The 51,766-nt window shown below is 72.5% G+C and carries 46 protein-coding genes, 1 tRNA gene and 1 pseudogene; 18 read left to right on the top strand and 30 right to left on the bottom strand.

Annotated features, from left to right (window positions below):
- Both ACWGH0_RS06220 and ACWGH0_RS06225 read right to left on the bottom strand, forming a co-directional pair.
- A pseudogene (locus ACWGH0_RS06220) lies at nt 1-1,671 on the bottom strand (SUKH-4 family immunity protein); the annotation flags it as partial.
- Nucleotides 1,672-1,678: 7 nt separating this feature from the next.
- The gene (locus ACWGH0_RS06225) at nt 1,679-2,662 is read right to left on the bottom strand and encodes an HNH endonuclease (protein WP_453402961.1); all 984 of its coding nucleotides are present in this window, start codon (nt 2,660-2,662) and stop codon (nt 1,679-1,681) included.
- 240 nt (nt 2,663-2,902) lie between these two features.
- Between ACWGH0_RS06225 and ACWGH0_RS06230 the strand changes: the two genes are divergently transcribed.
- The gene (locus ACWGH0_RS06230; protein ID WP_453402962.1) at nt 2,903-3,502 is read left to right on the top strand and encodes a YwqJ-related putative deaminase; all 600 of its coding nucleotides are present in this window, start codon (nt 2,903-2,905) and stop codon (nt 3,500-3,502) included.
- A 10-nt stretch (nt 3,503-3,512) separates the two neighbouring features.
- A complete protein-coding gene (locus tag ACWGH0_RS06235; protein WP_453402963.1) occupies nt 3,513-4,040 on the top strand; it encodes an SUKH-3 domain-containing protein in 528 nt (175 codons plus the stop codon).
- A 244-nt stretch (nt 4,041-4,284) separates the two neighbouring features.
- Here the strand turns inward: ACWGH0_RS06235 and ACWGH0_RS06240 are convergent, their stop codons facing one another.
- Nucleotides 4,285-5,616 carry a sensor histidine kinase gene (locus ACWGH0_RS06240; RefSeq protein WP_453402964.1) on the bottom strand — a complete coding sequence of 444 codons (1,332 nt, stop codon included), beginning with the start codon at nt 5,614-5,616 and terminating at the stop codon, nt 4,285-4,287.
- A 156-nt stretch (nt 5,617-5,772) separates the two neighbouring features.
- On the opposite strand from ACWGH0_RS06240, the gene ACWGH0_RS06245 reads away from it, so the two are divergent.
- The 7 genes from ACWGH0_RS06245 to ACWGH0_RS06275 all read left to right on the top strand — a co-directional run bounded on the left by ACWGH0_RS06245 (nt 5,773) and on the right by ACWGH0_RS06275 (nt 11,419).
- The gene (locus tag ACWGH0_RS06245) at nt 5,773-6,642 is read left to right on the top strand and encodes a hypothetical protein (RefSeq protein WP_453402965.1); all 870 of its coding nucleotides are present in this window, start codon (nt 5,773-5,775) and stop codon (nt 6,640-6,642) included.
- Between the two features lie 11 nt (nt 6,643-6,653).
- Nucleotides 6,654-6,724, top strand: a tRNA-Gln gene (locus tag ACWGH0_RS06250).
- Between the two features lie 108 nt (nt 6,725-6,832).
- Nucleotides 6,833-8,287: a bifunctional UDP-N-acetylglucosamine diphosphorylase/glucosamine-1-phosphate N-acetyltransferase GlmU gene (gene glmU / locus ACWGH0_RS06255; RefSeq protein ID WP_453402966.1), complete on the top strand. Its 1,455-nt coding sequence runs from the start codon at nt 6,833-6,835 to the stop codon at nt 8,285-8,287.
- Between the two features lie 121 nt (nt 8,288-8,408).
- Nucleotides 8,409-9,386 (top strand): ribose-phosphate diphosphokinase, encoded by a 978-nt coding sequence (locus ACWGH0_RS06260; RefSeq protein ID WP_453402967.1) that lies wholly within the window; start codon nt 8,409-8,411, stop codon nt 9,384-9,386.
- A 186-nt stretch (nt 9,387-9,572) separates the two neighbouring features.
- Nucleotides 9,573-10,157: a 50S ribosomal protein L25/general stress protein Ctc gene (locus tag ACWGH0_RS06265; protein ID WP_453402968.1), complete on the top strand. Its 585-nt coding sequence runs from the start codon at nt 9,573-9,575 to the stop codon at nt 10,155-10,157.
- Between the two features lie 137 nt (nt 10,158-10,294).
- Nucleotides 10,295-10,885 (top strand): aminoacyl-tRNA hydrolase, encoded by a 591-nt coding sequence (pth, locus tag ACWGH0_RS06270; protein WP_453402969.1) that lies wholly within the window; start codon nt 10,295-10,297, stop codon nt 10,883-10,885.
- A 66-nt stretch (nt 10,886-10,951) separates the two neighbouring features.
- Nucleotides 10,952-11,419: a hypothetical protein gene (locus ACWGH0_RS06275; protein WP_453402970.1), complete on the top strand. Its 468-nt coding sequence runs from the start codon at nt 10,952-10,954 to the stop codon at nt 11,417-11,419.
- Between the two features lie 175 nt (nt 11,420-11,594).
- Here the strand turns inward: ACWGH0_RS06275 and ppc are convergent, their stop codons facing one another.
- On the bottom strand, nt 11,595-14,321 hold the full coding sequence (gene ppc / locus ACWGH0_RS06280) for a phosphoenolpyruvate carboxylase (protein WP_453402971.1): 2,727 nt from the start codon (nt 14,319-14,321) through the stop codon (nt 11,595-11,597).
- A gap of 218 nt (nt 14,322-14,539) precedes the next feature.
- Between ppc and ACWGH0_RS06285 the strand changes: the two genes are divergently transcribed.
- Together ACWGH0_RS06285 and ACWGH0_RS06290 are read left to right on the top strand one after the other, a co-directional pair.
- Entirely contained in the window at nt 14,540-15,523 is a 984-nt protein-coding gene (locus ACWGH0_RS06285) for an acyl-CoA desaturase (protein WP_453402972.1), read from the top strand.
- Nucleotides 15,520-16,209, top strand: a complete 690-nt coding sequence (locus tag ACWGH0_RS06290; RefSeq protein WP_453402973.1) for a TetR family transcriptional regulator — start codon at nt 15,520-15,522, stop codon at nt 16,207-16,209. Before ACWGH0_RS06285 ends, ACWGH0_RS06290 begins: the two co-directional genes overlap by 4 nt.
- Nucleotides 16,210-16,227: 18 nt before the next feature.
- On the opposite strand, the gene ACWGH0_RS06295 is transcribed toward ACWGH0_RS06290, so the two are convergent.
- From ACWGH0_RS06295 to ACWGH0_RS06320, 6 genes are all read right to left on the bottom strand, one after another.
- A complete protein-coding gene (locus ACWGH0_RS06295) occupies nt 16,228-17,313 on the bottom strand; it encodes a serine hydrolase domain-containing protein (protein WP_453402974.1) in 1,086 nt (361 codons plus the stop codon).
- A complete protein-coding gene (locus ACWGH0_RS06300) occupies nt 17,310-18,236 on the bottom strand; it encodes a DUF6895 family protein (protein WP_453402975.1) in 927 nt (308 codons plus the stop codon). Before ACWGH0_RS06300 ends, ACWGH0_RS06295 begins: the two co-directional genes overlap by 4 nt.
- Entirely contained in the window at nt 18,233-19,192 is a 960-nt protein-coding gene (locus ACWGH0_RS06305; RefSeq protein WP_453402976.1) for a DUF6895 family protein, read from the bottom strand. The genes ACWGH0_RS06300 and ACWGH0_RS06305 overlap by 4 nt, the downstream gene beginning before the upstream one ends.
- Complete coding sequence (locus ACWGH0_RS06310) at nt 19,189-19,896, bottom strand: hypothetical protein (protein ID WP_453402977.1); 708 nt, start codon at nt 19,894-19,896, stop codon at nt 19,189-19,191. Before ACWGH0_RS06310 ends, ACWGH0_RS06305 begins: the two co-directional genes overlap by 4 nt.
- A gap of 13 nt (nt 19,897-19,909) precedes the next feature.
- Entirely contained in the window at nt 19,910-20,101 is a 192-nt protein-coding gene (locus ACWGH0_RS06315; protein WP_453402978.1) for a hypothetical protein, read from the bottom strand.
- A 142-nt stretch (nt 20,102-20,243) separates the two neighbouring features.
- Nucleotides 20,244-21,038, bottom strand: coding sequence for a trans-aconitate 2-methyltransferase (locus tag ACWGH0_RS06320; RefSeq protein WP_453402979.1), 795 nt, complete (start codon nt 21,036-21,038; stop codon nt 20,244-20,246).
- 89 nt (nt 21,039-21,127) lie between these two features.
- On the opposite strand from ACWGH0_RS06320, the gene tamR reads away from it, so the two are divergent.
- Complete coding sequence (gene tamR, locus ACWGH0_RS06325) at nt 21,128-21,625, top strand: MarR family transcriptional regulator TamR (RefSeq protein WP_453402980.1); 498 nt, start codon at nt 21,128-21,130, stop codon at nt 21,623-21,625.
- Here the strand turns inward: tamR and ACWGH0_RS06330 are convergent.
- Nucleotides 21,584-22,351: a helix-turn-helix transcriptional regulator gene (locus ACWGH0_RS06330; protein ID WP_453403012.1), complete on the bottom strand. Its 768-nt coding sequence runs from the start codon at nt 22,349-22,351 to the stop codon at nt 21,584-21,586. The genes tamR and ACWGH0_RS06330 overlap by 42 nt on opposite strands.
- Nucleotides 22,352-22,629: 278 nt before the next feature.
- On the opposite strand from ACWGH0_RS06330, the gene ACWGH0_RS06335 reads away from it, so the two are divergent.
- Complete coding sequence (locus ACWGH0_RS06335; RefSeq protein ID WP_453402981.1) at nt 22,630-23,076, top strand: GNAT family N-acetyltransferase; 447 nt, start codon at nt 22,630-22,632, stop codon at nt 23,074-23,076.
- A gap of 61 nt (nt 23,077-23,137) precedes the next feature.
- Here ACWGH0_RS06335 and galK read toward each other — a convergent pair whose 3' ends face one another.
- Genes galK through galT form a run of 3 tightly spaced genes read right to left on the bottom strand, consistent with a single transcriptional unit; the run spans nt 23,138 to nt 26,306 of the window.
- Complete coding sequence (gene galK, locus ACWGH0_RS06340) at nt 23,138-24,295, bottom strand: galactokinase (RefSeq protein ID WP_453402982.1); 1,158 nt, start codon at nt 24,293-24,295, stop codon at nt 23,138-23,140.
- A complete protein-coding gene (gene galE / locus ACWGH0_RS06345) occupies nt 24,292-25,263 on the bottom strand; it encodes a UDP-glucose 4-epimerase GalE (RefSeq protein WP_453402983.1) in 972 nt (323 codons plus the stop codon). Before galE ends, galK begins: the two co-directional genes overlap by 4 nt.
- Nucleotides 25,260-26,306 (bottom strand): galactose-1-phosphate uridylyltransferase, encoded by a 1,047-nt coding sequence (gene galT / locus ACWGH0_RS06350; RefSeq protein ID WP_453402984.1) that lies wholly within the window; start codon nt 26,304-26,306, stop codon nt 25,260-25,262. Before galT ends, galE begins: the two co-directional genes overlap by 4 nt.
- Nucleotides 26,307-26,496: 190 nt before the next feature.
- On the opposite strand from galT, the gene ACWGH0_RS06355 reads away from it, so the two are divergent.
- Nucleotides 26,497-28,167 (top strand): sodium:solute symporter family protein, encoded by a 1,671-nt coding sequence (locus ACWGH0_RS06355; protein ID WP_453403013.1) that lies wholly within the window; start codon nt 26,497-26,499, stop codon nt 28,165-28,167.
- Nucleotides 28,168-28,181: 14 nt separating this feature from the next.
- The gene (locus ACWGH0_RS06360) at nt 28,182-28,460 is read left to right on the top strand and encodes a hypothetical protein (RefSeq protein ID WP_453402985.1); all 279 of its coding nucleotides are present in this window, start codon (nt 28,182-28,184) and stop codon (nt 28,458-28,460) included.
- A gap of 41 nt (nt 28,461-28,501) precedes the next feature.
- Here ACWGH0_RS06360 and ACWGH0_RS06365 read toward each other — a convergent pair whose 3' ends face one another.
- From ACWGH0_RS06365 to rsmI, 11 genes are all read right to left on the bottom strand, one after another.
- Nucleotides 28,502-29,173, bottom strand: a complete 672-nt coding sequence (locus tag ACWGH0_RS06365; protein WP_453402986.1) for a response regulator transcription factor — start codon at nt 29,171-29,173, stop codon at nt 28,502-28,504.
- Between the two features lie 221 nt (nt 29,174-29,394).
- A complete protein-coding gene (locus tag ACWGH0_RS06370; protein ID WP_453402987.1) occupies nt 29,395-31,173 on the bottom strand; it encodes an outer membrane protein assembly factor BamB family protein in 1,779 nt (592 codons plus the stop codon).
- Nucleotides 31,174-31,241: 68 nt separating this feature from the next.
- Complete coding sequence (locus tag ACWGH0_RS06375) at nt 31,242-33,062, bottom strand: outer membrane protein assembly factor BamB family protein (RefSeq protein ID WP_453402988.1); 1,821 nt, start codon at nt 33,060-33,062, stop codon at nt 31,242-31,244.
- A gap of 230 nt (nt 33,063-33,292) precedes the next feature.
- Nucleotides 33,293-35,092, bottom strand: coding sequence for an ABC-F family ATP-binding cassette domain-containing protein (locus ACWGH0_RS06380; RefSeq protein ID WP_453402989.1), 1,800 nt, complete (start codon nt 35,090-35,092; stop codon nt 33,293-33,295).
- A gap of 36 nt (nt 35,093-35,128) precedes the next feature.
- On the bottom strand, nt 35,129-36,514 hold the full coding sequence (locus tag ACWGH0_RS06385; RefSeq protein ID WP_453402990.1) for an acyltransferase family protein: 1,386 nt from the start codon (nt 36,512-36,514) through the stop codon (nt 35,129-35,131).
- Between the two features lie 58 nt (nt 36,515-36,572).
- Nucleotides 36,573-37,472: a 4-(cytidine 5'-diphospho)-2-C-methyl-D-erythritol kinase gene (locus ACWGH0_RS06390; protein ID WP_453402991.1), complete on the bottom strand. Its 900-nt coding sequence runs from the start codon at nt 37,470-37,472 to the stop codon at nt 36,573-36,575.
- Nucleotides 37,469-38,356 carry a 16S rRNA (adenine(1518)-N(6)/adenine(1519)-N(6))-dimethyltransferase RsmA gene (gene rsmA / locus ACWGH0_RS06395; RefSeq protein WP_453402992.1) on the bottom strand — a complete coding sequence of 296 codons (888 nt, stop codon included), beginning with the start codon at nt 38,354-38,356 and terminating at the stop codon, nt 37,469-37,471. Before rsmA ends, ACWGH0_RS06390 begins: the two co-directional genes overlap by 4 nt.
- Nucleotides 38,357-38,838: 482 nt before the next feature.
- Entirely contained in the window at nt 38,839-40,041 is a 1,203-nt protein-coding gene (locus ACWGH0_RS06400; protein ID WP_453403014.1) for a ubiquitin-like domain-containing protein, read from the bottom strand.
- Between the two features lie 317 nt (nt 40,042-40,358).
- The gene (locus ACWGH0_RS06405; RefSeq protein WP_453402993.1) at nt 40,359-41,228 is read right to left on the bottom strand and encodes a TatD family hydrolase; all 870 of its coding nucleotides are present in this window, start codon (nt 41,226-41,228) and stop codon (nt 40,359-40,361) included.
- 73 nt (nt 41,229-41,301) lie between these two features.
- Nucleotides 41,302-41,709: a hypothetical protein gene (locus ACWGH0_RS06410; protein ID WP_453402994.1), complete on the bottom strand. Its 408-nt coding sequence runs from the start codon at nt 41,707-41,709 to the stop codon at nt 41,302-41,304.
- 150 nt (nt 41,710-41,859) lie between these two features.
- A complete protein-coding gene (gene rsmI / locus ACWGH0_RS06415) occupies nt 41,860-42,789 on the bottom strand; it encodes a 16S rRNA (cytidine(1402)-2'-O)-methyltransferase (protein WP_453402995.1) in 930 nt (309 codons plus the stop codon).
- Between the two features lie 61 nt (nt 42,790-42,850).
- Here rsmI and ACWGH0_RS06420 point away from each other — a divergent pair, with 61 nt between their 5' ends.
- Complete coding sequence (locus ACWGH0_RS06420; RefSeq protein ID WP_453402996.1) at nt 42,851-44,572, top strand: dolichyl-phosphate-mannose--protein mannosyltransferase; 1,722 nt, start codon at nt 42,851-42,853, stop codon at nt 44,570-44,572.
- Nucleotides 44,573-44,641: 69 nt separating this feature from the next.
- Here ACWGH0_RS06420 and ACWGH0_RS06425 read toward each other — a convergent pair whose 3' ends face one another.
- Nucleotides 44,642-45,421 (bottom strand): DUF2382 domain-containing protein, encoded by a 780-nt coding sequence (locus tag ACWGH0_RS06425; RefSeq protein ID WP_453402997.1) that lies wholly within the window; start codon nt 45,419-45,421, stop codon nt 44,642-44,644.
- A 220-nt stretch (nt 45,422-45,641) separates the two neighbouring features.
- On the opposite strand from ACWGH0_RS06425, the gene ACWGH0_RS06430 reads away from it, so the two are divergent.
- Nucleotides 45,642-47,279 (top strand): penicillin-binding transpeptidase domain-containing protein, encoded by a 1,638-nt coding sequence (locus ACWGH0_RS06430; protein ID WP_453402998.1) that lies wholly within the window; start codon nt 45,642-45,644, stop codon nt 47,277-47,279.
- Nucleotides 47,280-47,304: 25 nt separating this feature from the next.
- Here ACWGH0_RS06430 and ACWGH0_RS06435 read toward each other — a convergent pair whose 3' ends face one another.
- The 4 genes from ACWGH0_RS06435 to ACWGH0_RS06450 all read right to left on the bottom strand — a co-directional run bounded on the left by ACWGH0_RS06435 (nt 47,305) and on the right by ACWGH0_RS06450 (nt 51,194).
- Complete coding sequence (locus tag ACWGH0_RS06435; RefSeq protein WP_453403015.1) at nt 47,305-48,462, bottom strand: serine hydrolase domain-containing protein; 1,158 nt, start codon at nt 48,460-48,462, stop codon at nt 47,305-47,307.
- A gap of 149 nt (nt 48,463-48,611) precedes the next feature.
- Complete coding sequence (locus tag ACWGH0_RS06440) at nt 48,612-49,382, bottom strand: energy-coupling factor ABC transporter ATP-binding protein (RefSeq protein WP_453402999.1); 771 nt, start codon at nt 49,380-49,382, stop codon at nt 48,612-48,614.
- A complete protein-coding gene (gene cbiQ / locus ACWGH0_RS06445) occupies nt 49,358-50,119 on the bottom strand; it encodes a cobalt ECF transporter T component CbiQ (RefSeq protein WP_453403000.1) in 762 nt (253 codons plus the stop codon). The genes ACWGH0_RS06440 and cbiQ overlap by 25 nt, the downstream gene beginning before the upstream one ends.
- A gap of 1 nt (nt 50,120) precedes the next feature.
- Nucleotides 50,121-51,194 (bottom strand): energy-coupling factor ABC transporter permease, encoded by a 1,074-nt coding sequence (locus tag ACWGH0_RS06450; protein WP_453403001.1) that lies wholly within the window; start codon nt 51,192-51,194, stop codon nt 50,121-50,123.
- Nucleotides 51,195-51,351: 157 nt separating this feature from the next.
- Between ACWGH0_RS06450 and ACWGH0_RS06455 the strand changes: the two genes are divergently transcribed.
- The gene (locus tag ACWGH0_RS06455; protein ID WP_453403002.1) at nt 51,352-51,735 is read left to right on the top strand and encodes an SsgA family sporulation/cell division regulator; all 384 of its coding nucleotides are present in this window, start codon (nt 51,352-51,354) and stop codon (nt 51,733-51,735) included.
- The last annotated feature ends 31 nt before the right edge of the window (nt 51,736-51,766 follow it).

Raw genomic sequence — 51,766 nt, forward strand, 5'->3', positions numbered from 1 at the left:
CGGCGTCGGCTGACCGGGAGCACCCGGCGGCCCAGGAGGCTGCGGAACCCCCGGCATCCCCCCACCCTGACTCGGATCGGCGAACATCGTCGCCGCGTGATGAACACCACCACCGGGCGCACCAGGAGGACCGGGAGGACCGGGCGGCGTCGGCTGACCGGGAGCACCCGGCGGCCCAGGAGGCTGCGGAACCCCCGGCATCCCCCCACCCTGACTCGGATCAGCGAACATCGTCGCCGCATGGTGCACACCACCACCAGGAGCACCAGGCGGCGTCGGCGGGCCGGGCGGCTGGGGCCCGTCGGGTCCCAGCGCGGAGACGAGCTGCGTCGGCACGTAACCGCCAGCCGGCGCACCGGGCGCACCCGGACCCGACGGCGGAACGGCACCGGGCGCACCGGGCGGCGGCGGAGGCGTCGCACCGCTGCCAGGCACACCACTCACGGGCGCACCGCTGCCAGGCGCACCGCCCGGCGCGGCGTCGGTGAACTCCTCGGCTCCGGGCGGCGGGACGGTGGGCCGCCCGGGTGCCACCGGAGGCTGCGGAGTCTCACCCGGGAGCAGAGGGGCCACCGTGGTCCGGGGCAGCTTGCTGCCGCCGGACATCAGGGCCGTCTTCGCCTCCGGCGGCACACCGGGCGGCGGCGTGTCGTCGTCGTCCGACCCGGAGAGCGGCGGCGCGAAGACCGTCGCGGGCAGCGGGACGGAGGCGTCGTCGGGGCCGGTGGCCGAGTTGGTGTCCGTACCGGCCCAGGGCGTCGCCCCGGCGGGCGTCGCGGGCACGCCACCGGACGGCGTGGCCTCGCGGTCACCGCCGCCCGCGCCGGGCCAGGACGCGCTGCCCGAGCCGTGTTCGGCCTGCGAGGCGTTCTCGCTCCGGACTCCGCCCCAACTGGCGTCCTCCGACAGGCCGCTGGCGCCCGGGCCGCCCCAACTCGCGCCCCCGGAAACCGAACCGGCGTCACCTGACGCCGGGCCGCCCCCCGCACCGCTCCAGCCGCCCCCGGCACCGGAACCGGAACCGGCCAAGTCACCAACCGCCGCAGCGGATCCGGCCGCGTCCTCCGACGCCCGCACCCCGCGCGCGCCGCCCGCAGTGGCGGAAGCCGCGCCCGCGCTCACGGCGGCGGCCCAGTCGCCGCTCGCAGCCGGCGTATCGGCCCCGCCGCGCGACCCGCCGTCATCCGCACCGGCGGCGCCCGCGAGAGGCCAGTCCCCACTCTCGTCGGACGAACCCGCCCCGGAGACCGGACCGGACGGCGCACCGGCGCCCGCACCCCGGCCGTCCGGAATGCCCGCCCGGTCCGCCGCGTCCTGGAGCCACTCCGGCGGCGTCAACAGGAACGACGTCTGCTCCAGGTCGACCCGCTGCGCCGGGGCCGGCCCCGCGTCCGCCGCCGGCGACGGTTCCGGCGTCCCGTACTCCTCCTCGTACCGGCGGATCACCTCACCCACCGGCAGCCCCGGCCACAACGTGGCCTCCCCGCTGTCGCGGGCGATCACCAGGCGCTGCCGGCCGCCGTCCGACACCGGCCCGCCCGCCCGGTCCTCCGCCCACACCACGAAACCGAGTTCGAACTCGCGCACCCGCACCTCACGGTGCGACGGCACGGGCACATCCCCGTTGACCCACTCTTCCGCGCGCTCCTGCGCCTGCGCGAAGGTCACCACCGGACCGTCACCCCTCGTCCGAAACAGGGACGGCGCGCGCGAAGCCGCCGTCGACCATCAGGTTCGCCACCGTCTCCAGCTCCGGCGGACTGCCCGCCAGCCGCTGGAGGAAGGCGTCGAAGTCCTCACCGCAGGGCATCAGCAACCGCTCCACCCGCTCGTGCACCGTCCACCCGTCGCGGTCCCGCGCGTCGTCGTACGCCACGAACCACACCGACCCCACGGCCGCGCCCCGCACCTTCACGGCCAGCAGACCGCCCTGCACGAACGCGACACCCAGGTAGTCCTTGGTCATGTGGTCGCGCAGGCACTTGTTGACGTACACCAGGTCGTTCACCGCGGCCTCGTCCCGCACCGTGAAGAACGGCTGGTCCACCAGCAGCCCGAGCTCCGCGTCGAGCGCCGTGCCCACCGGCGCGCAGCCGCCCGCCGCCTTCAGGAACGACCGGTACGCCCCCGGAAGCCGGTAACCGAGATCCTCCTCGACACCGAGGATCTGCTGCTCGGTCACCGACACGGCACCCTTCGGCAGCCCGAAATGGGCCGGCCGCGTCTCCTGCAACGGCCGCGTGCCCCGCTTCTCCTGGTCGACCGCGGCCGTCGTCAGCCCCCCGTGGTGGCGCAGCAGCGCCTTCACCTCCACGGGCACGAGCTCCATCCGCCGGGTGTTCGGCACGTGGTGCCAGGTCCAGCCGTGCGGGGTGGCGACCGCCGGGATGGTGTCCCACAACTCGTGCCCACCGGCGGCCAGCGCCGCGTTGGCCGACACATAGTCCGTGAGCCGCAGTTCGTCGACGCCGAAACCCTCCGGAGGCTCCGCGATCTCCGCGGCGGCCCGCGCGTACGGCGTGAAGACCGGGAAGCCGGCTTCGTCCACACGCACACCCTGGGGGTGGCGGGAGGCCCGGACCGGGTCCGGGAAATGCACGAGCTGCCCGGCGTAGGCCGCGTTCGGTGGCGCGGCTTGCTGCCCGAGCCGACCTGTCGTCATGGCGGATGCCCCCTGCTGCGTCTGGCTGGTTCGCACAGCCTATGCGGTGGGGCAACAGGCGGCCCCGCCCCTCGCCTTGCGTAACGAACCGTCACGCCCGGGTCACCACCGTGCGACACACGTACACGATTCACCGACCCAGCTTCCGTACCGGTGGACACATTTGGCAGGCTGTCTCAGCAACGCGGGGGCGTGCACGTCAGCGGCTGCCCGCCGCGGGCACGGGAGGGGAGCACCACCATGCACACTGCTCAGACAGCCGCTACGACACCGACGGGCCCGGCCACGACCACGACAGCGACACCCACGGCGGCGACGCCCGGCGCGACGGCCACGGCCACCGCGGCGGCCGGAGACCCACGCCTCAGCTGGAGCAGCAGCGAACCCGCCCGCGTGCCCGCGCTCACTCACCGTCGCGACGGCATCCTTCCCACGGTCGCCGCCGCCCTGTCCGTACGCGGCGCCGGCACCCTCACGTGCACAGCCGGCCGGGGCGACCGGCCGCCCCCGCTCCACCCGCTCGTCCAGGACTTCCTCGACACCCTCCCCAGCGGCCAGCGCGAACGCTTCACAGGCCGCTGCCCCGAAGCGATCCTCCTCTCCCGGCACATCGCCGCCACCGAGGGATCACGCTCCAAGCGCGCCTCCCGAAAGCCCCTGACCACGGGCGAGGCCCGCCGCTCCCTCAAGCACTCCAAACTCACGGCCCGCCGCATCCGCGAGGACGGCGACCCGCTGCACGGCAGCTACGCACCGCCGTGCCGCTCCTGCACACCGATGCTCGCCCACTTCGGCGTACGCGCCGTAGACCTGACCGCGACCCCTACCGAGAAGGGCTGACCCGCCGCCGATGCCGGGCCCCATCCCCACCCCGAGCCACCACACCAGCACCACCCGCTTCCCGGTGGCGGTGGACGCCGCCCTGCGCACGGCCGGCTGGCAGCCGGGACGCTGGGACATACGGCAGGCCGAGCACTGGGCCGACACCCTGCGCGCCCACACCTCGCCCGCCGGCCACCGGCACAGCGTCTTCCCGGCCGCGGTCGAGGCGTGGGCCGAGTTCGGCGGCCTGCTCGTCGCACCGCCCGGCCCCGGCCGGCAGATCGCGCCGACACCGGTACGTTTCGACCCCCTCGGCGGACTGCACCACGCACGGACACTCGCCGACCTCGGCCGCGCACTCGGCACCGAGGTGTGCCCCCTCGGCACCGAACTCGGCGGCGAGGGAGACGACGGCCAGGCGGTACTCGCGATCGACACGGAGGGCCGCGTCTACAGCCTCGACCACACCGGCGACTGGTACCTGGGCCCCGACATCGACCACGCCCTGTCCACCCTGGTCACCGGCACCCAGCCCAACCGCCTGACACCGACGTAACAGCGCGCCGGGGGGACTGGGCGGGGGCGCGGCGGCACACCCGGGGCGGCGCTCCCGGGTTAGCGGGGCGGGCGCCCCGCGACGCGACGGGCTTCACGGCGGCCGTGCGTACCCCCGCCGCGCCTCGCCGGGCGGGCGTACATAACGCCACCGCGCCTCACCGGGCGCGCCCGTCGCGCCCACCCCCGGTCACGCACCCCTCACGCGTACAACAAGGCCCCGTACGCGTCCCCCGGCGCGCCCCCTACCCCTTCCTCGGGCGGGCCGGCAGCACCGCCGAGACGCGGAAGCCGCCCGCGTCCGTCGGGCCCGACACGAAGACGCCCCCCAGCGCCGTCACCCGCTCCCGCATCCCCACCAGCCCATTGCCCCCGCTCGGCAGCCCGGCGTCCGCCGTACCGCCGTCCGACGGCCCGTTCTCCACCTGCATCGCCACCTCCGAAACGCGATGCGCCAGCCGCACCCACGTCTTGGCGCCCGCCGCGTGCTTGTGCACATTCGTCAAGGCCTCCTGCACCACCCGGTACGCCGTCTGCTCGACCAGCGCCCCGCAGTCCACCGGATCCCCCTCCACCGAGAACTCCACCACCATCCCCGCCTGCCGCGACTGCCCAACCAGCGCCTCCAGATCCGCCAGGCACGGCCCGTCCTCCGCCTCGGCCGCCGCGACAGCCGCAGCCGCCGCACCCACCGCAGCCAACGGCACATCCGCCGCACCCGCGCCACGCCGCTCCCCCGCGTCCCCCGAACGCAGCACCCCCAGCATCTGCCGCAACTCCGTCAACGCCTGCCGCCCCATGTCCCCGACCAGCGCCGCGTTCTTCACCGCCTTGGCGGGATCCTTCAACGCCACCGCCTGAAGCGCCGCCGCGTGCACCACCATCAGACTCACCCGGTGCGCCACCACGTCGTGCATCTCACGCGCGATCCGCGTCCGCTCCTCGGTACGCGCCCACTCCGCCCGCTCCTCCGCCCGGTCCGCCAGCAGCGACAGCTCCCGCTCCAGCGAATCCGCACGCTCCCGCAAGCTCTCCATCAACCTGCGCCGCGCCCCTATGTAGAGCCCGTACAGCACCGGCGGCCCGGTCAGACCGAGCGACATGAACAGCGAGACCAGCGGCACGTACCAGGGACCCGGCCGGTAGTCGCCGTCCGTCGCGCTCGCCACGTCCTGCTGCGTCCGTACATACGTCACGATCAGCGTCCCGGTCAGCGACATCCCCGCCAGCACGACGGTGATCCGGCGCGGCACCTCCGAAGCGGCCAGCGTGTACAGCGACACGATGCCCATCAGGTACGCCATCTCGGCCGGCGTCACGGCGATCGACACCAGCACCACCGCGATCGGCCACCGCCGCCGCACCACCAGGACCGACCCCGCGACCAGCCCGAACACCACCCCCAGCGGAACCGGCAGCCCCGCGTCCCCCGCGAACCTCACACCCTCCACAGCGCACTCGAGCGCCGAAACCAACGCCAGCCCCACGTCCAGAACGACACTGCGCCGCCTGTCCCACCACCAGTAGCGCCGGGCGGTCATGCCCGTGGCGTCCTGATCTGCCCCCGTTACGGTCATGCCTTCCACCCTACGGGCGGCCGCCACCCGATATCCGGGAGACCGGACGAGCACGGAAGGCGGCCACCGTCACGCGAAACGGGTGTTGTCCGCACGAAGGACTGAATCGACCAGGCTTTCGAGCCGGACGTCCGCATTCCGGACAACGCTGTCCGTATGACCGCACCCCACGACAAGTACGCCGACTTCGAAAGCCTCCGCGAACAGGCCGTCGCCCTGCGACGCCAGGGCCTCAGCAGGCGCCAGATCCGCGACCGCATCCAGGTCGACAACAACGACATCCTCAACCGGCTCCTCGACGGCGAGCCCGCCCCCGACTGGACCAAGCGCCCGAACGCGAAGGACGATCTGCGGGCGAGGGCACGCGAGCTGCGCCTCCAGGGCTTCACGTACGACCGGATCCAGCTGGAACTGGGCTGCTCGAAGAGCTCGATCTCCCTGTGGGTGCGCGACCTCCCCAAACCGCCGAAGCGGACCCCGGAGGAGGCGTCGGCGATAGCCCGGCGCGGCTGGGACGCGACACTCCGGCGGCGCGCGACGGAGCGGGAGGCGACGAAGCGGGCCGCCGCCGAAGCGGTCGGCGAGCTGAGCGACCGCGAGCTGTTCCTGCTGGGCGTCACGCTCTACTGGGCCGAGGGCGCCAAGGACAAGACGTACGACCGGCGGGAGTCACTCAGATTCATCAACAGCGACCCCGACGTGATCACCGTCTACCTGCGCTGGCTGGACCTGCTCGGCGTTCCCCGCGCGCGCCTGCGCCTCTACGTCAGCATTCACGAATCGGCCGACGTGCCGGCGGCGGAGGAGTTCTGGGCACAGCTGACAGGCGTCCCGCGCTCCGGCTTCAACAAGGCGTCGCTCAAGCGGCACAACCCCAAAACGGTGCGCAAGAACACCGGGGAGGCGTACCGGGGTTGCCTGGCCGTCTACGTAACCCGCAGCGCGGATCTGTACCGTCGCGTAGAGGGCGCCTGGTACGGCATAGTAGGGGCGTCACTCACGTCCGATCTTAAGAATCGGACATAAGCGGCGAACCATCCCGGGTCGTCTAATGGCAGGACAAATGGTTTTGGTCCATTGAATGAGGGTTCGATTCCTTCCCCGGGAGCAGTGACAGCGGGTCCTGACCACACAGGTCAGGACCCGCGCGCGTTTCGGCCATGACACCCCCCGGTATCCTGCGGGTGTCCACCACCCGAAGCCGAAGGGCATCCCCGTGAGCGCCAACCGCCCGGCCGCCGCCGCCGTCGTCGTCCTCGCAGCGGGTGAGGGCACCCGCATGAAGTCGGCCACCCCGAAGGTTCTGCACCAGATCAGCGGGCGCTCGCTCGTCGGGCACGTCGTCGCCGCCTCCCGCGAGCTGGACCCCGAGCACCTCGTCGTGGTCGTCGGCCATGCCCGCGAGCAGGTCGCCGCGCATCTCTCCGACATCGACGCCGGTGTGCGCACCGCCGTGCAGGAGCAGCAGAAGGGCACCGGGCACGCCGTGCGCATGGGCCTGGAGCAGCTCGGGGGCGCGGTCGACGGCACTGTGGTCGTCGTGTGCGGCGACACGCCGTTGCTGACGGGTGACACGCTGGCCCGGCTGGCGGGGACGCACGCCGCCGACGGCAACGCGTGCACGGTGCTGACCGCCGAGGTCCCGGATGCGACGGGGTACGGGCGGATCGTGCGGGACCGGGACAGCGGTGCGGTCACGGCGATCGTCGAGCACAAGGACGCGACCGACGCGCAGCGTGCGATCAACGAGATCAATTCGGGTGTGTTCGCGTTCGACGGGCGGCTGCTCGCCGAGGCGCTGGGCAAGGTGCGTACGGACAACAGTCAGGGTGAGGAGTACCTCACGGACGTGCTCGGGATCCTGCGTGAGGCGGGTCACCGGGTGGGGGCCGCGGTGGCGGCCGATCACCGGGAGATCCTGGGGATCAACAACCGTGTGCAGTTGGCGGAGGCGCGTGGGCTGCTCAATGCCCGTCTGCTGGAGCGGGCGATGCTGGGTGGTGTGACGGTCGTCGATCCGGCTTCGACGTTCATCGACGTGATGGTGACGTTCGATCAGGACGCGGTGGTGCATCCGGGTACGCAGTTGCTGGGGGCGACGCATCTGGGTGAGGGGTGCGAGGTGGGTCCCAACTCGCGGCTCACGGACACGGTCGTTCATGCGGGTGCCCGGGTGGACAACACGGTCGCGGAGGGCGCGGAGGTGGGCGCCGGGGCGAGTGTGGGCCCGTTCGCGTATCTGCGGCCCGGTACGCGGCTGGGTGCGAAGTCGAAGGCCGGTGCGTATGTCGAGATGAAGAACGCCGTGGTGGGCGAGGGTACGAAGGTGCCGCATCTGTCGTACGTCGGTGACGCGACGATCGGGGAGTACACGAATATCGGTGCTGCGAGTGTGTTCGTGAACTACGACGGTGAGGCCAAGCACCACACGACGATCGGTTCTCACTGCCGGACGGGCTCGGACAACATGTTTGTGGCGCCTGTCACGGTCGGGGACGGTGCGTACACCGCTGCCGGCTCCGTCATCACCAAGGATGTGCCGCCCGGTTCCCTCGCCGTTGCCCGTGGGCAGCAAAGGAATATCGAGGGTTGGGTGGCCCGGAAGCGTCCGGGAAGCGCTGCCGCGCAGGCGGCTCAGTCGGCGGCCGATGGGGTCCGCGGCGAAAGCTGACCGGAAACAGGTGCGTCGTTCTCGGCGTACCGTGATAGGTGCACACAATTCGGCTGGCTCGTATGCGTTTCTAAGGCGTGCGGGCGCAGCAGCAATGATTCACGTCCGAGGAGACAGTGCTGTGACCGGGATCAAGACGACCGGCGAGAAGAAGCTGATGCTCTTCTCCGGCCGCGCCCACCCCGAGCTGGCCGAGGAGGTCGCGCACCAGTTGGGTGTCGGCCTCGTGCCGACGAAGGCTTTCGACTTCGCCAACGGTGAGATCTACGTCCGCTTCCAGGAGTCGGCGCGCGGCGCGGACTGCTTCCTGATTCAGAGCCACACGGCTCCGATCAATAAGTGGATCATGGAACAGCTGATCATGATCGATGCTCTGAAGCGGGCCTCGGCCCGGAGCATCACGGTGGCTATCCCGTCGTACGGTTACGCCCGGCAGGACAAGAAGCACCGTGGGCGTGAGCCGATTTCGGCCCGTCTGATCGCGGATCTGCTGAAGACGGCGGGCGCGGACCGCATTCTCACGGTGGATCTGCACACGGACCAGATCCAGGGCTTCTTCGACGGCCCGGTGGACCACCTGTCGGCGCTGCCGGTGCTGGCCGACTACGTGGGCGCGAAGGTGGACCGTTCGAAGCTGACGATCGTTTCGCCGGACGCGGGCCGGGTGCGTGTCGCGGACCGCTGGTGCGACCGTCTGGACGCGCCGCTGGCGATCGTGCACAAGCGGCGTGACAAGGACGTGGCGAACCAGGTGACCGTCCACGAGGTCGTGGGTGAGGTCAAGGGCCGGGTGTGTGTGCTGGTCGACGACATGATCGACACGGGTGGCACGATCTGCGCCGCCGCGGAGGCGCTGTTCGCGAACGGCGCGGAGGATGTCATCGTCACGGCGACGCACGGCATCCTGTCGGGTCCGGCCGCGGACCGGTTGAAGAACTCGAAGGTCAGTGAGTTCGTTCTGACGAACACGCTGCCGACCCCGGGCGAACTGGAGCTCGACAAGATCACGGTGCTGTCGATGGCGCCGACGATCGCGCGTGCGGTGCGTGAGGTCTTCGAGGACGGTTCGGTCACGAGCCTCTTCGAGGAGCAGTCGTAGCGGTCCGGTTCGTTCCGTAGATCGATTTCTGGTACGGCCTTCCCGCCGGGTAGACTCCCTGAGTTGCTCGGCGAGGGAGGCCGTACTCATGCAGTACGGCGTATCCGTTATCGACGCGCTCTTCGTAGCAGGCCGTTTCGTGGCCGGGTGACCCATCCGTTTTTCGTCACCCGCGAGGAGTGCACCATGGCTGAGATCAAGATCGCCGCTGAAGTCCGCAACGAGTTCGGCAAGGGCGCTGCCCGTCAGACCCGTCGTGCCAACAAGGTGCCCGGTGTCATCTACGGCCACGGCGCCGAGCCCGTTCACGTCACGCTGCCGGGCCACGAGCTGATGATGGCGCTCAAGACCAGCAACGCGCTGCTCAGCCTGGACGTCGACGGCCGTTCGGAGCTCGTCATCCCCAAGGCGATCCAGCGTCACCCCATCAAGCGCAACATCACCCACGTCGACCTGCTCGCGGTCAAGCGCGGCGAGAAGGTCACGGTCGAGGTCGCGGTCCACACCGAGGGCGAGCTGGCCCCGGGCGGCAACCTGCTGGAGAACGTGCTGAACACGCTGTCGGTCGAGACCGAGGCGACGCACATCCCCGAGTCCGTCACGGTGTCCATCGCGGGCCTGGAGGCCGGTGCCTCGATCCACGCGAAGGACGTTCCGCTGCCCGAGGGCACCACGCTGGCCACCGACCCGGAGGCCATCGTGATCCAGGTTCTGGCCCCGCAGGCCGAGGAGTCCGCGGCCGAGGGCGAGTCCGAGGGCGCCGAGGCCTGAGCCTCGCCGTTCGGCTCGTAGTCACTGTCCAGCCGCCGTTCCGTGCCTTCGGGCGCGGGGCGGCGGCTGGCGTGTGAACCGGTCCTGGACCGGTACAGGAACCGCCGCGGGAACCGGCGTACGAAGGAGACATGCAGATGACGGACGCAGCCGCCCCCTGGCTGATCGTGGGTCTGGGCAATCCGGGTCCCGACTACGCGGCCAACCGGCACAATGTCGGCTTCATGGTCGCCGACCTGCTCGCGGAGCGCATGCGGGCGAAGTTCAAGGCGCACAAGGCCCGTGCCCAGGTGGTGGAGGGGCGTGTGGGTCCGCCGGGTCCTGCGGGCCGGCGGGTGGTGCTGGCGAAGCCGCAGTCGTACATGAATCTGTCGGGGGGGCCGGTGACGGCGCTGCGCGACTTCTACAAGGTGCCGACGGAGCGGATCGTGGCGGTCCACGACGAGCTGGACATCGATTACGGCACGCTGCGGGTGAAGCTGGGCGGCGGCGACAACGGCCACAACGGTCTCAAGTCGATGACCAAGTCGATGGGGCCGGACTACCACCGGGTGCGTTTCGGGATCGGGCGGCCGCCGGGGCGTATGCAGGTGGCCGACTTCGTGCTGAAGGACTTCTCCTCGGCGGAGCGCAAGGAGCTGGACTACTTCGTGGACCGGGCCGCCGACGCGGTGGAGTGCCTGGTCACCGAGGGGCTGGAGCGCGCGCAGAGCGCGTACAACTCCTGACATTCCGACCGCTGGTCATGGCCTGAGGTTGACCGAGCGCGGTCACATGGCCAAGGATCGCGGTCCATGGCCTCGAAGCGGACCCAAGCCCTCCTGTACGCCCGACGGGCGGCGATGGCCGGCATCGCCCTGTTGCTGCTCGTCGCCGGCGTCCGTTCGTCCTGGGGCACTGCCCAGCACGTGATGCTCTCCAAGGGCCGTGAGCACGGGACGATGACGGTCGCGGTGTGCGGCGTCGAGACGTGCGCGGGGCCGTACACACCGGACGGCCCGACGACGGACCACGCGCGCGTGACGATCGAGAAGTCGATCGCGGTGCGCAGGGGCGCGGAGCTCCCGGTCGTCCTGAAGCCGGGCACCGCCGAGGCGGTACGGGCCGGCGCCCCCGGCGTCCTGCACGCCTGGGTCCCGCTGGGCGGCGCCCTGCTGCTCGCGGCGCTGGTCGTCGCCGGGGGGCTGCGGCTGACCCGTCTGGCGTGGGGCGCGGCGCTGGCGGGCGGCGTCCTGCTGGGCGCGACGTTCCTGGCGCTGTAGCCGCCGCGCGGGCCCGTACGGCGCCCCCCGCGGTAGTCACCGCCGCGCGCCCGCGCGGCTCCGGCGCGGCGAAGGGTTCGGACGCGGCCCCGCGCGCATCCCCCTCCGGCACGGCGAAGGCCCGCCGCCCCGCACCGTCGCGGTGCGGAGCGGCGGGCCTTCGGCCGGTGGGAGGTCAGCCCGTGTTGCGCAGGCCGGCCGCGACGCCGTTGACGGTGAGCAGCAGCGCCCTCGCCAGCAGCGGGTCCGCCTCCTCGCCGCGCTCGGCCGCCGCGCGCTGGCGCGCGAGCAGCGAGACCTGGAGGTAGGAGATCGGGTCCAGGTAGGCGTCACGGATGGCGAACGTCTGCTGGAGCACCGGGCTGGAGCCGAGGAGCTGCTCGTTGCCCGTGATCCGCAGGACCTCCGCCACCGTGAGCTCGTGCTCGGCGCGGATGGTGTCGAAGACGTGCTTCAGCTCGTCCGGGACGAGTGTGTCGACGTAGTGCTGCGCGATGCGCAGGTCGGTCTTGGCGAGCGTCATCTCGACGTTGGACAGGAAGTTGCGGAAGAAGTGCCAGTTCTCCTGCATTTCCTCCAGGACGCTCTCCAGTCCCGCCTCGCGCAGGGCCTTGAGGCCGGATCCGACGCCGTACCAGCCGGGCACGATCTGCCGGGACTGGGTCCAGCCGAACACCCACGGGATGGCGCGCAGGCCGTCGAGGGAGACGCCGGAGCCGGGGCGGCGGGAGGGCCGCGAGCCCAGGTGGAGGTCGGCGAGCTGGTCGACGGGGGTCGAGGCGAGGAAGTACGTCGGCAGGTCCGGGTCCTCGACGAGCTTGCGGTACGCGGTGTGGGCGGCCTCGGAGACGGTGTCCATGGCCGCGTCCCAGCGCGCCAGCGCCTCGTCGGACTGGCGCGGGGAGGTGTGCAGCGCGGACGCCTGGAGCGTGGCGGCGACCGTCAGCTCCAGGTTCTCCCTGGCCAGGGACGGTACGAGGTACTTGTCGGAGATGACCTCGCCCTGCTCGGTGACCTTGATCTCGCCCTCCAGGGTGCCCCAGGGCTGCGCGAGGATCGCGTCGTGGGAGGGGCCGCCGCCGCGGCCGACGGTGCCGCCGCGGCCGTGGAAGAGCCGCAGGCGCACGCCGTACCGGTGGGCGACGTCGCGCAGCCGGCGCTGGGCGCGGTGGATCTCCCACTGGCTGGTGGTGATGCCGCCGAACTTGGAGGAGTCGGAGTAGCCGAGCATGACCTCCTGCACGTCGCCGCGCAGGGAGACGAGACGCCGGTACGAGGGGTCGGCCAGCATCTCGTCCAGGATGACGTCGGCGGCGCGCAGCTCGTCGGTGGTCTCCAGGAGCGGCACGATGCCGATCTTGGCCCAGCCGGCGTGCAGGTCGACGAGGCCGGCCTCGCGGGCGAGGACGGCGGCGGCGAAGACGTCGTCGGCGCCCTGGCACATGGAGATGATGTACGACTCGACGACCTCGGGCCCGAAGCGCTCCAGCGCCTCCTTGATCGTGGTGAACACGCCGAGGGTCTTGTGGCCCGCGGCGTCCAGCGGCGGGGGCGTGGGGGCCAGCGGCCGCCGGGAGCGCAGCTCCTTCGCGAGGAGCTTCTGGCGGTAGTCGCGCGGCATGTCGGCGTACCGCCAGGACTCCTCGCCGAGCCGGTCGAAGAGCTGCCCGAGGGCGTGGTGGTGCGCGTCGGCGTGCTCGCGCACGTCCATCGTGGCGAGCTGGAGGCCGAACGCCGCGAGGGTGCGGATCGTACGGTCCATGCGTCCGTCGGCGAACAGGCCGCCGCGGTGCTCGCGCAGCGAGGTCTGGATGAGCGTGAGGTCGGCGAGGAGTTCGCCGGTGCCGAGGTAGTCGACGCCGGGCTGGTGCGCGGTGCCGTTGGCGAGGCGCTCGCGGGTGTTGACCAGCTTCTGGCGGATGCAGGTGGCCTTGAGCCGGTAGGGCTCCTCGGCGTTCAGGCGCTTGTAGCGGGGGCTGATGGGCAGCCGTTCCAGGTCGGCCTGGAGGGAGGTCAGCAGTTCCTCGGTGGCGCCGGTGTAGCGGATGGAGTTCGACAGCTGCCCGCGGAGCTGGTCGACGAGCTCCAGGGCGTCGGAGATGCCGTGCTCGTGCTGGAGGATCAGTACGTCCCAGGTCACGGCGGGTGTGACGTTCGGGTTGCCGTCGCGGTCGCCGCCGATCCAGGTGCCGAAGGTGAGCGGCCGGGTGCCGGGGGGCAGCTCCACGCCGACGCGCTCCAGCTCGGCGGCCAGGTCCTCCAGGACGTCGCCGACCGCGCCGGCGTGCAGCTCGTCGAGGTAGTAGATGGCGTTGCGGGCCTCGTCGGCCGGTTCGGGGCGTACGACGCGCAGCTCGTCCGTCTGCCAGATGAGGTCGATCGATTCGGCCAGACGGAGGTCGTGCCTGCGCCGGTCGGAGGAGATCACGGGCGTTTCGAGGAGCTCGGCGATGCGCCGGAGCTTGTTCAGTACGGACCGGCGCGCGGCCTCCGTCGGGTGGGCCGTGAAGACGGGCCTGACGTTGAGGTTCTTGACGGTGTGGCGCAGGTGCTCGGGGTCGGCGTCCTTGAGCTTGTCCGCCGTACGGGCGAGAAGTCCGCCCTCTTCGGCCCGCTTCGCGCGCATCTCGCGGCCGCGGTGCACCTGCTCGGTGACGTTGGCAAGATGGAAATACGTCGAGAAGGCGCGCACCAGCCGGGCTGCGGTCTCCAAGTCGGTGTCTCCGAGCAGTTCGGCGGCGGCTTCGCCGTCGGTGCGCGTCAGGGCGCGCACCCGCTCGACCAGCTCGAGGAGTTCTGGGCCTTCCTGCCGGACGAGGGTTTCGCCCAGCAGGTCGCCGAGACGGCGGATGTCGGCGCGCAGCTCCGCGCTGGTGTTGGAGTTCTGGTCGGCACTGCTCACAGGTGCGGCTCCTTGCAGTGTTTCAGCACGTCTGGAGGTTTTGTGGACCACGCTGTCCGACGGCACCCAGGATATGCGGCACGGCCGAAGGCTTTCCCCTCGGCCTCTTGCCGCCGGGCGAAGCGCTGCCATACTTACGTCGCCGTAGGTTACGCATCCGTAGCCAGAGCTTTTACGGCCTGTGCTTCCGACACATCCCTCACCCCCCAGGGGACCCCATGACCACTCGTTCCGACGTGCTCGACGACGCCCGCGAGGCGGGCGGCGACACATCGGCCCCCTCCGCGACCCGCGGCGGGGAGTCCAAGCGCTCCATCGAGCAGATCGCGCTCCTGCTGTTCATCACCGTGCCCTTCCTGGCCCTGCTGGCGGCCGTGCCGCTGGCCTGGGGCTGGGGTGTGAGCTGGCTCGATCTGGGCCTGATGGTCTTCATGTACTACCTCGGGTGCCACGGCATCACGATCGGCTTCCACCGCTACTTCACCCATGGTTCCTTCAAGGCCAGGCGTCCGCTGCGCATCGCGCTCGCGGTGATGGGCTCGATGGCCGTCGAGGGGCCGCTGGTCCGCTGGGTCGCGGACCACCGCAAGCACCACAAGTTCTCGGACGCCGAAGGGGACCCCCACTCCCCCTGGCGGTTCGGCGAGACCCTCCCGGCGCTGATGAAGGGCCTGTGGTGGGCACACATCGCATGGATGTTCGACGAGGAGCAGACCTCGCAGGAGAAGTACGCCCCGGACCTGATCAAGGACCCGGCCCTGCGCCGCATCTCGCGTGACTTCGCCTACTGGACGATCCTGTCCCTGGCCATCCCGCCGCTGGTCGGCGGTCTGGTCACGATGTCGTGGTGGGGCGCCTTCACGGCGTTCTTCTGGGGCTCCCTGGTGCGCGTGGCCCTGCTGCACCACGTGACGTGGTCGATCAACTCCATCTGCCACGCCGTGGGCAAGCGCCCGTTCAAGTCGCGCGACAAGTCGGGCAACGTCTGGTGGCTGGCCGTGCTGTCCTGCGGCGAGTCCTGGCACAACCTGCACCACGCCGACCCCACGTCGGCCCGCCACGGCGTGATGCGGGGGCAGATCGACTCCAGCGCCCGCCTGATCCGCTGGTTCGAGAAGGCCGGCTGGGCGTACGACGTCCGGTGGCCGAGCGCCGAACGTATCGACTCCCGGCGCAAAAGTGAGCCCGCCGAAGCGGCATGATGGGTGATGTGGCGATCGACGGCAGCAGTACGAACAGCGAGAAGAGCAGGCCCACACCGAGCCGGCGGGCCCGTCGCGTCCGCATGACCGGCAAGGAGCGCCGCGAACAGCTGCTGGACATCGGCCGCACCCTCTTCGCCGAGAAGGGCTTCGAGGGCACGTCGGTGGAGGAGATCGCGGCGAAGGCCGGAGTCTCCAAGCCGGTGGTGTACGAGCACTTCGGCGGCAAGGAGGGCCTGTACGCCGTCGTGGTCGACCGGGAGATGGGCCGCCTGCTCGACATGGTCACGGGCGCGCTGACGGCCGGGCATCCGCGTGAGCTGCTCGAACAGGCCGCGTTCGTCCTGCTGGACTACATCGAGACGTACACGGACGGCTTCCGCATCCTGGTCCGCGACTCCCCCGTGGCGCAGTCCACGGGTTCCTTCGCCTCGCTGATCAGCGACATCGCCACCCAGGTCGAGGACATCCTGGGCCTGGAGTTCAAGGCCCGCGGTTTCGACCCCAAGCTGGCCCCGCTGTACGCCCAGGCCCTGGTCGGCATGGTGGCGCTCACGGGCCAGTGGTGGCTCGACGTGCGCAAGCCGAAGAAGGCGGAGGTCGCGGCGCACCTGGTGAACCTGTGCTGGCACGGCCTGGAGAACCTGGAGGCCAAGCCCCGCCTCATAGGCCACAGGAAGAGCTGACGGCGGCGCCCCGCCGCCTCAGCCTCGGTCCGCGGGGCCGGCGGCGAGGCCGTACAGCAGCCCGTACGCCGTCTCCACCAGGCGGCACCTGTCGCCCCGGCGGGTCGCCAGCGCGGCGACGCCGGTCCCCGTGGCGGGGTGGAAGCCGAGGAACGCCTGCTGGCCGAAGGTGGCCCCGGCGTGGAACAGCAGCGGGCCGCCGGGCCCCGGGTGGTGGAACCACGTCAGGGTGTGCGTGTCGCGGTGGCGCGGCCCCCGGCGCAGCTGCGGCACCTGGACGTCCCGCAGCGCCCCGCGCAGCGGGACGTCGCCGGTTCCCGGGAGCCGGGGGCCGGACGCCGCCAGGTGTGCTTCCAGGTAGGTGAGCAGGTCGCCGGGGGTGGAGCGTACGGCGCCCGCGGCCACGAACGGGCCCATGCCGATCCCGGGCACGGGCGTGCTCCCGTTCCTGCGGTGTCCGACGGCGGTCGTCGCGGGGTCGCCGGGTCCCAGCGTGGTCCGCGTCATCCCCAGCGGGCGCAGCACGTGGCGGGCGAGCAGCGCGGGGCAGTCGACGCCCGTGGCCCGGGCCATGACGGGGCCCAGCAGCGCGACGCCGAAGTTCGAGTAGCGCCAGCGGGTGCCGGGGTCGTGGTGGGGCCGGGTGCGGGCGAAGGTGCGCAGGAGGCGCTCGGTGTCGTACGTGGCGTAGGCGTCGGTGTACGGGTGGAGCAGGGCGCTGGGGATCAGGTCGCCGGGGATGCGCGGCAGGCCCGCCGTGTGGGTGGCCAGGTGGCGCAGGGTGATGCGGCGTGCGGCGGGGTGGCGCAGGGGCAGTCCCGGCAGGTGGGCGGCGAGCGGGTCGTCGAGGCCGAGTGCGCCGGAGCGCGCGAGGGCGGCGAGGAGCAGGACGGTGAACGTCTTGCTGACCGAGCCGAGTTCGTAGCGCAGTGCGTGGCGCGGCACGGCGGGGGCGGCGGCGTTGCCGCCGCTGATGGTGGTGCGCCGGCCGTGGCGGGTGACCGCGAGCACCACGTCGGGGGCGTCGATCGCGGTGACCGCGTCCGCGAGGCGCAGTGCGAGGGCGGCGTCGGGCGTGGGGGCCGCCGCGAGGCGGCTGGTCACGTGGCGGACATCGCACGGGAGGTGGCCATCGCGGAGGCGAACGCGGCGACCAGGGTGGGGTGGTGGACGACGTCGAAGACGTCGTCGGCGTCTCCGTCGGGCATCCCGTGCTGGAGGGGCATCGCGCCGTCGTCGCTCTGCGCGGCGGCGTACCGCTCCCACACCCGCGCGTCGAGGGCGGGCCGGGGCAGGCAGGTGTCGACGACGAGGAGTTCGCCGAGCAGGTCCCAGTGTTCGAGGTCGGCCCAATCCTCGGTCCAGGCGGGCAGGTAGAGCGTGAGGTACTCGGCCGTGCGCGGGGGGATGCGGCCGGGCTCGGCCCCCCAGTCGGTGAGGTGGAAGACGGTGTGCGTGATGTCGTACGCGATGTGGTACTGCACCGTCCACGGTTCGGGGAGCCGGCTCAGCCAGGTCCGGCTCACGGCGTCGTCGAAGTCGCCGCTCGGCGTCAGGCCGATCCTGCGTTCGGCGTTCAGCACGCTGAGCCGCCGGTTGGGCACCATGTCGAGAGCCGGCCAGGTGAGGGTGCGGCGGCAGACCTCGACGGCCGCTTCGAGCCCCGGGTGGCGGAAGCCCAGTTCGTGGAAGGTCGAGTAGATCTCCAGGGGCACCGGGGAGAAGGGTTCGTCGTGCTGGAGTGCGGCCAGTACGTTGCCGCCGTCCAGGAGCTCGCGCCAGGTGAAGTCGAGGAGCTGCCCGGCGCGGGCGTGCTGGCGCGAGCCGGCCACGCCCTCGCGGAACAGGACCCGCATGTTGACGGCCAACTCGCCGATCGGTTTGAGCCGTTCGACGACGCCCCGGCCGGTGGCGCGGTCCTCGTCGGTCAGCCGGAACTGTTCGCGGTGCGCGTCGAGCCACATCAGGGCGCGGTCTCCGACGCCGTGCAGCAGCGCGGGAGGGGCGGTCGCGGTCGCGGCTGTCATGGGGCCACCTCGCTTTCGTGGACCGGCGCCGGCGCCCCGTCCCCGGTCGCATCCAGCGCGATGCGGGTGAGGGTGCCGGCGAAGGCGGTCGCCAGGGTGGAGTGGTAGCAGGACGAGAAGGTCGCGGCGCGGTCCCCGGGGGCCGGGCCCGCCCCAAGGTCGGGTACGCGGCCGTCGGCCTCCTGCGCGGCGGCCAGCCGCTGCCAGGCCACCGCGTCGTACGGGGCGGCGGGCACGCAGGCGCTCACGGCGAGCAACTCGGCCGCCAGGTCCCACAGTTGCTCGTCCAGCCAGTTCTCCAGCCAGGACGGGAGCCACAACCGCAGGTAGTCGGCGTGCGCCGGGGACAGCCTGCCAGGGGCCCGGCCCCAGTCGGTGAGGTGGAAGACGTCGTGGGTGAGGCCGTACGCCCCCTTGCGGTCCAGCGCCCACGGCTCGGGCATCAGGCCGAGGTGGGTGAGGCCGAGCGCCGTCGTGAAGTCGGCGTGGGGCGGCAGGCCGATCCGGCGCTCCGCGTTGAGCACGCCGAGCGTACGGGTGTGGTCCTCGCGCGCCACGCGCCAGCCGCGCAGCGCGGTCGTCGCCGCGAGGAGCCGGTCGACGGCCGGGTCGCGGAGCCCGGCCTGGGCGAAGACGCCGTAGATCTCCACCGGGTAGGTGGCGTGCGGCTCGCCGCGGACGAGTTCGGCGAACAGCCGCCCGTCGCGCGTCTCGGCCCAGGCGAAGCCGAACAGCCCGGCGGCGACCCGGCGCAGGTCGTCGCGGGGGTGCGACGTGCTGATGAGGTACGACAGTTCGGCCAGTTCACCGAGGGGTTTGAGGGTGAGGTTGGGGTCGGCGTCGGTGGTGACGTTCGGGGGGAGGCGGAAGTCTCCGCGCGCCGCGTCCAGCCACCCCAGGGCGTCTGCGACCACACGGTCGAGCAGCGGCGCCGGGGCGGCCCGGTCGCCGCTCACCCACCCCGTCCGTAGAACTGGCGTGCGGCCACGACGTGGAGCGCCACCCGCGGATCGCCGTCGCTCATCTGCCGGACGAACGCGAGTCCGGTGTCGAGCCCCAGGGTCGGCGGTACGCCGGGCAGCCGGGCCAGCCACCGCCCGAGGCCGGCGGACTGGAGCCAGTCCCTGCGGCGTACGGCGCGGACGAACCCGCGCGCGAGGTCGTCGGTGCGCGGCGCCAGCGCGTCGGCCAGGTCCTGCGCGAGGCCGGGCAGGGCGAGGGCGGCGAGTTGCGAGACCCGGTGGGAGAGCTTCGGCCACGGGTCGTCGCCCACCCAGGCCGCGGTGGCCCGCGGCGCCGGGGGAAAGCGGCCGGCGCCCCCGGGCAGGAAGGCGTGCGACGCCTCGACCAGGCCCCGGTAGCTCCAGACCGACACGGCCGAGGCGCCGGGGCCCGGCGGGTAGGCGGCCAGGGCCTCCCGGACGACCGCTTCGTCGTTCTCACCACCGGGTGCTGCCCGGTGGTCCAGCGCGTACGGTGCGAGCGCGTCCGCGCCCAGCACCCGGATCGCCGCTGACGCCAGCGCGTCGCCCTGCCGCAGCAGGGCGGACAGCGCGTAGGGGTCGCCCCCGCCCCGGAGGGCGAGGACGACTCCGTTCGCGGCATCGGCGACCACGGCGCTCAGCGGAACGGTGTCCGCTCCCTGCGCTCGTTCAGCCAACGCTTCCTCCTCCTCAACGGGCCTTGGGGTCCGTCTTCGGACGGGGGGTGGGCGGTGAGCCGAGAAGCAGGAGTGCGAGCAGGAACGCGCCCTTGCACTCACGGGTGTCGCGGAAGACGCCCTCTGGCTCCGCGGAGTCCAGCAGCCCCTCGACTTCGGCGCTCAGCGCTGCGGTCTCGACGTGGGAAGTGCGGTCCATGATCATGGGACCATCTCCTCTTGTTGCGGCTGAATAACCAGCGTTGCATGGGCCCCATTTGCTTGCAAATGGTAGAAAACGGCGAGGTGAGGGCGGGAAAACACCGTTGGTTGACGACACAACAGCTGCCGTCTGACCGCCGGCCAGCTCAGCCGGACGCCCTCTTCCGGGCGACGGCGAAGACGCGCCGGAAGGGGAACACCGTGCCGTGCGGGCCCGCCGGATACGCGGCGCGCAGCGCCTCGGCGTACTGCGCGACGAACGCCGCGCCCGCCTCCGGATCGTCCGCGAGGGCGGTGAGCACCGGCCGCAGGGCCGTGCCCTTCATCCAGTCCAGTACGGGGTCCTCGCCCCGCAGGACATGGAGGTACGTCGTCTCCCACACGTCGGCCTCGCAGCCCGGCGCGGCGAGGCGGGCGAGATACTCCTCCGGCTCCAGCACGGCCGCTGCGCCCACCCCGCCCAGACGGCCGCGCCAGCGCGGGGAGTCGCGCAGGGCGGCCAGGAGGGTGTGGCTGGGGGCGGAGAAGTTGCCCGGCACCTGGAAGGCGAGGGTTCCGCCGGGAGTGAGGGCGTCCAGCCAGGCCGGGAGCCGGTCGGCGTGGCCCGGGACCCACTGGAGCAGGGCGTTGGAGACGATCACGTCGTACGTCGAGGGGCCCGGCGCCCAGGCCGCGGCGTCGGCGAGGGCGAAGTCGAGGCCGGGGCGGGCGTGCGCCCGGGCCCGCGCCAGCATCTCGGGCGCGTTGTCGTAGCCGGTGACGCGGGCGGCGGGCCAGCGGTCCGCGAGCAGCGCGGTGCCGTCGCCGGCGCCGCAGCCGAGGTCGGCGACGCGGGCGGGGGCGGGGGCGTCGACGCGGGCCAGGAGGTCGACGAAGGGCCGGGTGCGGTGGCCGGCGTGGCGGAGGTACTGAGCGGGGTCCCAGATCGGTCGTAGGGTCATGTGCCGCAGCCTCGCCCCGTAAGTATCTTGATGTCAAGAGACTCGACGCCAAGAGACTTCATGTCGACAGACCAACTACACTGACCGGCATGGAGGACGAGGTCGACCGACTGGTCGCTGCATGGCGCCGCGAGCGCCCCGACCTCGACGTGGAACCACTCGAGGTGCTCAGCCGCGTCTCCAGACTCGCCCGCCACCTCGACCGCGCCCGCCGCATCGCCTTCTCGGAGCATCAGCTGGAGCCGTGGGAGTTCGACGTGCTGACGTCGCTGCGGCGCGCCGGCGACCCGTACCAGCTCTCGCCGGGCCAGCTCCTGACGCAGACCCTGGTCACCTCGGGCACCATGACCAACCGCATCGACCGGCTCGCCAAGAAGGGGCTCGTCGAGCGGCTGCCCGACCCCAGCGACCGGCGCGGCGTGCTCGTACGGCTCACGGCCGAGGGCCGCGACCGCGCGGACCAGGCGCTCGCCGGGCTGCTGGCGCAGGAGCGGGCGATCCTCAGTGAGCTCTCGCGGGCGCAGCGCGGCGAACTGGCCGGTCTGCTACGCCAGTTGACCGCCCCGTTCGACAACATCCCGGGCTAGGTCCGCCGGGCCGACGCCCGCCCGGCGCGCGAGGGCGACGGCGGCGAGCGTCGAGTGGACGCCGAGCTTGCCCAGCACGTTCTGCATGTGCGTGCGGACGGTGTGCGGGGAGAGGAAGAGCCGTTCGGCCACGGCCTTGCGGCCGAGTCCGGCCACCATGCAGCGCAGCACCTCGCGCTCGCGCGGAGTCAGCGACTCCACCAGCCGCTCGCTCTCCGTGCGGTGCTTGCGGGCCGCCGTCAACTCCCGCAGCACGCCGGTGAGAAGGGCGGGCGGCAGGTGCGTCTCGTCGCGCAGCACGCCGCGGATCACGGCCAGCAGGCGTTGCAGCGAGCAGTCCTTGGCCACCCAGCCGGCGGCCCCGGCCTGGAGGGCGAGGGCGGCGCGACGCGGGTCGTCCTTCTCCGCCAGTACGACGGAGCGGACGGCGAGCTGCCCGGTCCGTACGCCCGCCACCAGGGATATGCCGTCCACCGGGCCGTCCCCGCCCTGCTCGGGCACCTCGACGGCGCGGGCGGGCGGCGCGGCGGCGGCGCCGAGGTCGGCGTCGACGAGCATCACGTCGAACCCGCGCGCTTCCGCCGCCGCCCGCTCCAGCGCGCGCAGGGCGGCCGGGCCGCTGCCCGCCGCGGCCACGTCGACGTCCGGCTCGGCCGCGAGGGCCGCGGCGAGCGACTCGGCGAAGATGCGGTGATCGTCCACCACCAGTACCCGGATACGAGCCACAGACACCCCCATGCCGCGTAGGTCCCGAGCGGTCCCCCCTGGACCCCCGGGGAGGCGGACCGTGTGCGGGTACGGCGCCCGGGGCGGGGTGTGTCAGCCGTACGGCCGCCGCCGTGACGCACTGACCACTGCCCCCGCACCCGGACGACGTACCCGACCGTCTCGCCCCCTGATCGAGCACCGGCCCCCACCGGCGCTCTGCTTCAGCGTACGGGCGGGGGCGGGGAGCGGAAGGTTATTCACAGAACTGATGGGCTGCGGTGTTTAAGGTGAGGCTCATGTTTCGTATTGAGACAGAAGTCGACAAAGAACGACGCGCTGTGCTGGGTGAACGGCTGGACGACAGCAACGCCGGACGCTCGGCGGCGATGGCCGCCCTGCGGGGAACCCCGGCGGAGGACGAAGTCCCGCTCCAGGTGTGGGCGTTGGACGCCGCGAGCGGCGAACTGGCGGCCGGGCTCGACGGTTTCACCTGGGGCCACTGGCTGCACGTGCAACTGCTGTGGGTGGCCGACGCGCACCGGGGGGCGGGGCTGGGGTCCCGACTGCTGGCGCGGGCGGAGTCGGCGGCCCGCGAGGAACGGGGCTGCCGCTACGCCCGGCTGGAGACGTGGGACTTCCAGGCGCCGGAGTTCTACCGGAAGCTGGGCTACGAGGTCGCCGGCCGCGTCGAGGACTACCCGCCGGGGGTGACGGAGTACATCCTCACGAAGCGGCTGGGCTGAGCGGGCGCCGCGGCCCCCGCTCGGCCCCGGTCGCACCGGGCGGCGGCCGTGCGGGGCCGCCTCACGCCGAGCGGTGCGCGCCCCGGGACGGTACGGCGGGGAAGACGCGGGGCGCGGTGAGACCGGCCGCCTCGAACGCCGCCCGGACCGACTTGGCGACGGTGTCCGACGCCGGCGACTCCACCAGGACGATCGCCGAGCCGCCGAAGCCGCCCCCGGTCATCCGCGCCCCCAGCGCCCCCGCCGCGTTCGCCGTCTCCACCACGAGGTCCAGCTCCGCGCACGAGACCCGCAGGTCGTCGCGGAGGGACGCGTGGCCCTCGGTGAGCAGCGGGCCCACCGCGCGCGGCGCGCCGTCGTCCAGGTGGGCGATCACCCGCTCCACGCGGTGGTTCTCGGTCACGACGTGGCGCACGTAGCGGCGTATCCGCTCGTCGTCCAGCGACGCAAGCACCTGTGCCAGCCCGTCGTGGGGCACGTCGCGCAGCGCCGCCACCCCCAGGGCCCGGGCTCCCGCCTCGCATCCCTCACGCCGTTCGGCGTACGCGCCGTCGCCCAGCGCGTGCTGGACGCGCGTGTCGACGACCAGGAGTTCCAGGCCGTGCGCGGCCAGGTCGAAGGGGACCTGGCGGCGCGCGAGGTCGCGGGTGTCCAGGTGCAGGGCGTGGCCCTGGGTGCAGCAGGCCGACGCCGTCTGGTCCATGATCCCGCAGGGCACGCCGACGAACGCGTTCTCGGCGCGTTGCGCGATCACCGCCAGCTCGGCCCCGGAGAGCCCCAGCGCGTACAGGTCGTTCAGGGCCAGCGCCGTGACCACTTCCAGGGCGGCGGACGACGAGAGTCCGGCGCCCGTCGGGACCGTCGACGCGAGGTGCAGGTCCGCGCCCCCGACGGCGTGTCCCGCCTCGCGCAGGGCCCACACCACACCGGCCGGGTACGCCGCCCACCCGCCGTCGGCGAGCGGCGGCGCGAGCGCGTCGACGCGGAGCCGGACGACGCCGCCTTCGACGTCCGCCGAGTGCAGCCGCAGGACGCCGTCGTCGCGCCGGGCGACCGCCGCGACGGCCGTGTGGGGCAGGGCGAGCGGCATCACGAAGCCGTCGTTGAAGTCGGTGTACTCGCCGATGAGGTTGACCCGGCCGGGCGCGGCCCACACTCCGTCGGGCTCGGCGCCGTACAGCGCGGCGAACGCCCGTGCGACGGCTTCCGCGTCGGTCATGCGTCCCGTTCCTCCCTGCGGGCGAACGCCCAGGCGTCCGCGACGATGCCCGCGAGGTCCGCGCGGGACGGCTTCCAGCCGAGCTTCTCGCGCGCCGTCTCGGCGGAGGCGACGAGCACGGCGGGGTCGCCGGCCCGGCGCGGCGCGGGGGTCTCGGGGATCGGGTGCCCGGTGACCTCGCGCACGGTCTCCACGACCTCGCGGACGGAGAAGCCGTTGCCGTTGCCGAGGTTGCAGATCAGGTGGGCGCCCGGCTCGGCCGCCTCCAGGGCCAGCAGGTGGGCCTCGGCGAGGTCGGCGACGTGGATGTAGTCGCGGACGCAGGTGCCGTCGGGGGTCGGGTAGTCGTCGCCGTACACCGCGATCGACTCGCGCCGGCCCTGCGCGACCTGGAGGACGAGCGGGATGAGGTGCGACTCGGGGTCGTGGCGCTCGCCGCAGTCGCCGTAGGCGCCCGCGACGTTGAAGTAGCGCAGCGAGACGGCCGCGAGCCCGTGGGCGGTGCTCTCGCCGCTGATCATGTGGTCGACGGCCAGCTTGGAGGCGCCGTAGGGACTGGTCGGCGCGGTGGGCGCGGCCTCCGTGATGGGAGTGGAGACCGGCTCCCCGTACGTCGCCGCCGTCGAGGAGAAGACGAGCTTGCGCACGCCCGCGTCGCGCATCGCGGCGAGCAGCGCCATCGTCCCGCCGACGTTGTTCGTCCAGTACTTCTCGGGGTCGGCGACGGACTCGCCGACCTGCGAGAACGCGGCGAAGTGCAGGACGCCGTCGTACGAGGGGTCCAGCCAGCGCGCGGCGTCCTGGACGCGGCCCTCGACGAAGGCGGCGCCGGCCGGGACGCCCTCGCGGAAGCCGGTGGAGAGGTCGTCGAGGACGGTCACCTCGTGGCCGGCCTCCAGGAGGTGGGCGGCGACCACGCTGCCGACGTACCCCGCGCCACCGGTGACCAAGTACTTGTGCTGACTCACTCGCTCGCTACCTCTCGCAGTCGCGCTGCCGCGGCCTCCGGCGGCACATCGTTGATGAACACATTCATGCCGGATTCGGAACCCGCGAGAAACTTCAGCTTTCCCGAAGTACGTCGGACGGTGAAGAGCTCGAGGTGCAGCCCGAACTCGGGTGCGAAGTCCGAGGGGCCGAACGGTGCCTGGTGCCACGCGGAGATGTACGGCGTCGGCGGCTCGCCGGGGCCGAAGATCCTGTCGAACCTGCGCAGGAGTTCCAGGTAGACGCGCGGGAACTCCGCGCGCGCGTCGTCGTCGAGGGCCGGCAGGTCGCGCACGCGGCGCTTCGGGTAGAGGTGCACCTCGTACGGCCAGTGCGCGGCGTACGGCACGAAGGCCACCCAGTGCTCGGCCTCCAGGACGACCCGGGCGCCCTCGGCGCGCTCGCGCGCCACGACGTCGTCGAAGAGGTTGCGCCCGGTCCCGGCCCGGTGCGCGGCCACGGAGCGGAGCATCAGCTCCGTGCGCGGGGTGACGAAGGGGTAGGCGTAGATCTGGCCGTGCGGGTGGCCGAGGGTGACGCCGATCTCGACGCCCCGGTTCTCGAAGCAGAACACCTGCCGTACGCCCGGCAGCCCGGCCAGCTCCCTCGTCCTGTCGGTCCACGCCTCCAAGACGAGACCGGCGCGCTCCTCGGTGAGGTCGGCGAAGGAGGCGTCGTGGTCCGAGGTGAAGCAGACCACCTCGCAGCGTCCGGCGTCCCCGGCGAGTGAGGGGAAGCGGTTCTCGAAGACGGCCACGTCGTAGGCGGCGGCCGGGATCTCGCTGTGCCGGCCCGCGCGGGACGGGCACAGCGGGCACTCGTCGGCGGGCGGGTGGTAGGTGCGGCCCTGGCGGTGCGAGGCGATGGCGACGTGGTCGCCGAGCAGGGGGTCGCGGCGGATCTGCGAGGTGGTGGCGACCGGGTCGAGGGGGCGTGGGTCCACGGCGTCGCGCACGGCGTCGTCCCGTGCGTCGTAGTAGAGCAGCTCCCGGCCGTCGGCCAGCCGGGTCGACGTCTTCTTCACGCGCGGCTCCTCACCACCATCCAACATAACCAAACACAACTAACCACGAGCCAACAGCACAGTCAACGGCCGGTCACGCGGCGCTCCATCACAATCAAACAAAGAACACCATCATAAGTATTCAGTTTCGCTACCCGGAGGCGTAGGTTCCGTCTCGATCGTGTCCTCGACGAAGACGAAGCAGGTCTCCATGCACTACCTGGCCGAAGGGCTACGGCTCCCCACCAACGGGCTCGACTACACGATTCTGGCGATCTACTTCGCCGTGGTCCTGGGCATCGGGTTCGCCGCCCGGGCCAGCGTGAAGACCAGCCTCGACTTCTTCCTCTCGGGCCGGTCGCTGCCGGCCTGGGTCACCGGTCTCGCGTTCGTCGCCGCCAACCTGGGGGCCACCGAGATCCTCGGCATGGCCGCCACCGGCGCGCAGTACGGCGTGGCCGTCGTCCACTGGTACTGGATCGGCGCCATACCCGCCATGGTCTTCCTCGGCCTGGTGATGATGCCGTTCTACTACGGCTCGAAGGTCCGGTCGGTCCCCGAGTTCCTCCTCCAGCGCTTCGACAGGCCGGCGCACCTGCTGAGCTCGGTCCTCTTCGCCTTCGCGGCCATCCTCATCGCCGGTGTGAACCTCTACGCCCTGTCGATCGTCGTCGAGGCGCTGCTCGGCTGGCCGCAGTGGGTGTCGATCGTCGTCGCCGGCTTCTTCGTGCTCGCGTACATCACGGTCGGCGGGCTGTCCTCGGCCATCTACAACGAGGTGCTCCAGTTCTTCGTGATCCTCGCCGCCCTCATCCCGCTCACCGTGCTCGGCCTGAAGCGGGCCGGCGGCTGGGACGGCCTGACCGGCTCGCTGGAGAAGAGCCACGGCGGCGACTTCCTCACCGCCTGGGGCGGCACGGGCATAGGCGACGCCAACCCGCTCGGCGCCAACTGGCTGACGATCGTCCTCGGGCTCGGCTTCGTCCTGTCCTTCGGTTACTGGACGACCAACTTCGCCGAGGTGCAGCGCGCCCTGTCCGCGAAGAACCTCTCCGCCGCCAGGCGCACCCCGCTGATCGCCGCGTTCCCCAAGATCTTCATCGTGTTCCTGGTGATGATCCCGGGCCTGGTCGCCGCCGTGCTCGTGCCGAAGATCGGCACCGCGGGATCGGACCTGACGTACAACGACGCCATTCCGCTGCTCATGCAGGAGCTGCTGCCGAACGGGGTGCTGGGCATCGCGGTGACCGGTCTGCTGGCCGCGTTCATGGCGGGCATGGCGGCGAACGTGTCGTCGTTCAACACCGTCTTCACGAGCGACATCTGGGCGAAGTACGTGAAGCCGGGCCGCGACGACGCGTACTACCTGCGCTTCGGCCGGCTGATCACGGCGATCGGCGTGCTGGCCTCCATCGGCACGGCGTTCATCGCGGCCAGCTTCTCCAACATCATGAGCTACCTCCAGACGCTCTTCTCCTTCTTCAACGTCCCGATGTTCGTGGTCTTCGTCATCGGCATGTTCTGGAAGCGCGCCTCGATGAAGTCCGGCGTCTGGGGCCTGGTCGCGGGCACCGGCGCGGCGATGGTGAACTACTTCTGGATCTACAAGCAGGGCATCGTCGCGATACCGACCGACCAGGGCGCCAACTTCGTCTCCGCGATCGTCGGTTTCGTCGCCGGAGCGGTCGTCATGGTCGTCGTCACCCTCTTCACCGCGCCGAAGCCGGAGGCGGAGCTGGCGGGCCTGGTGTACGGCACGCGCTCCCCGGGTCTCGAGGAGCCGCCCGCCGAGGGCGACGACGCGTGGTACCGCAAGCCCGCCCTGCTCGGCTGGGGCGCGATCGTCATCGCCGCCCTGTGCTACGTCCCGTACTCCTTCTGACCGGAGGCCAGAACATGTCCGAGTTGCATCACGAAGTCTCCGAGCTGGAGCGCAAGTCCGCCACGGCGGCCCGCCTGTTCGACATCCGGCGCATCATCGGCGGCCTGTTCGCCGTCTACGGCGTGATCGTCACGATCGCCGGCATCACCGCGTCCGACGCGGATCTGAAGAAGGCGCAGGACGTCAACATCAACCTGTGGACGGGCCTCGCCATGCTGGCGCTCGGCCTCTTCTTCCTGGTCTGGCTGAAGCTGCGCCCGCTCGCCCCGCCCGCGGCGGAGCCCGGCGAGTAACCGGTCCCGCCCGCCCGGAGGGCTGTCCCCGAGGTCCGGGGTCAGCCCTCCTGTGCCGCCCGGTCCAGCAGGCCCGTGCGGGCCGCGAGCGCCGCCGCCTCCAGACGGGATCCGACGCCGAGCTTCATCAGGACCCGCTGGACGTGCGTACGGGCGGTGCTCGGCGCGATGCCCATGCCGGCCGCGATCAGCCGGGTGTCCTCGCCGTCCGCGACCCGCATCAGGACCTCGACCTCGCGGGGCGTCAGCATCCGCAGCAGCCGCCGGCCCTCGTCGTCGGGCTGCGCCGCCGGGTTCAGCAGCTCGGCGAACGCGCCCTGGAGGAGTTGCGGCGCCACCGCGGCCTCCCCCGCGCGCGCCTTGACCATGGCGCGCTCGACACCCTCGATGCGCTCGTCGTGGCGCACGTACCCGGACGCTCCGGCGGCGAAAGCGGCGGCGATGCCGCGCGGGCTCGGCACCGGGCCGAGGACGACGACCGCCACCTGCGGCCGCTCCCGCTTGATCCGGACGATGGGGTCGAACACCCCCGCCTCGGCGGGGGCCGCCGTACCGAAGAGGCAGACCTCGGGGGCCCTGCTGACGACCAGTTCGGCCGCTCCCGAGGTCGGGGCGGCCGACGCGAGCACCCGGTGCCCGCGCAGCTTGAGCGCCGATGCGAGCGCCTCGGCCAGCAATCGGTGGTCGTCGACCACCATGAGCCGCACGCCCATGCAAACCCCCCATAACCCTGCCCCTGAGCTGGCCCCCCGGCCCTCCTGACCCGGCAAGCTACACGCTTGTTCGAGGTTGCGCGCCCCCTACCGGTGAGAAGCCCCTCGGATTGTCGAATTCCACGCGATTCAGGACTACTTGCCGGGCCGGTGTGGGAAAGGGACGGCCCCGGCAGTGGAGTTCCACTGCCGGGGCCGTCGCGACCCGTGCGCCGGACGCGTCAGCGCGCGCCGAAGCCGATCGCCAGGTACCGCTTGTAGCCGGGGCGTTCCTGGCCCATCAGGCGCGTCGCCATGAACAGGCGCCCGTCGGCGTACCGGAACTCGGCGGAGTCCACCGTGAAGCTCGTCGCCACGTCCCGCACCGCCCGTTCGGCCGGGGCCTCCAGCAGCAGCGTCTGCTGGAAGGAACCGCCGTCGATGCTCACGACCTGGCCGCCCTTGTCGTACGGCGGGTACTTGTAGGCGATGACGTTGCCGCCGTCCATCCGGACGGGGTGCATCGTGTAGCGGTCGCCCGCGTCGGCGCGGTCGCTGGTCAGCTTGCCGGTGGCGAGGTCGAACGAGACGATCTCGTTCGTCCGGCCGCCCTCGCCGCCGCCCTCGTGCTCCTCGGTCGGCAGGTAGATCCTGCCGTTGCCGACGACGACCTTGGTGCAGCCCTCGGTGTCCCGGCACCTCGGCGCGTACTTCTCGGCGTCCGCCGCGATCCTGGCGCGCAGCTTGCCGGTCTTCTCGTCGATGGAGAAGAAGTCGGTCACGCCGCTGCCGTCGCCCGCGGTGTCACCGACGTCGGCGGCGGCGACCAGGGGCTTGGTGGAGACGATGCTGGCCTGGTCGACGCCGCTGGGCATCTTGTACTTGGCCAGCGGCGCGCCGGTCTTCGGGTTCAGGTACTCGACGGACAGCTGCGGGGCGCTGATCGATCCGCAGCTGCGCACGGTGGCGAGGGCCTCGCCACCGGCGTAGCCGACGTCGCGGCACTGCTCCGCGTTGGGCTTCGGCTGCCAGCGGACCTTGCCGGTGGCGACGTCGAAGGCGGCGCCGCCACGGGTGCCGCCGACGCCGACCGCGTCGCCGCCGATCGTGATCTCACTGAAGGTGATCTTGTCGTCGCCGTCCTTGACCGACTTCTGCCACACCAGCTTGCCGGTGCCGATGTCGATCACGCCGACCTCGGTGCACGGCGCGTACGTCGCGCCCGAGGGCATCGGTCCCGCGAAGAGGACGGCGGTCCTGTTGTCGTCGGTGACGTGCGGCGAGGCCGCGCAGACCTGACCCGTCAGGGGGATCGACCACAGCTCGGTGCCCTTGTCGAGGTCGTGGCCCACGACCTCGTTGAGACCGCTCTTGACGTACGCCTTGTCGGTGATCCAGGAGCCGTTGACCGAGGCGACCGAGTCCGTCACCTTCGGCGCGGGCAGCTGGAAGAGGACCTTGGCGCCGGTGTTGGCCGGCTTCTCCTCCTTGCCCGCGCCGTCGGGGGCGGGCTTGGCGTCCCCGCCGCCACCGCCGCCACCGCCGGTGGACCCGGCGGTGGTGTTCCGGGCCGGGTCGTCGCCGCCTCCGTCGCCGGACGCGTACCAGACGCCGCCGCCGACGATCAGCGCCACCGCGACCACCGCCGCGACGACGATGGCCGTGGTGCTGTTCATCTTCTTGCCACCGCCGCCGCCCTGCGGGGGCATGCCCTGCGGGTAGCCGTACGGGGGCTGCTGCTGACCGTACGGCTGCTGCTGCCCGTACGGCCCGGGCTGGCCGGGCTGGCCGGGCTGGCCCGGGTAGCCGTAACCGGGCTGCTGGCCCGGCTGGGCGGGCTGACCGGGCTGCGCCGGGTAGCCGTAGCCGGGCTGCTGGGGCGGGGGCGTCTGCGGGTAGCCGTAGCCCGGCTGGTCGGCCGGCGGGGTCGGGGCGCCGAAGCCGCCCGCGGGCGGGGGCGTCGGGGCGCCGAACCCGCCCTGCGGGGGCTCGTTCGGCGGCGGGGGCGGTGGCTGCGTCATGGCGTGCGTACCTCGGGAGAAGGGGAGTCGAAGACGGGGGGAAGGACCCGGAACTCAGTCACCGGCCGTCACTTGCCGAAGACCATCATGGTCTTCGTCTCCTTCTCCTCCTCGTCGTTGGAGGCGCTGACGCGGGAGGCGACGACGTACAGCCGGCCGCCCTCGTAGGCGATCTTCGTGCTGAAGAAGCCGTTCTCGATCTCGGCGGTCGACTGCGGGTTCTGCATCAGCGTCTTCGGCTTGCCGCCCGAGGGGGCGATGGTCGCGAGCGCGCCGGCCTTGTCGTACGAGGCGTCCATGTGCACCAGGACCTCGCCGCCCTCCATCTTCAGCGGCATCATGGGGCGCTCGCCCTTGGAGCGCCACTTCGGCTTGCCGGTGTCGAGGTTGAAGGCGACGACCTCGTTGCTGCGCTCCAGGCCGCTCGACTTCTCGGCGGTCGCCATGTAGAAGGAGTTCGCGTCGGCGGCGACGCCGGAGCAGCCTTCGAGGTTGCGGCCGAAGATGACGAAGCTGCCGCCGCACTGGGGCTGGAACTTGTCCGTGCCGCCGTCGATCTCCGAGCGCAGCTTGCCCTTGTCGGTCAGGGCGATGACGCTCCACGTCTTCTTCGCGCGCTCCTGCACGGACACGACGAGCGGGGAGACGGAGTAGACCCGGTCGACCTGCCAGCCCTTGGCGAGCGGGTAGCTCCACTTGACCTTGCCGGTGGCCGGGTCGTGCTCCTGGATCCGCTCGTGGTTCTTGGCGGCCTCGCCGGTGGAGCAGGCGGCTGCGGCGATCAGCTTGGCGCTGCTGGTGAAGGCGTACGGCTGGCACTCACCGGGGAGCTTGCTCCACAGGACCTTGCCGTCCTTCAGGCTGTAGGCGGTGGAGTGACCGGTGCGGCCGGCGGTGACGGTGTTGCCGCTGATGGCGATCGTGATGTCGGAGAGGAGGTCGAACAGGCCCTCCTTCTTCACCTCGGCCTTCCAGCCCGCCTTGCCGGTCTTGAGGTCGACCATCTGCAACTGGCTGCACTTGGCCTTGTCGGTGGTGCCGTCCTTGACGCCGATGACGATCTTGCCGTCCTCGGCGGCCCTGACGGGCGCCGCGCAGATCTGGGTGGAGAGCGGAAGGTTCCACTTCTCCTTGCCGCTGGTCGTGTCGTAGGCGGCGACCTTCTTGTACATCGCCTTGACGACGAGGCCGTCGGTGAACCACGGGCCGTACACGTCGGCGCCGTTGCGCGGCAGGTCCACGTCGTTCTTCTGGAGCCACAGCACCTTGGACTCGCCCGACTGGCGGCCGGCGTTGAGGTCGTCGCCCGCGTCGCGGTCGCCGGTGGGGTCGCCGCCGGTGTCGCCGGTGGGCAGTCCGCCGCCCTGCTTGCCGTCGTTGGTGTTCCCGGCGACGGGCCGCTTCTTCTTGCCGCCGTCCTCGCCGCTGGTGGCGATGTAGACGCCGCCGACGACGACGAGGAGCGCGGCGAGGGCCGCGCCGATGATGACGGCGGGCTTGCCCTTGAAGGAGCCGCCGCCGCCGTTGCCGGGCGCGGGCGCGCCCGGGTAACCGCCGTAGGGGCCCGGCTGCTGCTGGCCGTACGGGCCGGGCTGCTGGCCGTAGGGGCCCGCCTGCTGACCGTACGGTCCGGGCTGCGGCTGGCCGTACGGGCCCGCCTGGCCGGGCTGCTGGCCCGGCTGGCCCGGGTAGCCGTACCCGGGCTGGGGCGCCTGCGGCGGTGCCTGCGGGTAGCCGTAACCGGGCTGCGCCGGAGGCTGCTGCGGCGGTCCGGCCGGCGGGGCCGGCGGCATCTGCGGCGGCTGGGCAGGCGGCTGGGGCGGCTGCTGCCGGGGGTCCTGGGGGGCTCCGAAGCCGCCCTGCGGCGGCTGGTTGGGCGGCTGAGACATCAGCGCTTACCTCTTCACACGAGACCGCCGCCCGTTCGGTCTCCCCCGCAATTCCGGGCGGCGTAACTCCCCCGGAAAGGAGCGAATCGGGCTTGAGCCCCGCAGTTCTACGACAGTCGAGCGGGGCTTCTTTCTATCACCCGGGCCCTCGTGAACGAGGGCCCGGCCCGCCCCTGTTCCCAAGGGAGGACCGGGCCGTGACGCGCTCGTTATGCGGCTTCACGCAACGTCTACGCGTCCTCGGCGAGTTCCATCCAGCGCATCTCCAGCTCGTCGCGCCCCGCGACGAGTTCGCGCAGCTCCGCGTCGAGCAGGGCCACCTTCTCGAAGTCGGTGGCGTTGTCCGCGATTTGGGCGTGCAGTTTCGTCTCCTTGTCGGAGAGCTTGCCGAGCTGGCGCTCGATCTTCTGCATCTCCTTCTGGGCGGCGCGCGCGTCGCCCGACGCCTTCTTCTTCGCGGGCGCGGCCGGGGCGGGCGCGGGGGCCGCCGCGTCGATGGCCTGCTGCCTGCGCTCCAGGTACTCGTCGATCCCGCGCGGCAGGTTGCGCAGCGTCTGGTCGCCCAGCAGCGCGTACACCTTGTCCGTGGTCCGCTCGATGAAGAACCGGTCGTGGGAGATGACGACCATCGAACCCGGCCAGCCGTCGAGCAGGTCCTCCAGCTGCGTCAGCGTCTCGATGTCCAGGTCGTTGGTCGGCTCGTCGAGGAACAGCACGTTCGGCTCGTCCATCAGCAGCCGCAGGATCTGGAGCCGCCGCCGCTCACCGCCGGACAGGTCGCCGACGGGCGTCCACTGCTTCTCCTTGGTGAACCCGAACTGCTCGCAGAGCTGGCCCGCCGTCATCTCGCGGCCCTTGCCGAGGTCGACCCGGTCCCGTACGCGCTGGACGGCTTCGAGCACGCGCAGCTTCGGGTCGAGTTCGCCGACCTCCTGCGAGAGGTACGCGAGCTTCACCGTCCGGCCGACGACGACCTTGCCGGCGACCGGCTGGGCGTCGCCCTGGGTGCGCGACGCCTCGGCGAGGACACGCAGCAGCGACGTCTTGCCCGCGCCGTTCACGCCGACGAGACCGACGCGGTCGCCGGGGCCGAGCTGCCACGTCAGGTGCTTGAGCAGCACCTTCGGCCCGGCCTGGACGGTGACGTCCTCGAGGTCGAAGACCGTCTTGCCGAGCCGGGAGTTGGCGAACTTCATCAGCTCGGAGGTGTCGCGCGGCGGCGGCACGTCGGCGATGAGCTCGTTGGCCGCCTCCACGCGGAAGCGCGGCTTCGACGTACGGGCGGGCGCGCCGCGCCGCAGCCACGCCAGCTCCTTGCGGACCAGGTTCTGCCGCTTGGTCTCCTCGGTGGCGGCGATGCGCTCGCGCTCGGCGCGCGCGAAGACGTAGTCGGAGTAGCCGCCCTCGTACTCGTGCACGGCTCCGCGCTGCACGTCCCACATGCGGGTGCAGACCTGGTCGAGGAACCAGCGGTCGTGGGTGACGCAGACGAGCGCGGAGCGGCGGGCCTGAAGGTGCTGGGCGAGCCAGGCGATGCCCTCGACGTCGAGGTGGTTGGTGGGCTCGTCGAGGACCAGCAGGTCCTGCTCCTCGATGAGCAGCTTGGCGAGCGCGATACGGCGGCGCTCACCGCCCGACAGCGGTCCGATGACGGTTTCGAGGCCGTGCTCGAAGCCGGGCAGGGAGAGCCCGCCGAACAGGCCGTTCAGTACGTCGCGGATCTTGGCCGTGCCGGCCCACTCGTGGTCCGCGAGGTCGCCGATGATCTCCTGGCGGACGGTCGCGGCGGGGTCGAGCGAGTCGTGCTGGGTGAGGACGCCGAGGCGCAGGCCGCCGTTGTGCGTGATGCGGCCGCTGTCGGCCTCCTCCAGCTTCGCGAGCATCCGGATGAGGGTCGTCTTGCCGTCGCCGTTGCGGCCGACGACGCCGATCCGGTCGCCCTCCGACACGCCGAGGGACACGCCGTCGAGCAGGGCACGGGTGCCGTACACCTTGCTGACTGCCTCGACATTGACCAGGTTGACGGCCATGGGTGCGCGCTCCAGGGACGGGAAAGGGACAGACGCTCAAGCGTAGTCGCCCGCCGGACCCTCCTGACGCCCACCCGGTCCGCCGGGCCCCCCGCCCCCGCCCGGGACGGCACGCGCCCGCGGGATCCGCCCCGCCGTCTCGACGAGCAGCCAGCCCGCGAGGGCCGTCAGGACCGCCGCGGGAGCGCTGATCCGTACGGCGACGAGGACGGCCGTACGTCCCTCGAGGAGCCCTCCGAAGCCGACCATCGAGAGCCCGAGCACCCCGAACAGGCTCAGCGTGACGCCTAGGGCCGCCGCCAGGCCCGCGAAGCGGCCGGGAGCGTCCGGGGAAGGGCGGCCGGGCGCGGGCCGCTCGAAGCCCCGGAACGCCGCCACGCACAGCGCGGTCAGCACCGCCGCCGCCGCGAAGCGCACGGGCACCTGCGCCCACCAGGCCCCGCTCGCCGGCGCGGGCAGCGGCAGGTCGAGGGCGAGCATCGCGCCGTAGACGCCGAGCATCGCGGTCAAATGCCACAGGAACGCCGTCATGGCGACGCCGTTCGCGGCGACGACCGCCCGCCAGACACGGGGGCGGGCGACCAGGCGCGCGCCGGGTCCGCGCAGCAGCTCGACCGCGCCGACGAGCCACAGGCCGTGGGCGAGGAGCGCGAGCGTCGGCGGGGCCATGTTGCTGACCTTCTCGCCGGGCATCCCCACCATGCTCAGCGGGTACGGCCCGAGGGCGACCAGCGCGGCGGCGGCGGCCAGCCCGCCGGCGGCGAGCACGGCGGGCCTGCCGATCCGCCCGTCGGCGCGCAGGAAGCCGAGCTGGTGGACGGCGAGCCAGACGAAGGCGAAGTTGAGGAACTCGACGTACGGAACCCCCGCCGCGAAGCGCAGCACGTCGACGGCGGCGGCGGCGAGGGCGAGGCCGGCGAAGGCGGCCCAACCGTGCCGCTCGTGCAGCTTCAGCAGGAGTGGCGTGAAGGCCACCATGGCGAGGTAGATGCCGATGAACCACAGCGGCTGGGCGACGAGCCGCAGCGCGACCCCCGTGAGCCCGTCCCGCCCGCCGAGGGCGAGCGCGGCGACGCCCCAGACCAGCACGAAGGCCATGGTCGGCCGCAGCAGCCGCTGGAGCCGGGCGCGCACGAACACGGAGTAGACGGCGTCGTGCCGGCGGCGCAGCGACCGGTAGGAGAGCGCGTGCGAGAACCCGCCGACGAAGAAGAACACCGGCATCACCTGCAACGCCCAGGTGAGGATCTGGAGTTCCGGCAGGACGGCGAGGAGGTTCCCCACCCGGCCGTCGCCGGACACGGCGGCCATCAGCCAGTGGCCGGCGACGACCGTGCCGAGCGAGGCGACGCGCAGCAGGTCCACGTACCGGTCGCGCCCGGCGGGTGTCCGGTCGGCGAGTTCGCGCACACTGTTTCCCATGCGGGCAGGCTGCCGCCCCCGCCCACCGCCCCGGCAGAGCGCGCGTACTCAGATCCGCCTAGGTACCGACGACCGTGGCGCCCGGCGCCGGGGACTGCGCGACCCGTGCCGTGCGGCAGGTGCCCGAGGCGACGAGGGCCGCCGCGACCGACTCGGCCGCGTCCGCGTCCTTCGCCAGGAACGCCGTGGTGGGACCCGACCCCGACACCAGGCCCGCCAGTGCGCCGGCCTCCGCGCCCACCGCGAGGGTGGCGGCGAGGGAGGGGCGCAGGGACAGGGCCGCGGGCTGGAGGTCGTTCACCAGGGCCCCGGCGAGCGCCGCCGCGTCACCGGTGCGCAGGGCGTCCAGCAGCGCCGGACGGGCCGTGGGCGCGGGAACCCGGGTGCCGGCGGTCAGGCGGTCGAACTCCGCGTACACGGCGGGCGTCGAAAGGCCGCCGTCCGCCACCGCGAACACCCAGTGGAACGCCCCGCCCACCTCGATGGCGGACAGCTTCTCCCCCCGCCCGGTGCCCAGAGCGGCCCCGCCCACCAGGCTGAACGGCACGTCACTGCCCAGTTCGGCGCAGATCTCCAGCAGTTCGGCCCGCGAGGAGCGCGTACCCCAGAGCGTGTCGCAGGCCAGCAGCGCGCCGGCGCCGTCGGCGCTGCCGCCCGCCATGCCGCCCGCGACCGGGATGTCCTTGTCGATGTGCAGGTGCACGTCGGGCGACAGCCCGTGGCGGGCCGCCAGCGCGAGGGCCGCGCGCGCCGCCAAATTCGTGACGTCGAGGGGGACCTGACCGGCGTCGGGCCCCGAGCAGGTGATGCGCAGCGCGTCCGACGGGGTGGCGGTGACCGTGTCGTACAGGCCCACGGCGAGGAAGACGTTCGCGAGGTCGTGGAAGCCGTCCGGCCGCGCCCCGCCGACCGCGAGCTGCACGTTGACCTTCGCCGGTACCCGGACCGTGACCGTCATGCTCCCGCTCCCTTGTGCTCCGCGATGCGCGCGAACTCCTCCACCGTCAGCGACTCGCCCCGGGCCTGCGGCGAGATGCCGGCCGCGACCAGCGCGGCCTCCGCGGCCGGAGCCGATCCGGCCCAGCCGGCCAGGGCCGCCCGCAGCGTCTTGCGCCGCTGGGCGAACGCCGCGTCGACCACCGCGAAGACCTCCGCCTTCGTGGCGGCGGTCCTGACGGGTTCGGCCCGCCGCACGAGCGACACCAGGCCCGAGTCGACATTGGGCGCGGGCCAGAACACGTTCCGGCCGATCGCTCCGGCCCGCTTCACGTCGGCGTACCAGCACGCCTTCACCGACGGCACGCCGTACACCTTGTTGCCGGGCCGGGCGGCGAGGCGGTCGGCGACCTCCGACTGGACCATCACCAGCGTCCGCTCGATGCTCGGGAAGCGCTCCAGCATGGTGAGCAGCACCGGAACGGCCACGTTGTACGGAAGGTTGGCGACCAGCGCGGTCGGCGGCGGCCCCGGCAGCTCGGTGACGTGCATCGCGTCGGAATGCACCAGCGCGAACCGGTCGGCCCGCTCCGGCATCCGCGCCGCGATCGTGGCGGGCAGCGCGGCGGCGAGCACGTCGTCGATCTCCACGGCCACGACCCGCTCGGCGGCCTCCAGCAGGGCGAGAGTCAGCGAGCCGAGGCCCGGCCCCACCTCGACGACCACGTCGTCGGCCCGCACCTCTGCGGTCCTCACGATGCGCCGGACCGTGTTGGCGTCGATGACGAAGTTCTGGCCGCGCTGCTTGGTCGGGCGCACGCCGAGCGCCGCCGCCAGCTCCCGGATGTCGGCGGGACCCAGCAGGTCGTGCGGGGAAGGCGTCTCAGAAGGCTCAGTGCTGCTCACCGCTCAAGCCTAAGGGCCCCAGCACCCCACCCCGCTCCCCGCACCGAAGCAGACACGTGGACGCCCCCCAGGGAACCCCCGCCCTGCCCGCCCACTCCCCGGCACCGCACGAAACGAGCGCGCTGCCCGCACTCCCACGGCGGCCGAAGGGCACAGCGGGGGCACTCCCCACAACGGCCGGAGGGAACGAGCGGGGGCACTCCCCACGATGCCCGAGGGGACGTGCCGGGGCGCTCCCCACGATGCCCGAGGGGACGTGCCGGAGCGCTCCCCGCAGGGTGCCGAACGCAACCACCCCGAAGACCACACCACCCCGCACGTTCGGCACCCGAGGAGACGCCCCGGCACGGCACCGACCCCAAAGCCCCCGCACGGCAGGGCACCGCCTCCAGGGCCCCGCACGGCAAGCCACTCAGTGCCGGCACCTCAAGCCCCGCCCGGCCCCGCCCCCGCACAGCGCACCGCCCCGCGCAGCCCCCGCATCACCCCCGCAGCCGCCCCCCACAGTGCGGCCAAGGACTCGCCCCCCGCTGCACGTACAGCTTCTTCGCCCGGAACGTCTGCTCCTCCGCGCCCGCGTCCTGCGGCCGCCCGCTCCCGCCCAGCTCCTGCCACGTCCGCGTGTCGAACTGGTACAGCCCGCCGTAGTTCCCGGTCGCGTCCACCGCCCCCGGCCGCCCCCCGGACTCGCAGTGCGCGAGCCCGCTCCAGTTGAGCCCGTCCGCCCCGGCCACAGAGGCCGGCTTCTCCTTCGTACCGACCCTGACGAGCCGCGCGACCGGCTCCCGCGCGATCTCCTGCGCGATCCGCCGCGGCTTCTGCCGCACCCCGTTGACCGTACGCACGAAGTACGTCACCCGTCGCGACCCGACCTCACCCGCCCGCTCCACGACCTCCGTGCCCTCGAAGAGCGTCGGGTCCGCGGTCCGCACCACGTCGTACGGGATGGGCTCCTCGCGCACCTCCTTCGCCCCCCGGATCCGCATCACGGTGACGGTCTGCCCGTCGCGCGGGAAGCTGCCGGCCGGCACGGAGGTGGTGTCCTGGCCGCGCAGGCTGATGCCGGCCTCAGCCAGCGCCTCGCCGACGGTCGCGGCGTTCGTACGGATGGTGCGCTCGCGGCCGTCGGCCATGAACGTCACGGTCCGCTCGGTGCGGACGTCGAGGGCGAGTCCGGCCCGCCCGATCCGCAGGGAGCGCGAGGCGGAGAGGTACGCGCCCTCGGCGCGCACCCCGAGCTGGCGCAGTGCGCCCTCGACCGTGCCGGCGGTCGTCCAGACCCGGTGCCGCTGCCCGTCCAGGGTCAGCGTCACCGGGCGGCCGTACCGCACGACGACCTCGTCGCCGTTGGCCAGCTCCGCGCCGGGGGCGGGCGCGACGAGGTCGTGCGCCCCCACCTCGACGCCCTCGTCCTCCAGCAGCTCGGTGACGTCGTCGGCGAAGGTGTGCATCGTGCGGGGGACGCCGTCGACGCTCAGCCTGACCGCCTTGTCGCTGGCGACGAACGCCGAGGTGCCGCCGGCGAGGAACGCGACGACCAGCGCCTGCGGGACGAGCCGCCGCAGTGCCTCGGGCCGCTCGGCCTCCTTGCGCCGCCGGGCGGCCCGGCGGGCCTCCGCCCTGCCCCCGGCGCGTCCCACGCCGTCGCGCGCCGCCCCCTGACGCGGCAGCCGGCCGTCCCGCAGCTCGTACGAGGCCGCGTACGTATCGGCGCTGTACTCCCGGTACTCCCCCGCCCCGACCCGGCCCCCGTCCCCGACTCCCGCATCAGCCGCCGGATCTACCGCCGGACCCACCGTCCCCACCGCCGGGACCACCGTCTCCACCGCCCGGCGGCCGCTGCCACGCACCGCCCGGTGACTGCCCTGCGAATAACCCACGACGCTCCAGTAGTCCGGTCCGCCCCGATGACGCTGCGGCCCGGGACACTAGCGGAGCTGTCGTCACTCTCCAAAGCAACACGACCACACCGCGTGAAAGCGCGGACGCGGGGGACGGCCCGTCAGTAGTCGAACGCGCGGGCCGTGTTCGCCGCGAGCGCCCCGGCGAGAACGTCCTCCTCGATGCCCCGGACGGCGGCCATCGCCCGCACGGTGACCGGAATGAGGTAGGGCGCGTTGGGCCGTCCGCGGTACGGCGCCGGCGTCAGGAACGGCGCGTCCGTCTCCACGAGGACCAGCTCCAGGGGCGCGACGGCGAGCGCGTCCCGCAGCGGCTGCGCGTTCTTGAAGGTCATGTTGCCGGCGAAGGACATGTAGTAGCCCTTGCGGGCGCAGATCTCGGCCATGGCGGCGTCGCCGGAGTAGCAGTGGAAGACGGTGCGCTCGGGCGCGCCCTCCTCCTCCAGGACGCGCAGCACATCGGCGTGCGCCTCGCGGTCGTGGATGACGAGCGCCTTGCCGTGGCGCTTGGCGATCTCGATGTGGGCCCGGAAGGACCGCTCCTGGGCGGCCATGCCTTCGGGGCCCGTACGGAAGTAGTCGAGACCGGTCTCGCCGACCCCCCGCACGTACGGCAGGGACGCCAGCCGGTCGATCTCGGTGAGCGCGTCGTCGAGGGCCCCGTCGCCGCCCCCGGCGCGCGCCCCCTGCCGGGACCAGCCGTCGGGGTCGCCGAGGACGATGCGCGGGGCCTCGTTGGGATGCAGGGCCACGGCGGCGTGCACATTGTCGTGGGCCGCCGCGGTCTCGGCCGCCCACCGCGAGCCCTTCACGTCACAGCCCACCTGGACGACGGTCGTGACCCCGACCGAGGCGGCCTTGGCGAGGGCCTCCTCGACGGTGCCGTCCTGCATGTCCAGGTGGGTGTGCGAATCGGCGACCTCTCCCCGGAGGGGTTCGGGCAGCGGCGGGAGTGCGTCCTTGGGGCTCATGGTCACGATCGTACGAAAACCGCGAGCCCCGCTTCCGGCGCCGGTGCGGACGTGGCGCTTGCGCCCCCGCCGGTCACTTCCCGTGCCGGTGCAGGTGCAGCAGGTCGGACAGGTGCCACTCGTGCTTCACCCGTACCGGGCCGGGGGCGTCCTCCCTGGCCGGCCCGGGGATCCCGGAGACCGGTCCGGCCATGGGCGCGTCCACCACGGCGGCGCGGAGCATGTCCCTGATCGACGAGACCTGCCCCGCCTTCATGATGCGCACGACGTGCCCGCCGCAGTTGAGGCAGGTGGGGCGGGAGAGCGGCGAAGGGACCCGCTGACCGTCGGCCGTGTAGACCACGAACGCGTGGCCGTCGCCGTCGACGTGGTGGTGTATCTCGAAGGACTGCTCCCAGCCGTGCCCGCACCTCATACAGGCGAAGGCATACGCCTCGTGAACGGTCATGCCCGTGCCGGCGGTGTCTGCGATCTCGCTCATGCCAGCTCCTTTCCACTGGGTCCAGTGGACGCCTGTTCCGGCGGGAGCGCATCGGTGCCTGTCGAGATATGGAGCGGCCTTGGCCCTTCCATGAAGAAAGGCCCGGTGCGCGGTCGGTGCGCGGTTCTCGCTTGGGACGGCTTTAGTTATTCACGATAGTCCTTTGCCGTCCCCGGGGCCCGTCCGTGCCGCGTTCTTTGCCGCGACGACGGCATCGAACACCTCGCGCTTGGGCAGCCCGGCCTCGGCGGCGACGGCCGCGATGGCCTCCTTGCGCCGCTCCCCCGCCTCCTCGCGCACCTGCACCCTGCGCACCAGCTCCGCCGGGTCCAGTTCCCGCACCGTCTCGGCGGCTCCTTCGACGACGACGGTGATCTCGCCGCGCACCCCTTCGGCCGCCCATTCGGCGAGCGCCTTGAGCGGGCCGCGCTTCACTTCCTCGTACGTCTTGGTCAGCTCGCGGCACACGGCGGCCCTGCGCTCGTCGCCGAAGACCTCGGCCATCGCCGCGAGGGTGTCGTCGAGCCGGTGCGGGGCCTCGAAGAACACCATCGTCCGCCGCTCGTCCGCGACCTCGCGCAGCTTGCCGAGGCGCTCGCCGGCCTTGCGCGGCAGGAAGCCCTCGAAGCAGAAGCGGTCGACGGGCAGGCCGGACAGGGCGAGGGCGGTGAGCACGGCCGACGGGCCGGGCACCGCGGTGACCCTGATGTCCTTCTCGACGGCCGCGGCGACCAGCCGGTAGCCCGGGTCGGAGACGGACGGCATGCCCGCGTCGGTGACCAGGAGCACCCGCTTGCCGTCCTCCAGCGCCTCGACGAGTTCGGGTGTACGGGCGCTCTCGTTGCCCTCGAAGTAGGAGACGACACGCCCCGTCGTCTGTACGCCGAGCGCCTGCGTCAGGCGGCGCAGCCGCCGGGTGTCCTCGGCCGCCACGACGTCGGCCGTCGCGAGTTCGGCGGCGAGGCGGGGCGGCGCGTCGGCCACGTCCCCGATGGGCGTCCCCGCGAGCACGAGCGTTCCGGCCGTTCCGGGCGCCGCGGCCGTTCGAGCCGTTCGAGTCGTTCCAGTCGTTCCAGTCACAAGTGCCATCCTCGCAGGGCGCGCACACGACGCGCACAGATGTGTTCCCTACGATGGCGCGGTGACCAGTACCGCGTCAGAAGCCCAGCAGGGCCGGGCCCCCGGGGACCAGCCGCCGTCGTGGCAGCAGCGGCTGCGCCGATACGGCTACGCGCCCAGGCCCGACACCGGGCTGCGCGAACGGCTCGTGCCGCCCTTCAGCAGGCCCGGCACGCAGATCTGGAGGGTGCTCGGCGTGCCGCCCGTGCTCGCCGGCCACCTGGTGCGGTGGGCCGCGTGGGGCGGCCCGCTGCTGGTCGCGCTGGTCGCCGGCCTGCTCCGGTTCTGGCACCTGGGCAGCCCCAAGGCGGTGATATTCGACGAGACGTACTACGCGAAGGACGCCTGGGCGCTCATCCACCAGGGGTACGAGGGCCAGTGGCCGAAGGACATCGACAAGTCGGTGCTGGCCGACCCTTCGGGGGTCACGGTCCCGGCCGATCCCGGCTACGTGGTCCATCCGCCGGTCGGCAAGTGGGTCATCGGCATCGGTGAACAGCTCTTCGGGTTCACGCCGTTCGGCTGGCGGTTCATGGTCTGCGTCCTCGGGACGCTGTCGGTCCTGATGCTCTGCCGGATCGGGCGCCGCCTGTTCCGCTCGACGTTCCTGGGCTGCCTGGCGGGCGCGCTGCTCGCGGTGGACGGCCTGCACTTCGTGATGAGCCGCACGGCCCTGCTCGACCAGGTGCTGATGTTCTTCGTGCTGGGCGCGTTCGGCTGCCTGCTGGTCGACCGGGACCGGGCGCGGCGGCGGCTCGCGGCGGCGCTCCCCACGGACGACGAGGGCGTGCTGCGCCCGGACGCCGAGGTCGCGCGGCGGCTGCGGCTGGGGTGGCGGCCGTGGCGGATCGCGGCGGGCGTGTGCCTGGGCCTGGCGTTCGGCACGAAGTGGAACGGTCTGTACATCCTGGCCGCGTTCGGCCTGATGACGGTCCTGTGGGACGTGGGCGCGCGCCGGACCGCGGGCGCGGGCGCGCCGTACGCCGCCGTGCTGAGGCGGGACGTCGCGCCGGCGTTCGTGTCGACGGTCGTGGTCACCTTCGTGACGTACGTCGTCTCCTGGACGGGCTGGATCGTCACCCGGGGGGGCTACTACCGGGACTGGGCCCAGGGAGCCGGCAAAGGCGGCTCCTTCACGTGGCTGCCGGACTGGCTGCGCAGCCTGTGGCACTACGAGACCGAGGTCTACAGCTTCCACATCAACCTGACGTCGGGCCACACCTACCAGTCGAACCCGTGGAGCTGGATCGTCCTGGGCCGCCCGGTGTCGTACTTCTACGAGTCCCCGAAGCCCGGCGAGGAGGGCTGCCCGGCGAAGGAGACGAGCGACTGCGCCCAGGAGGTACTGGCGCTGGGCACCCCGCTGCTGTGGTGGGCGGCGTGCTTCGCGCTCCTGTACGTGCTGTGGCGCTGGGCGCTGCGGCGCGACTGGCGGGCGGGAGCGATCGCGTGCGGCGTCGCGGCGGGCTGGGTCCCGTGGTTCTTCTACCAGGAGCGCACGATCTTCCTGTTCTACGCCGTCGTCTTCCTGCCGTTCCTGTGCCTGGCGGTGGCGATGATGATCGGCGCGATGCTGGGCCCGCCGCACGCGCACGAACGGCGGCGGGTGGCGGGAGCGGTCGGTGCGGGAGTCCTCGTACTCCTCATCATCTGGAACTTCGTCTACTTCTGGCCGATCTACACCGGGCAGACGATCCCGATAGACGCCTGGCGCGACCGCATCTGGTTCGACACCTGGGTGTAGTGCCGCGGAGGACGGGCCCGGCGCCGCGGGGCGCCGGGCCCGTCCTGCCGTCGGGCGGTGCTGACGCGCCTACCTGCCGGGGTCGATGTCGTCGTCGGTGGCTTCGATGCGTTCCTTGCGGACCGTGCCCTTCACGGTCTCCTCCTCGGTGACCTCTTCGGCCTTCATCCGCACCCGCTCCACCGGCTCGGCCCTGGTCTCGACCACAGGGCGCTCCGCGTGCAGGGTGACCTCGTGCTCGGCCTCGGTGATCTCCGGTCCGGACAGCGCCTCGCCGCGGTTGGCGTCGGTGATCGGCTCCCGCTCCACCCGGACCTCTTCGTGGCGCACCGGGATGGTCTGCTGCTGCTCCTCGGTGACGACGTACTTGCGCAGTCTGGCCCGGCCGGCCGCGCGGCGCTCGGTGCCGACGTGCATCTCCTCCTCGGACCGGGTCATCGCGTCGTCGCCGGTGGAGGTGCCGGCCGCCGCGGTCCCCTCCCGCGCCCAGCCGCCCTCGCCGGGCTGGTTGGCCTGGTGCCACGCGGCGTCCCATTCGACGCCGTAGTACTCGTAGAGGCGGTGCTCCTCCTGCTCGGAGAGATGGCCACCGGCGTCCACGTCGACGTTGGGCGCGTCCTTGACCTTGCTCTTGGCGTAGGGCACCTCGAGGTGGTCGCCGACCACGCTGGCGTCGCGTATCGGCACGAACGACTCACTGGTGCCGAACAGGCCCGTCTTCACGGTGACCCACTCGGGCCGGCCCGTCATGTCGTCGAAGAAGACATGCTTGGCCTCACCGATCTTGTTCCCCTCGCCGTCGTGGACGGGGTGGTCGAGGACCGTGGGAATCTGCTCACGAGTGATCATTTGTGTCCCTCTCGTCGTGTCGGGCTCCCCGTGCGGGTGTCCACTTCCCCCGGGGGACAAAACCCCCAAAAGGGAGAATTTTGCTTCTTTCGCCCGAATCGGCGTCCGTCCCGGTCTCGTAACAGCCCCCTCCGGCGTCCCCCGCCTCCCGTAAGGTGCGGTACTGCACCTCTTGAACGTGTTCAGTTCAGCAGAACTCCTGGGGAGGGGACCGCACGACATGCGCAGTGGAGCGAAGGTCGCCATAGTCGGCGGGGTGTTCCTGGCCACGGCCGGAGGGGTGGCCTACGGGGCGTACTCGGTGTTCGGCGAGGAGACCGGCGGGGGGCCGGGCGACGTCAGGAGCCTGTCCGCGCCGAAGCGGACGGGCCCGCCGAGCGCGGAGGAGGTCGCGGACACCGCCGGGGACTTCCTCGCCGCCTGGGCGAAGGGCGACGCGAGCGCCGCCGCGGGACTGACCGACGACTCCGCGACCGCGCGACCCGCCCTGTCCGGCTACCGGGACGCGGCGCACATCAGCGAGGTCGAGCTGAAGCCCGGCACGCCGGTGGGGGCGACCGTGCCGTTCACCGCCGACGCCACCGTGACGTACAAGGGCACGAGCAAGTCCCTCTCGTACGCGTCGGAGCTGACGGTCGTGCGCGGCCTCACCTCGGGCGAGGCGCTGGTCGACTGGAAGCCGTCCGTACTGCACCCGGAGCTGGAGGACGGCGAGGTGCTGAGGACGGGACCGGCTTCGGCCCCGGCCGTCAAGGCGGTCGACCGCACCGGCGCAGAGCTGACGAAGAAGCGGTACCCCTCGCTCGGGCCCGTCCTGGACGCGTTGCGGGAGAAGTACGGGAAGAAGGCGGGCGGGACCCCCGGCGTCGAGCTGAGCATCGAGAGCGCCGATGGCGACGGCGTCGCCCCGCGCTCCCTGCTCACCCTCGCCAAGGGCAGGGCGGGGAGACTGCCGACGACGCTGGACGCGGGCGTGCAGGCGGCGGCCGAGACGGCGGTGAAGAAGTACGGCGAGGCGTCGGTCGCGGCGGTCAGGCCGAGTACGGGCGAGATCCTGGCCGTCGCCAACAACCGCACGGACGGCTACAACGCGGCGTTCCTCGGCAAGCAGGCGCCGGGCTCCACGCTGAAGATCGTGACCGCCGCGATGCTGCTGGAGAAGGGCCTGACGGGCGCGGACCGCAAGGCGGAATGCCCGCCGACCGCGATGTACATGGGCCGCACCTTCAAGAACCTGGACGACTTCTCCATCGCGGACGGCACCTTCGCCACCAGTTTCGCCCGCTCCTGCAACACCGCCTTCGTCAAGCTGATCGACGACGCCGGGGACGACGCGGCGCTCCCCAGGACGGCGCGCGAGGTCTTCGGTCTGGGCCTGGACTGGCAGACCGGCACCGTCACGGCCGACGGTTCGATCCCGGAGTCCTCCGGCGGCGAGGCGGCGGCGCAGTACATCGGGCAGGGCACCGTGCAGATGAACGCCCTCAACATGGCGTCGGTCACCGCCACCGCGAAGGCCGGCACGTTCCGTCAGCCGGTCATCGTGCCGCAGTCGCTGGACGGCCGCGAACTGGCCAGGGCCTCCCGCTCCCTCTCCCCGTCCGTGCACGGCCAGTTGCTCGCCATGATGCGGCAGACGGCGACCGCGTCCTGGGGCACGGGCACCGCGGCGATGGCCTCGGTCGGCGGCGACAAGGGCGCGAAGACGGGATCGGCGGAGGTCGACGGCCAGGGCAAGTCCAACAGCTGGTTCACGGGGTTCAGCGACGACGTGGCCGCCGCGGCCTCCGTCGAGTCGGGCGGCCACGGCGGCGACGCGGCGGGCCCCCTGGTGGCAGCGGTACTGCGCGCCGGCTGACGATACGTCAGGGGCTGTGCCGCGGTCAGAGCGCGGTCCGGACCGCCCTTACCAGGGCCTGGGCGCGGGGGTCCGCGGTGACGCCCTTCTGGTGGCCGTTGGTCACGTAGCCGAAGGCGATCCCCGACTCGGGGTCGGCGAAGCCGAGGGAGCCGCCCCGGCCGGGGTGCCCGAACGAGCCGGGTGCGAGCAGGGGTGCGCCGGAGCCGTGCAGCATGAAGCCGAGCCCGAAGCGGGTGCCCACGACCAGCACCCGGTCGGGGCCTGCCGATTCCTCGGTGCGCGCGAGCGTGAGCGTGGCGGGGGCGAACAGCCGGTGGCCGTCGACCTCGCCGATCATCGCCGCGTAGCACCGGGCCAGAGCGCGGGCGGTGGAGATCCCGCCGGAGGCGGGGAGTTCGGCCGCCCGGTACGCCGGGTCGTTCTCGTCCGGGAGCGGGTCGATCGCCCCGAAGGCGCGCCGGGTGGGCGACGCGGCATCGGCGTACGCCTCGCTCACGCTCCGCTTGGGGCGCAGCCGCAGCGCCCCGCTGTCCAGGGGCGGCGGCTCGACGGGGCCCACGCGGCCGACCCGGTGGGCCTCGTCGGCCGGCAGCCCGACCCAGAAGTCGAGTCCCAGCGGCCGGGCTATCTCCTCGGCGATCCACCGTCCGACGGTCCGCCCCGTCACCCGCTTCACGAGCTCGCCGATCAGCCAGCTGTACGTCTGGGCGTGGTAGCCGTGGTCGGTGCCGGGCTTCCAGGCGGGCGCCTGGGCGGCGACGGCCTGCGGCCCGCTGACGCCGTCGATCGCCTCGGCGGGGGTCAGCGGGCGGTCGAGCACCGGTACCCCGGCGCGGTGGGACAGCAGGTGCCGTACGAGGACGCGTTCCTTGCCGTTCGCCTTGAACTCCGGCCAGTACGTCGCCACGGGGGCGTCCAGGTCGATCTGGCCGCGCTGGTGCAGGAGCAGCGGCACGGCGGCGGCGACGCCCTTCGTGGCCGACCGCACGACCTGGGCGGTGTCCACGGCCCACGGCTCCGTGCCGTCCACGTCGCGGGTGCCGGCCCAGAGGTCGACGACCTTGCGGCCGTGCCGGTAGACGGCCACCGCCGCGCCCTGTTCCCCGCGTTGCGCGAAGTTGCGCACGAACGCGTCCCTGACCGGTTCGAATCCGGCGGCCACCGTGCCCTGGGCATCCACTTCTGCGCGCGTGCTCATGCCCCCATGGTGCAACGGCGCCGCCGGGCGGGGCGGCGTGGGGTCCCGGGAGCGCCGTGCGCGCGAAGGCGCCCGTACGGTACGCACGTTCCCGGGTGCGGCGGGGCCGGCCGCGCCCCGCCGGCGCGCCCCTACGCCTCGACCCGCACCGAGCGCGGGTCGAACCCGAACGGCAGCTCCAGCCGGTGGGCCCGCATCACCGCCTCGTCCGAGAGCAGCTCCTGCGTGCGCCCGTCCGCCACGATGACGCCGCCGCTGAGGATCACCGAACGGGGGCACAGTTCCAGCGCGTACGGCAGGTCGTGGGTGACCATCAGCACCGTCACGTCCAGGGAGCGCAGGATGTCGGCCAGTTCGCGCCGCGAGGCCGGGTCGAGGTTGGACGACGGCTCGTCCAGGACCAGGATCTCCGGCTCCATCGCCAGTACGGTCGCGACGGCCACCCGGCGCCGCTGGCCGAAGGACAGGTGGTGCGGCGGCCGGTCGGCGTACTGGGCCATGCCCACCCGTTCCAGCGCGGCCGTCACGCACGCCTCCAGCTCCGCGCCGCGCATCCCGGCCGCGGCGGGGCCGAAGGCGACGTCCTCCCGGACGGTCGGCATGAAGAGCTGGTCGTCGGGGTCCTGGAAGACGATGCCGACCCGGCGGCGGATCTCCGCGAGGTGCCGCTTGCCGACGGGGAGTCCGGCGACGGTCACGGAGCCGGCGCCCGCCGTGAGGATGCCGTTGAGGTGCAGGACGAGCGTCGTCTTGCCCGCCCCGTTCGGCCCGAGCAGCGCCACGCGCTCGCCGCGCGCGACGTTCAGGTCGACGCCGAAGAGCGCCTGGTGGCCGTCCGGGTAGGCGTACGCGAGGCCGTTGACCTCAAGAGACATCGTCATAGGGTCCATCCCAGCAGACATACCGCCAGCGCGGAGGCCGGGAGGGCCGCCGCGTACGACCACTGCGTCCGTGTCGCGGTCACCTCGTCGATCACCGGCATGGTGCCGGTGTACCCCCTGCTGACCATGGCCAGGTGCACGCGCTCGCCTCTTTCGTAGGAGCGGATGAAGAGCGCACCCGCCGTCTTGCCGAGGACGCCCCAGTGCCGCACGCCGCGCGCCTCGAAGCCGCGCGAGCGGCGGGCGATCGACATCCGGCGCATCTCGTCCGTGATCACATCTCCGTAGCGGATCATGAACGACGCGATCTGCACGAGCATCGGCGGCAGCTTCAGCCGCTGGAGTCCCAGCAGCAGCGATCTCAGTTCAGTCGTGGAAGCGAGCAGGACGGACGCGGCGACGCCGAGCGTCCCCTTGGCGAGGACGTTCCAGGCCCCCCACAGGCCCGAGACGCTCAGCGACATGCCGAGCACCTCCACGCGCTCGCCCTGGGCCACGAACGGCATCAGCACGGCGAACGCCACGAACGGCACCTCGATGAGCAGCCGCTTGAGCAGGAACCCGGCCGGCACCCGCGCCGCGTACGCGACGCCCGCGAGCAGTGCGGCGTACAGGCCGAAGGCCCACATCGCCTCGCGGGGCGTGGAGACGACGACGAGCACGAAGCAGAAGACGGCGGCGAGCTTGCAGTGCGGCGGCAGGGCGTGCACCGGCGAGTGCCCGTGCCGGTAGAGCTTGTGCGCGTGGCCCGCGCCCATGTCAGGCGGTTTCCTTTTCCCCGGTGCGCGCCGGCGTGACCGCGACGGCCGGCCGGTCCGCGTCGCGCCGGCGCCGCACCGCCCAGAAGACGCCGCTGCCGGCCGCGACGGTCGCGCCGACGCCCACGACGCCCGCGAGGCCGCCGGAGATCCGGCCGTCGCCGATGCCGCTGACGCTGTAGTCGGCGAGCGGGGAGTCGGCGGCGGCGTGGTCCTCGGCCTTCTTGTCGATGCCCTGGTCGGCGGCGACCTTCTCCAGACCGTCGGGGCTCGCGGAGGCGTAGAACGAGACGATCCCGGCCAGGACGAGCGCCGAGGCCAGCCCGGCGCCCCAGACCGTGCGGGTGGAGCGGGCGGCGGCCGGGGCGGGCGCCTCGGCGGGGGCCGCGTCCACCAGCTCGCCGCCGACGAGCAGCTTGAGCGGCGCGGACAGGCCGCGCGCGCCGTGCACCAGGTCGGGGCGTACGGCGATGACGGCGCCCACGGTCAGCGCGGTGATCGCGGCCTCGCCGATGCCGATGAGGACGTGCACACCGACCATGGCGGTCAGCACCTTGCCGATCGGCACGTCCGTCGTGCCGCCGACGGCGTAGATGAGCGTGAAGGCCGCGGCGGCGGCCGGCACGGACACCAGCGCGGCGACGAACGCGGAGGCGGTGACCGAGGAGCGGCGGCGCGGCAGCACCTTCACGAGCCCGCGGAAGAGCACGTACGAGACGATCACCGTCACCACCCCCATGACGGTGATGTTGACGCCCAGCGCCGTGAGCCCCCCGTCGGCGAAGAGGATGCCCTGCATCAGCAGGACGACGGAGATGCAGAGCACGCCGGTGAACGGGCCGACGAGTATCGCGGCGAGCGCGCCACCGAGCAGATGCCCGCTGGTCCCGGCCGCGACCGGGAAGTTCAGCATCTGTACGGCGAAGACGAACGCGGCGACCAGTCCGGCGAGCGGGGCGGTCCGCTCGTCCAGTTCGCGGCGCGCTCCGCGCAGGCTGACGGCGACCGCACCCATGGCTGCGACGCCCGCCACAGCCGAAACAGGTGTGTTGATGAATCCGTCGGGGACATGCATGGGGAGGCTCCGCTTCCTGCGGTGTGGTGAACCGTTCGATGATAGTGCCTTCTTGCAAAGAGGTCGCAAGAGCGCACGGGTCACAAATGAAGCGGGGCGTACGCCCCAAAATATGGGACATTAGAGGACATAAGCCCCGAACCTTAGGAGCCGCCCGATGCCCCCGACGATTGAGGACCACACGCGGGCCTGCCTCGTCACGGACGGCCCCCAGCGCCACGCCGTCCCCGTGGCCCTCCGCTACGACCCCCGGGAGGACCCGCTCACGGTCCGCCTGGTCTTCCCGCCGGACGTCTCGCCCGACGGCGCCGAGAACGAGTGGATCTTCACGCGCGCCCTGCTGGAGGCCGGCATGACCCGTCCGGCCGAGACCGAGAGCGGCGATGTACGGGTGTGGCCGTGCGGCCGGGTGCAGGCCGTGATGGAGCTGCGGTCGGACCAGGGCATGGCCGTGATCCAGTTCGACCGGGCGCCGCTGCTGCGCTTCCTGCGCCGCACGCACGCCGCCGAGGAACCGGTGGCCACGGAAGCCGCCCACTGAGAACGGTGAGGTCCCGCCGGCCGTCATGGCC

The sequence above is a fragment of the Streptomyces sp. NPDC054887 genome, assembly GCF_053610585.1.

Bases quoted from the DNA above. Each gene is read 5' to 3' on its own strand.
- ACWGH0_RS06230 (WP_453402962.1), top strand. From the start codon at position 2,903: ATGCACACTGCTCAGACAGCCGCTACGACACCGACGGGCCCGGCCACG.
- ACWGH0_RS06450 (WP_453403001.1), bottom strand. From the start codon at position 51,194: ATGCATGTCCCCGACGGATTCATCAACACACCTGTTTCGGCTGTGGCG.
- ACWGH0_RS06410 (WP_453402994.1), bottom strand. From the start codon at position 41,709: ATGAGCGAGATCGCAGACACCGCCGGCACGGGCATGACCGTTCACGAG.
- ACWGH0_RS06440 (WP_453402999.1), bottom strand. From the start codon at position 49,382: ATGTCTGCTGGGATGGACCCTATGACGATGTCTCTTGAGGTCAACGGC.
- galK (WP_453402982.1), bottom strand. From the start codon at position 24,295: ATGACCGACGCGGAAGCCGTCGCACGGGCGTTCGCCGCGCTGTACGGC.
- ACWGH0_RS06360 (WP_453402985.1), top strand. From the start codon at position 28,182: ATGTCCGAGTTGCATCACGAAGTCTCCGAGCTGGAGCGCAAGTCCGCC.
- tamR (WP_453402980.1), top strand. From the start codon at position 21,128: ATGGAGGACGAGGTCGACCGACTGGTCGCTGCATGGCGCCGCGAGCGC.
- ACWGH0_RS06335 (WP_453402981.1), top strand. From the start codon at position 22,630: ATGTTTCGTATTGAGACAGAAGTCGACAAAGAACGACGCGCTGTGCTG.
- ACWGH0_RS06235 (WP_453402963.1), top strand. From the start codon at position 3,513: ATGCCGGGCCCCATCCCCACCCCGAGCCACCACACCAGCACCACCCGC.
- ACWGH0_RS06265 (WP_453402968.1), top strand. From the start codon at position 9,573: ATGGCTGAGATCAAGATCGCCGCTGAAGTCCGCAACGAGTTCGGCAAG.
- pth (WP_453402969.1), top strand. From the start codon at position 10,295: ATGACGGACGCAGCCGCCCCCTGGCTGATCGTGGGTCTGGGCAATCCG.
- ACWGH0_RS06320 (WP_453402979.1), bottom strand. From the start codon at position 21,038: ATGACCCTACGACCGATCTGGGACCCCGCTCAGTACCTCCGCCACGCC.
- ACWGH0_RS06370 (WP_453402987.1), bottom strand. From the start codon at position 31,173: ATGACGCAGCCACCGCCCCCGCCGCCGAACGAGCCCCCGCAGGGCGGG.
- cbiQ (WP_453403000.1), bottom strand. From the start codon at position 50,119: ATGGGCGCGGGCCACGCGCACAAGCTCTACCGGCACGGGCACTCGCCG.
- ACWGH0_RS06285 (WP_453402972.1), top strand. From the start codon at position 14,540: ATGACCACTCGTTCCGACGTGCTCGACGACGCCCGCGAGGCGGGCGGC.
- ACWGH0_RS06430 (WP_453402998.1), top strand. From the start codon at position 45,642: ATGCGCAGTGGAGCGAAGGTCGCCATAGTCGGCGGGGTGTTCCTGGCC.
- ACWGH0_RS06355 (WP_453403013.1), top strand. From the start codon at position 26,497: ATGCACTACCTGGCCGAAGGGCTACGGCTCCCCACCAACGGGCTCGAC.
- ACWGH0_RS06365 (WP_453402986.1), bottom strand. From the start codon at position 29,173: ATGGGCGTGCGGCTCATGGTGGTCGACGACCACCGATTGCTGGCCGAG.
- ACWGH0_RS06245 (WP_453402965.1), top strand. From the start codon at position 5,773: ATGACCGCACCCCACGACAAGTACGCCGACTTCGAAAGCCTCCGCGAA.
- ACWGH0_RS06385 (WP_453402990.1), bottom strand. From the start codon at position 36,514: ATGGGAAACAGTGTGCGCGAACTCGCCGACCGGACACCCGCCGGGCGC.
- ACWGH0_RS06290 (WP_453402973.1), top strand. From the start codon at position 15,520: ATGATGGGTGATGTGGCGATCGACGGCAGCAGTACGAACAGCGAGAAG.
- ACWGH0_RS06375 (WP_453402988.1), bottom strand. From the start codon at position 33,062: ATGTCTCAGCCGCCCAACCAGCCGCCGCAGGGCGGCTTCGGAGCCCCC.
- ACWGH0_RS06455 (WP_453403002.1), top strand. From the start codon at position 51,352: ATGCCCCCGACGATTGAGGACCACACGCGGGCCTGCCTCGTCACGGAC.
- ACWGH0_RS06405 (WP_453402993.1), bottom strand. From the start codon at position 41,228: ATGAGCCCCAAGGACGCACTCCCGCCGCTGCCCGAACCCCTCCGGGGA.
- ACWGH0_RS06300 (WP_453402975.1), bottom strand. From the start codon at position 18,236: ATGACAGCCGCGACCGCGACCGCCCCTCCCGCGCTGCTGCACGGCGTC.
- ACWGH0_RS06425 (WP_453402997.1), bottom strand. From the start codon at position 45,421: ATGATCACTCGTGAGCAGATTCCCACGGTCCTCGACCACCCCGTCCAC.
- ACWGH0_RS06380 (WP_453402989.1), bottom strand. From the start codon at position 35,092: ATGGCCGTCAACCTGGTCAATGTCGAGGCAGTCAGCAAGGTGTACGGC.
- ACWGH0_RS06240 (WP_453402964.1), bottom strand. From the start codon at position 5,616: ATGACCGTAACGGGGGCAGATCAGGACGCCACGGGCATGACCGCCCGG.
- ACWGH0_RS06225 (WP_453402961.1), bottom strand. From the start codon at position 2,662: ATGACGACAGGTCGGCTCGGGCAGCAAGCCGCGCCACCGAACGCGGCC.
- ACWGH0_RS06315 (WP_453402978.1), bottom strand. From the start codon at position 20,101: ATGATCATGGACCGCACTTCCCACGTCGAGACCGCAGCGCTGAGCGCC.
- ACWGH0_RS06390 (WP_453402991.1), bottom strand. From the start codon at position 37,472: ATGACGGTCACGGTCCGGGTACCGGCGAAGGTCAACGTGCAGCTCGCG.
- ACWGH0_RS06275 (WP_453402970.1), top strand. From the start codon at position 10,952: ATGGCCTCGAAGCGGACCCAAGCCCTCCTGTACGCCCGACGGGCGGCG.